This is a genomic window from Pseudoalteromonas sp. OOF1S-7 (assembly GCF_022347765.1).
GTDB lineage: Bacteria > Pseudomonadota > Gammaproteobacteria > Enterobacterales > Alteromonadaceae > Pseudoalteromonas.
Window position 1 is genome coordinate 57,672 of sequence record NZ_JAKRFZ010000016.1, and the last position, 50,379, is coordinate 108,050.

36 protein-coding genes (1 of these 36 cut by a window edge) are annotated in these 50,379 nt (G+C 47.5%); 9 read left to right on the forward strand and 27 right to left on the reverse strand.

The window, feature by feature from the left end; all coding sequences use genetic code 11:
• Nucleotides 1–876 carry the 3' portion of a gamma subclass chorismate mutase AroQ gene (gene aroQ / locus MHN33_RS19100; protein ID WP_239400366.1) on the forward strand. It extends 330 nt beyond the left edge of the window, so 876 of the gene's 1,206 nt are visible here — the last part of the coding sequence; the start codon falls outside the window, past its left edge; its stop codon occupies nucleotides 874–876.
• Nucleotides 877–1,106: 230 nt separating this feature from the next.
• Here the strand turns inward: aroQ and MHN33_RS19105 are convergent, their stop codons facing one another.
• Together MHN33_RS19105 and MHN33_RS19110 are read right to left on the reverse strand one after the other, a co-directional pair.
• Nucleotides 1,107–3,626, reverse strand: coding sequence for a serine protease (locus tag MHN33_RS19105; protein WP_239400368.1), 2,520 nt, complete (start codon nucleotides 3,624–3,626; stop codon nucleotides 1,107–1,109).
• A 298-nt stretch (nucleotides 3,627–3,924) separates the two neighbouring features.
• Nucleotides 3,925–5,826, reverse strand: coding sequence for a S9 family peptidase (locus tag MHN33_RS19110; protein ID WP_239400370.1), 1,902 nt, complete (start codon nucleotides 5,824–5,826; stop codon nucleotides 3,925–3,927).
• 735 nt (nucleotides 5,827–6,561) lie between these two features.
• Here MHN33_RS19110 and MHN33_RS19115 point away from each other — a divergent pair.
• The gene (locus tag MHN33_RS19115) at nucleotides 6,562–7,299 is read left to right on the forward strand and encodes an AraC family transcriptional regulator (protein WP_239400372.1); all 738 of its coding nucleotides are present in this window, start codon (nucleotides 6,562–6,564) and stop codon (nucleotides 7,297–7,299) included.
• Here MHN33_RS19115 and MHN33_RS19120 read toward each other — a convergent pair.
• The 17 genes from MHN33_RS19120 to MHN33_RS19200 all read right to left on the reverse strand — a co-directional run bounded on the left by MHN33_RS19120 (nucleotide 7,296) and on the right by MHN33_RS19200 (nucleotide 23,967).
• Complete coding sequence (locus MHN33_RS19120) at nucleotides 7,296–8,786, reverse strand: hypothetical protein (protein WP_239400374.1); 1,491 nt, start codon at nucleotides 8,784–8,786, stop codon at nucleotides 7,296–7,298. The two genes, MHN33_RS19115 and MHN33_RS19120, sit on opposite strands and share 4 nt — an antisense overlap.
• A gap of 224 nt (nucleotides 8,787–9,010) precedes the next feature.
• A complete protein-coding gene (locus MHN33_RS19125) occupies nucleotides 9,011–9,757 on the reverse strand; it encodes a hypothetical protein (RefSeq protein WP_239400376.1) in 747 nt (248 codons plus the stop codon).
• Between the two features lie 42 nt (nucleotides 9,758–9,799).
• Nucleotides 9,800–10,357 (reverse strand): hypothetical protein, encoded by a 558-nt coding sequence (locus MHN33_RS19130; RefSeq protein ID WP_239400378.1) that lies wholly within the window; start codon nucleotides 10,355–10,357, stop codon nucleotides 9,800–9,802.
• A gap of 84 nt (nucleotides 10,358–10,441) precedes the next feature.
• Complete coding sequence (locus MHN33_RS19135) at nucleotides 10,442–10,831, reverse strand: DUF4280 domain-containing protein (protein WP_239400380.1); 390 nt, start codon at nucleotides 10,829–10,831, stop codon at nucleotides 10,442–10,444.
• Between the two features lie 2 nt (nucleotides 10,832–10,833).
• Entirely contained in the window at nucleotides 10,834–12,429 is a 1,596-nt protein-coding gene (locus MHN33_RS19140; protein ID WP_239400382.1) for a hypothetical protein, read from the reverse strand.
• A gap of 5 nt (nucleotides 12,430–12,434) precedes the next feature.
• Nucleotides 12,435–13,493, reverse strand: a complete 1,059-nt coding sequence (locus MHN33_RS19145) for a type VI secretion system protein IglI family protein (RefSeq protein ID WP_239400384.1) — start codon at nucleotides 13,491–13,493, stop codon at nucleotides 12,435–12,437.
• Nucleotides 13,480–14,325, reverse strand: a complete 846-nt coding sequence (locus tag MHN33_RS19150; RefSeq protein WP_239400386.1) for a hypothetical protein — start codon at nucleotides 14,323–14,325, stop codon at nucleotides 13,480–13,482. The genes MHN33_RS19145 and MHN33_RS19150 overlap by 14 nt, the downstream gene beginning before the upstream one ends.
• Nucleotides 14,318–14,557 (reverse strand): hypothetical protein, encoded by a 240-nt coding sequence (locus MHN33_RS19155; protein ID WP_239400388.1) that lies wholly within the window; start codon nucleotides 14,555–14,557, stop codon nucleotides 14,318–14,320. The genes MHN33_RS19150 and MHN33_RS19155 overlap by 8 nt, the downstream gene beginning before the upstream one ends.
• A gap of 3 nt (nucleotides 14,558–14,560) precedes the next feature.
• Nucleotides 14,561–16,105, reverse strand: a complete 1,545-nt coding sequence (gene iglH / locus MHN33_RS19160) for a type VI secretion system baseplate subunit TssF/IglH (protein ID WP_239400390.1) — start codon at nucleotides 16,103–16,105, stop codon at nucleotides 14,561–14,563.
• A 4-nt stretch (nucleotides 16,106–16,109) separates the two neighbouring features.
• A complete protein-coding gene (locus MHN33_RS19165) occupies nucleotides 16,110–16,538 on the reverse strand; it encodes a hypothetical protein (RefSeq protein ID WP_239400392.1) in 429 nt (142 codons plus the stop codon).
• Complete coding sequence (locus MHN33_RS19170) at nucleotides 16,535–16,879, reverse strand: GPW/gp25 family protein (RefSeq protein WP_239400394.1); 345 nt, start codon at nucleotides 16,877–16,879, stop codon at nucleotides 16,535–16,537. Before MHN33_RS19170 ends, MHN33_RS19165 begins: the two co-directional genes overlap by 4 nt.
• Nucleotides 16,863–18,320 carry a type VI secretion system baseplate subunit TssK gene (tssK, locus tag MHN33_RS19175; protein ID WP_239400396.1) on the reverse strand — a complete coding sequence of 486 codons (1,458 nt, stop codon included), beginning with the start codon at nucleotides 18,318–18,320 and terminating at the stop codon, nucleotides 16,863–16,865. The genes MHN33_RS19170 and tssK overlap by 17 nt, the downstream gene beginning before the upstream one ends.
• 83 nt (nucleotides 18,321–18,403) lie before the next feature.
• Nucleotides 18,404–18,979 (reverse strand): hypothetical protein, encoded by a 576-nt coding sequence (locus tag MHN33_RS19180; protein WP_138544093.1) that lies wholly within the window; start codon nucleotides 18,977–18,979, stop codon nucleotides 18,404–18,406.
• 28 nt (nucleotides 18,980–19,007) lie between these two features.
• Entirely contained in the window at nucleotides 19,008–20,996 is a 1,989-nt protein-coding gene (tssC, locus tag MHN33_RS19185) for a type VI secretion system contractile sheath large subunit (RefSeq protein WP_239400398.1), read from the reverse strand.
• Nucleotides 20,996–21,592, reverse strand: coding sequence for a type VI secretion system contractile sheath small subunit (locus MHN33_RS19190; RefSeq protein ID WP_138544091.1), 597 nt, complete (start codon nucleotides 21,590–21,592; stop codon nucleotides 20,996–20,998). The genes tssC and MHN33_RS19190 overlap by 1 nt, the downstream gene beginning before the upstream one ends.
• Nucleotides 21,593–21,622: 30 nt before the next feature.
• Nucleotides 21,623–23,368 (reverse strand): hypothetical protein, encoded by a 1,746-nt coding sequence (locus MHN33_RS19195; protein WP_239400400.1) that lies wholly within the window; start codon nucleotides 23,366–23,368, stop codon nucleotides 21,623–21,625.
• A 56-nt stretch (nucleotides 23,369–23,424) separates the two neighbouring features.
• Nucleotides 23,425–23,967 carry a UpxY family transcription antiterminator gene (locus MHN33_RS19200; protein ID WP_239400402.1) on the reverse strand — a complete coding sequence of 181 codons (543 nt, stop codon included), beginning with the start codon at nucleotides 23,965–23,967 and terminating at the stop codon, nucleotides 23,425–23,427.
• A gap of 414 nt (nucleotides 23,968–24,381) precedes the next feature.
• Between MHN33_RS19200 and MHN33_RS19205 the strand changes: the two genes are divergently transcribed.
• The gene (locus MHN33_RS19205; RefSeq protein ID WP_239400404.1) at nucleotides 24,382–26,439 is read left to right on the forward strand and encodes a S9 family peptidase; all 2,058 of its coding nucleotides are present in this window, start codon (nucleotides 24,382–24,384) and stop codon (nucleotides 26,437–26,439) included.
• Between the two features lie 64 nt (nucleotides 26,440–26,503).
• Here the strand turns inward: MHN33_RS19205 and MHN33_RS19210 are convergent, their stop codons facing one another.
• Both MHN33_RS19210 and MHN33_RS19215 read right to left on the reverse strand, forming a co-directional pair.
• A complete protein-coding gene (locus MHN33_RS19210; RefSeq protein WP_239400406.1) occupies nucleotides 26,504–33,631 on the reverse strand; it encodes a hypothetical protein in 7,128 nt (2,375 codons plus the stop codon).
• Nucleotides 33,632–33,969: 338 nt separating this feature from the next.
• Nucleotides 33,970–34,398 (reverse strand): hypothetical protein, encoded by a 429-nt coding sequence (locus tag MHN33_RS19215; RefSeq protein WP_239400408.1) that lies wholly within the window; start codon nucleotides 34,396–34,398, stop codon nucleotides 33,970–33,972.
• 157 nt (nucleotides 34,399–34,555) lie between these two features.
• Here MHN33_RS19215 and MHN33_RS19220 point away from each other — a divergent pair, with 157 nt between their 5' ends.
• Genes MHN33_RS19220 through MHN33_RS19230 form a run of 3 tightly spaced genes read left to right on the forward strand, consistent with a single transcriptional unit; the run spans nucleotide 34,556 to nucleotide 37,726 of the window.
• Nucleotides 34,556–35,380: a DUF350 domain-containing protein gene (locus MHN33_RS19220; protein ID WP_239400410.1), complete on the forward strand. Its 825-nt coding sequence runs from the start codon at nucleotides 34,556–34,558 to the stop codon at nucleotides 35,378–35,380.
• Nucleotides 35,381–35,392: 12 nt separating this feature from the next.
• Nucleotides 35,393–36,211, forward strand: coding sequence for a hypothetical protein (locus MHN33_RS19225; RefSeq protein WP_239400412.1), 819 nt, complete (start codon nucleotides 35,393–35,395; stop codon nucleotides 36,209–36,211).
• A complete protein-coding gene (locus MHN33_RS19230; RefSeq protein WP_239400414.1) occupies nucleotides 36,212–37,726 on the forward strand; it encodes a polyamine aminopropyltransferase in 1,515 nt (504 codons plus the stop codon).
• A 373-nt stretch (nucleotides 37,727–38,099) separates the two neighbouring features.
• Here the strand turns inward: MHN33_RS19230 and MHN33_RS19235 are convergent, their stop codons facing one another.
• Nucleotides 38,100–38,552 (reverse strand): nuclear transport factor 2 family protein, encoded by a 453-nt coding sequence (locus MHN33_RS19235; protein WP_239400416.1) that lies wholly within the window; start codon nucleotides 38,550–38,552, stop codon nucleotides 38,100–38,102.
• Nucleotides 38,553–39,134: 582 nt separating this feature from the next.
• On the opposite strand from MHN33_RS19235, the gene katG reads away from it, so the two are divergent.
• A complete protein-coding gene (gene katG, locus MHN33_RS19240) occupies nucleotides 39,135–41,450 on the forward strand; it encodes a catalase/peroxidase HPI (protein ID WP_239400418.1) in 2,316 nt (771 codons plus the stop codon).
• Between the two features lie 53 nt (nucleotides 41,451–41,503).
• On the opposite strand, the gene MHN33_RS19245 is transcribed toward katG, so the two are convergent.
• The gene (locus tag MHN33_RS19245; RefSeq protein WP_239400420.1) at nucleotides 41,504–42,691 is read right to left on the reverse strand and encodes a GTP-binding protein; all 1,188 of its coding nucleotides are present in this window, start codon (nucleotides 42,689–42,691) and stop codon (nucleotides 41,504–41,506) included.
• Between the two features lie 395 nt (nucleotides 42,692–43,086).
• Nucleotides 43,087–44,715, reverse strand: coding sequence for a methyl-accepting chemotaxis protein (locus tag MHN33_RS19250; RefSeq protein WP_239400422.1), 1,629 nt, complete (start codon nucleotides 44,713–44,715; stop codon nucleotides 43,087–43,089).
• Between the two features lie 589 nt (nucleotides 44,716–45,304).
• Here MHN33_RS19250 and MHN33_RS19255 point away from each other — a divergent pair.
• Nucleotides 45,305–45,691, forward strand: a complete 387-nt coding sequence (locus MHN33_RS19255) for a DUF393 domain-containing protein (protein ID WP_239400424.1) — start codon at nucleotides 45,305–45,307, stop codon at nucleotides 45,689–45,691.
• A gap of 8 nt (nucleotides 45,692–45,699) precedes the next feature.
• Here MHN33_RS19255 and MHN33_RS19260 read toward each other — a convergent pair whose 3' ends face one another.
• The 3 genes from MHN33_RS19260 to MHN33_RS19270 all read right to left on the reverse strand — a co-directional run bounded on the left by MHN33_RS19260 (nucleotide 45,700) and on the right by MHN33_RS19270 (nucleotide 49,301).
• Nucleotides 45,700–46,563, reverse strand: a complete 864-nt coding sequence (locus tag MHN33_RS19260) for a lipase chaperone (protein WP_239400426.1) — start codon at nucleotides 46,561–46,563, stop codon at nucleotides 45,700–45,702.
• A complete protein-coding gene (locus MHN33_RS19265; RefSeq protein ID WP_239400428.1) occupies nucleotides 46,560–47,477 on the reverse strand; it encodes a triacylglycerol lipase in 918 nt (305 codons plus the stop codon). The genes MHN33_RS19260 and MHN33_RS19265 overlap by 4 nt, the downstream gene beginning before the upstream one ends.
• 852 nt (nucleotides 47,478–48,329) lie before the next feature.
• The gene (locus tag MHN33_RS19270; RefSeq protein ID WP_239400430.1) at nucleotides 48,330–49,301 is read right to left on the reverse strand and encodes a transposase; all 972 of its coding nucleotides are present in this window, start codon (nucleotides 49,299–49,301) and stop codon (nucleotides 48,330–48,332) included.
• 153 nt (nucleotides 49,302–49,454) lie between these two features.
• Between MHN33_RS19270 and MHN33_RS19275 the strand changes: the two genes are divergently transcribed.
• Entirely contained in the window at nucleotides 49,455–49,994 is a 540-nt protein-coding gene (locus tag MHN33_RS19275) for a hypothetical protein (RefSeq protein ID WP_239400432.1), read from the forward strand.
• The last annotated feature ends 385 nt before the right edge of the window (nucleotides 49,995–50,379 follow it).

The window sequence follows — 50,379 nt, forward strand, 5'->3', positions numbered from 1 at the left end:
AAGATGTGTGTATTTGGTTTGAGCAAGACCGGTAACATCACGCATGCGGCATCCCACCCGGCAGCCCTGAAACAAGTAGGCCGCTGGCTCAGTGCGCATCAGATCCAAGTAAAGCCAGTACCTAAAGGCACCAACGAAGCCGCCCGCTTACTCGCTGACGGCCAGTTTGACCAAAACACAGTGGCAGTAGGCAGTTGCGCACTCAAAGTGGTGTACCCACAGCTGACGTTGCGTGAGATAGGCATTCAGGACAATCCAGATAACCACACTCTGTTCGGCCTGATGAAGATGGAAAAGCGGCCTCAACCGATCAACGAGAACGAAGCGCGCACCGCACTGGCGCAAGTGGTTAGCCAGGCCAATACGCTGATAAATACTCGCACAGACTCAGCTAAAGTGCTGTTCTCACATATCAATCAGCGCCTTGCCCAGATGCAGCCTGTGGCACTGTTTAAAGCGCAAAAACACAAGCCCGTGGAAGATCTATCCCGAGAAACCCAGGTACTTTCAAAGGCACTGGATGAAGCCCGTCAGCAGTGCCTGGACAGCGCCAGCGTGAAGGCGTTTTTCCAGGCACAAATGGATGCAGCCAAAGCCATTCAATATCGATACCGGGCACAATGGCTGGCCGAGGGGGTGCCCAACAAAGACGCTGACCTGGTTCAACTAAGAAGTACATTAAATCAACTCGGCGCTGCCATACTTGGGACCCTGACCCATCACCTTGCCAGCCACGGTAACCTCACAGGAGAACTGACAGGTTTGTTTAATCAGACAATAGACACCAACAAGTTGTCAGAGCAAGACAAAGCCAGGCTCTTTTCAGCACTGCAAGACGTGCGCCGGGTGAACAACTGCGCTATCACGTCTGTGTAGTATAAACGTCGACTACTGTAATGGTCGCAAGCCGGGTTGGCTGGTCTGTTGATTAGCATTGTGCTGGCAGACATGTGTGTTGTTCATCACTTTTCGACGCAGTCAGCCGTGGTATTACGAAAGTAACAGCATTTTCAATGACGTTAGAACAAAAAAACCGCCATCACAATCATGATAGCGGTTTTTTTTACTGAGAGGGGAACCTGTCCCCTTAGCGATCTCTGATTGGGTTACTTCTTCACTCGACGCGTGAATAACGCCAAAGACATCAGTAGCAGCGCAAATGAGCCAAAAGAACCACTGTCTTTTTCAGGCTGTTTAACTGTGACTTTGATGTTCTCCGTTGACGATGCACCAAAGGTATCCGTCACGGTAACCGCAAACTCCAGTACTTCATTTTGATTGACAGAAGGCGCCACTACACTCAATTGTGCATTGCTTCCCGACACATTCACACTGGTACCAGATACCTGTTCCCAGTTAAATGTCAGCTCATCACCATCCGGATCCACAGAAGCTGACGCGTTCAGTTCAATACTCTTACCCGATGCAATCAAGGTTGAGTTAGCAGACAGCACAACCTGAGGTGCATTATTTTTAGCAATAGCGACGGTCACCAGCTGTCCCGACTTAGCGCCAAACTCATCCTGTGCAATCACTTCATATACCAGCGTTTTACCAACCAGCTCTTCATCAGCCTTGATCTTTACCGTGGCTGTCTCGCCAACCGGCGCTGAGTTTTCACTTGAACGATTCACCCAGGTATAGGATAACGCATCACCCTCAGGGTCCGTTGTACCGCTTGCATCTAAAGTAAACTCCAACCCGCCTCGCACATCGATATTCGCTTCTGCAACCTTGATCACAGGTTGCTTGTTCTCATCGATAGTGACAGTCACGCGTTGTTTAGATGTCGCGCCGAATTCGTCAGTGGCAGTCACTTCATATGTCTGAGTCACTGTCTCGGTGACGACAGGCGCGATAGGCGTAAATGCCTCCTCTGTGCTCAGTACAACTTCAGGTGCGCTCATATCAGTCCAGGTCAGCGCATAGCTGTCACCGTCCGGATCCGTTGTACCAGTTGCATCCAGAGCAATACCCATACCACTTCTTACACTTAGGCTGGTTTGTGCCAGTCTGATGGCCGGGCCGAGATTCTCACGCATTGTCACATCAAATGCTTTCAGCGTGACATTATCGCTCCCCAGACTGACAGACGAATCCTTAATGTACTCAAAAACAACCGTGTTTGGTCCTTTATTCAGGTCAAACGATGCTGTCTCATACGCCAGGTTCTCGCCGCTTTGTCTAATCACTTGTTCACCATTAAGGTAAACATTGAAAAAGTCATAGCCAATCTCTGATGACAGCAGGTACTCGAAGTTAATTCCCAATGCTAAACCATGGTCAATTTCAGCCATTAAGATCGACTTTTGTGAAAGTTCAGTCAGATTTGGGTTTTCTTCTCTATCTGATATATCACCGCTGATCAATAGTGGCGCTGAGGTGCTATCTTCAACAACCTCTTCGCTGAGATACCAAGGCTCATCACCACCGGTGTACCATCGAGCAACAGGTTCAGCAGACATGTGTGCATTGATGTCCACCTCGCTGGCCGGGATCTTTTCATAGCTGTAAGTACGACCTCGCGACGCAATGTTCTCGTTTACCAACTCGGCATTTAGCGTGAATTGGCCTTCTTTGGCACTTTGTGAAGCAGATACTGATACCTCACAAAACTGGCCAGGTTCTACCACATTTGCTGTACAGTTTTCAGCAGCAATGGACACTCCGGCAGCTTGTTCAGACAGCACTAGGCCAGTGATCTGAACCGGGCCATCCGACATGTTTTTTAACCTGACTGCGACTGCGGTATCTGGTTTATCCGCAATCAGAGTTTCTGCGGGTTGAAACCCGACGTATTGTTGATTTCGATTTACCCAGGTATTTAAAACCGCTACATCAGCGTACACACCAGGTTTGAATTCATAAGCACATCCATCTCCCCAACTGACCACGCCGACCTGGATCCAGCGATTATCGCGGTTGACGATAAGCGGACCGCCACTATCGCCCTGACAGGAATCTTTACCTCCCTCGTCAAAGCCCGCGCAAATCATACTATCTGAAATTTGACCATCGTAATGTTTGGCATCATTACACACTTCGTTTGAGATATAAGGCACATCTACTTCATGTAGTTTATCTGGCGATGGACCGCCCGCATAGAGTGCCCCCCAGCCCATTACTTTGAAGTTTTCACCCACTACATAGCTGCGCTTCAGCTCATCATCAGCCAGCTCAATTGGCTCAATTCCTGCGACCGGATTTGCAAGAGTCAGTATCGCTATGTCATTGTTATAGGTATACGTATCGTGATACTGCTCATGCATTACAATATCAGTCACTTGGTACAGCTCACCCTGGCTCTCGTCTGTAAGGTCATGACTGCCAAACTTAACCGCAAAGTCACTGGCACTCCAGCCTTCAACGCAATGCGCCGCCGTCAGCACTTTGTTAGGTGCAATCAGCGACGAGCCGCAATAGTGACGAAATCTCTCACCATTGAAGACTTGCAAGCTCCCCATAAAAGGATAAGCAAATGGCGTGGTTTCCCCACCACCCACGATTCTGACATCATCCATTGCGCCGCGAAGTTGAAGTGGTTGTTTTTCTTTCGCAAACGCAACCCCGGTCAAAGAGGTGGATGCCAAAGTGAATAAAAGTACTTTTTTTATTGTCGATTCCATGTAAATTTTCCTGATTTAATACTACTTGTTTACTTAGAGCATAACAGTCGACAAATTATCACAAAAGGTTCCTAAATATAAAACAAAATATACATTGCACAGCCAAATGCGCAAAAATCAGTCAATAAATGTCTGTGTGGAGAATAGAGCGTGAATACACAATGTAGAAAAGGGTTAACTTCTGGCGAATGGTGTGGTTTTTCTGGACGGTAAAAAACTAAAATTGACTGACCAAGGTGTCCTGGCCAGTCATTATGGTCGTTTCACAGCCCCGATATACGAGACTGCCATTCTTTATTTAGAGTGTATCATCCAGCCATGTGAAGAATTCACGCTGCCACACAATGCCGTTTTGTGGCGAGAGCACCCAGTGGTTTTCTTCAGGGAAGTACAGGAAGCGGCTTTTCAGACCGCGCAGTTTGGCTGCCTGGAATGCCTGGATCCCCTGCTCCAGCGGTACGCGGTAATCTTTACCACCGTGGATAACAAACATAGGCGCATCCCATTTATCAACGTAGCTGACTGGGTTAAAAGCCGAATAAGTTTTGTCGGTTGCTGCGTTTTTATCCCAGTACGCCCCACCAAACTCGTGATCCACAAAGAAGACCTCTTCTGTACTGCCGTACATACTGCGCAGATCGAAAATACCGCAATGGGCAATGAAAGACTTAAATCGACCATCATGATTACCCGCTAAATAAAAGGCAGAATAGCCACCAAAGCTGGCGCCAACAGCGGCAATGCGCGACTTATCAACGTACGGAGCCTTAGCAATCTCATCAATGGCATCCAGGTAGTCCTGCATCACTTTACCACCCCAATCCTGGGTAATGTCTTCATTCCACTTAACACCATGCCCCGGCATACCGCGACGATTCGGTGCTACCACAATATAACCCTGTGACGCCATAACCTGGAAATTCCAGCGGAAAGAGTAAAACTGTGACAGCGCCGACTGCGGTCCGCCTTGTAAATACAGTAAAGTCGGGTACTTCTTACTTTCATCAAAGTTGGGTGGATAGATAACCCAGCTCAGCATATCCTGGCCATCTTTGGTCTTTACCATCTGCTTTTTAACGGTTGGCAGGTCCATATTGGCATAAAATGCATCATTGACCTTGGTCAGTGCTGTCATTTTTTGGCTTTTCAGATCAAAGCGGTAAATTTCCTTCGCTTTGTTCATGCTGTTACGCGTTACCACCAGGTGTTTATCCAGTGCTGCGACAATGCCGTTCACATCGAACTGGCCTTTGGTAAGCTGTTTAACGAGCGGTCTGGCTTTCGGATTGGTGGTCACTGAGACCTGGAATAACTGGATCGTGCCGTCAGTCGGCGCCACAAAATAAATGTGTTTACCGTCTTCGCTCCACTTAAAGCTATTTACCGTACCATCCCAGTGTGCGGTCAGGTTGATGTTGTGATTTTTAACTCTGATGATGATGTCGTTCTTATCAGCTTCGTAACCTGGTGTGGTCATTTGCAACCAGGCCAGATGCCCTTTTGACGAAAATGCGGGGTACTTGTCATAACCAGGGTTACTTTCAGTCAGATTCGTGGTCTGCTTGCTGGCCAGGTTGTAACGATAGATATCAGTATTGGTACTGGCAACATATTCTGCACCGGTGAGCTTTTTACTCACATAATAGATGTTCTCACCTTTAGGTCCCCAGATGTAATCACTGCCGCCGCCAAATGGAGAAGTCGGGCTATCAAAGGGTTGCCCCAGCATGATGTCGACTTTTTCTTCTGTTTTCAGATCCTGATAAAACACATGCTTATAGCTGCCATCTTTCCAGGTATCCCAGTGGCGATAGTTCAGGTCATCAAATACATAGGCGTTTGCCTGGGTCAGTGCTGCATGCCTGTCGGATGCCAGAACCGCCTCTACTTCGACCTTCTCGTGGAACAGCTTTTTGCTGCCATCCACAGAGATTTTGCTGTTTGCCAGCAACCCCTGATAATCATCCAACAACTGCGGTGTACCGCCCTTAAGCGGTACCTGGTAGACTTTGCTGGCAAAATTGTTGTGCTCAACACTGGGCGTGGTCACTTTGTAAATGACGTGAGTGTTGTCTTTATTTAACCCCAACGCGCTTACGCGCTTTACCTGCCAGAGCTTTTCCGGGGTCATCACCTCTTTGGCGGCAACGCCGGTTGTTACTGCCAGCCCCAGGCCAGCATATGCAAGAATTCGCAACATCGCGAAATACCTCCGAAAGTTTAATCCCGGCTAGACTACCTAAATCAGCAGAAACTTAAAAGAGGCTACGACGAGTGGCTTTTTCCGGATGGGGATCCGAACGCCAAATTGGGTTTTGTGAAACTGTGTTTAAAATCGGGGCTACCGCAACTTTGGTCAAGACCTGCTGTATCACAGGCGCCTGAGACATAAAAGTCAACGCTTGTCCGCTAAGCAATAACCAGCTTTATCCTCAGAGCCTTATTCGCAGCAGTGCTCAACCACCCGGTAATTTTCAACTGCGACTTTTTATACACTCAACCGGCCTGAGATAAACGAATGAACCACACCACACCCTTGCCATATTCTGAACAGTCGATATTCAACCAGTCATTTATTCTTACCCGCAAGTTTGTAATAAGGTGTAATTGATGTTGAGTTTTTAACAAAATAGACTAGTAAGCCTGTTTATTTCGTTACTTTTGCCACCGCGATATTGTACAAATTTAAGCCACCCTATATATGCTCGATATGAGTATTAAATTCGATAATACCCGGCTTTAAAATAGTGAATATCAGCAAACTCAGAAGATAATGTGCGCAGCCTTTATCTGCTAATTGAGTTACCTGGATTGTAATACAGCAAGACAGAGTGCGAAGTGCGGGTCATGTCGAGAGGAAAAGGTGTATACCCACAATGCAGAATCCAATATATGCCTGATTAACTGTAATATCAAAGCACACAGGGATATTAATATGTTGGTATCACCACAAGGGTTTAGTACTGTGCATATCAGTGATAAGGAATTTTGCCAAAAAAGCTTTACTGTAATACCTGTGGCATTTTTAATTGATGTTGTTGCAAAAACCAAGATCGTCGCCAGTGCTATGTTGGAAAAGGTAGTGGATAGTATTCAAAAAAAATTTGGCTTCCTTGTACCTGTAATAGCAATGGTCAGCGAGTCGTGCGGGCATAAACAGGTGCTGTTTGAGCGAGGCGCGCTGGACTATGTGAGCTACCCCTTAATTCCCGCAGAATTACTACATCGGCTCAACTGTCTGAAACACATACTGACCTTTAATCAGAATAGCGATTTAAATAGTAAAAATCTTGGGAATAAAAAAGCACGTCTGGCGAACGACGCGGTTGAGATTTTACGCGCCAGATTGTCTGAGAATGTCACTCTGGCTGAACTGAGTACGGCCCTTTCAACGAACAGAAATACCCTGGCCGAAGCATTTAAAACACATATGAATACATCGATTTTTAACTGGCTGAGAGAGCAACGAATGCTCAAAGGCGCACGATTACTGGCCGAAACGTCGTTAAGTGTGGTTCAGATTGCAGAGCGCGTGGGCTATACCGATGGCAATAATTTTTCTACCGCGTTCAAAAAACAGTTTAATATGTCGCCTTTGAACTATCGCAAAGCGCGTCAACGCAGTGCCACAGCGCTGTATGGAAAAAATAGCATAAACCGGTTGAGCCTTTAATGTGCCGCCGCAGGTATTGATTGCAAAAACTGTCTGCGCGCCTCAAAGCGTGCTGCTGGTACATACGGCCAGTAATCTGCGTTGCATAAAGCCTGCGTAAACCCGTCCAGGTCATTATTGACTATGTATTCCTGGATTACTTTGCGGCTGAGTGGCGTGTAGTGTCCGCAAAAGTGTAAATCACCCACCATTGTCTTAATCTTGCTATCCAGCGCCGGCCAATTGACCTTGCCATAGGCTGCCACGCAGTCGGATTTGGCGCAAATGCTTTGCACGTCCTCCTCAACGGCCCGCCAGACCACTTCAAATAGTTTTTGCTGTACCTGCTTACTCAGCCTGAGTTGCGACAACTGCTCAACCAGGATAAAACGTTTCACGTCTTCGCCTGCTAAACCCGCCGCTTTAGCCAGCACACAGGTCGTGGCAAAGTCTAATCCGGCACGGGATAAATCATAAATGATCTGCTCAGCAGAGCGGTCCTTGCAGTCATAACCCCGCACAAGTATCAGCCCGGCGTTGTCGCCCGATACGCACAAAACGCCTTTTTGGCAACAAGCCTTACGGTTGTGTTCCTGCTCCCAGGTAAACTGACTGAGTGAAGTGGTCGTGTAAATCTCGGGCTGCACTGATGGTGCCGGTGCATCAATTTCTTCCATATCAGGCATAGCGGGTTCTATTTGTGTCTGATCATATGGCCGAGTTTGTCCTGCGTTGTCTGTCGGCCGAAACAAGCCCAATGCCTGAATGCGCTTGACCACACGATTGCGAATAACCTGTAGTGCGCCATTCAGGCGCTTTAACCCTTTTACCATAAAATGAATAAGCAAAACCGTTGCCGCGCCGCCCAGGCAGGCCAGCAATGGTTTATCAATATCAAGAATTAATTGACTCTTTATGCCATGCAAGCGCTCAATCGGCAGATAGGAAGATAACAGAAACCCACAGCTCGTGCTGATACTCAGTTTTATCCAGTAACAGGAGGTAAACTCGCCAAGGAAACGCATACTTTTCAGATAGTGCCCAGCAATTGCCCGGCTGATAGCCGCAGCCCCACAGCCGGCAGCGCACAGGTAAAGCATAAAATTAGCGATCCATGACCAGCCATACATGCTGGACAGCGTTTGGTTTAACGTCGCACTGGTGACATAAGGTGACATCGCCAGCGCGCCGACACTGAGTAAACAAACCAGTAGTACCAGAAGTAACTGGCGTACCAGCGGGATTGCCCCTAAAAACCTTAAACGGCTGTTTTCATGCGCCTGGATCAGCTGAATACAGTCAGGTTTTGCCGGGGCTATCAACCCAGTAAGCTGTTTGTGCGTTTGCTCAAGCAGCGCGGTGTCTTGCTCTGATAACCCCTCACCATTTTGCTGCTTGCGTGTCACAGCAGCAAAAAATGCATTCGTTTCGGGTTTTACCGCGATACCCTGCATACTGGCGTAGCGGAGTATCGTGTTGAGTTCATCAATACGTTTATTTATTAGCATACACATTATCAATTTGCGTGTTGGAGATGCATTCGTGATTAAAGTGCGTAATGCATAAGCGATAGCACTCGGCCCCTAACAAATGGAGCCATTGCATCAGGTGCGGTCAAAATTGAATAGTTCCCTAGTCTGATCTTCCTCTCAGAAGCGACTTTAATTATTCCCTGTGGGCTAACTCTGCTGCAGCGATACGCTTTAATCTTAGCCCTTCGATTTAGCAGAGTTTATTTAAAAAACATCATTCTGTTTTCAACAAACTTGGAATTGATTTGTCTTCTATATTCCACTCTCGCTATCTCAATTGCTTGTTCAACTATCGTTCTGTCTATGGAGTTCATAAGTTCCATGTCTCTTTTTAAGTGAGACTTTAAAGTCAATCCGTCTTTAAAGTCTGACCGGGAAAGATCACTGTGCCTTTCCCAATCTACGATAAAGCTCGCAAGCTTTTTAGGGCCCCACTTTATATTTCCAATCTTACTTATCCTTTCATTTATTTGCTGATCACAGAAATGCAGTAAATAGTGGATCCTATCCATCTGTGCTAAGGTAATAGCCATATTCAATGAAGCAAAACCATAATCTTTTATTGCCTGGGATATATTCTTTGCATGCTCTCCATCGCCCGATGGATATAAATACTTATCTATGTTCTTCAGGCAGTCATGTGTGTAGGTTTCTACATAAGGAAGTCTGTCGCCACTTGACTTGGATAATTTCCCGCTGATACTCCCAGCGAACTTTATAAAGTCGGACAGGTAAGTAAAAACGGGTATTTTTGACAATGCATAGAGAAACAACGAACCAACTTTGTATTTATCGTAGTACTTAGTGGAGGTTACCTTGTTGATTGGCGCCTTCATTTTTTTAAAGAAAGTTACTTCAGGATTATAAACATCGCCATACTTGCCTTTATAAAATTCAGCTTTCTCCAGGTAGAACCTTGTTACACTATCATTTAAACTCAAACTCATTCTTTTCACCATTTAGATTTAAAAAATTAAACTCTCAAACTCTTATTTCATATAATTATGACCATCACCACCATGGCTCGTATTATATGAATAATGTTCAAACCGGATATTTCTGGCTTCATTTATGATTCTACGCTGTTCAAAGCGCATTTTTTTGCCAGCCTCTTTACGGTTCTTAAACCGCACCCATAGCTCCCTTTCTTTTTTTGTTTTCTCGTCAGCTGGCAGGTTTTTAATTCTTCTTTCTATATAGCTTTTGGGGCCTTTATCGTAAAATTCCGCAGCGGATAGCTTATGCCCTAAGTGGATTTTTCTTATTCTGCGGCCAGAGTTTTTTGACTGATAAGTGTCGGTTAATTCTATCCAGCCACGGTGAGAATCTCCCGTTTTAGCTAATACCTCCCAGTTTCCAGAGTCACGCAATTGAACCGCTGTGGGCTTTTCTAAAAACTGCCCCTGATAGCGTGCTTTTTTTGCTTTGGCATAACGTTCAAGTACAGCTATACCTAATCGACTTGTCAGGCTGGAAGAGTGGCTAGGTATAAGCGCTTGTCTTCTGCCACCCGATGGAAGCCATTCATCATCATGTCGTTTTCCCATACTTTTCTCCGGTGATAGTTATAATCAGATTGTTTTACTAAGAATTTAAAGAGCAAGTGAATGCTACTTGCTGTGTGAGCATGATCATCCCTTTATCTGCACAGGGATCTGGCCCGGGCTGGTAACGCTGATCACTCCCGCCCACATGCACATCAACCTGCAGCTGTCGGTTAATATGGGCTTATTGGCGAGTAAAATCGTTGGTGCGCTGGGGATCCAGGGCGCAGGTATCGAAGGCACACAGGGCATAGGGGTGAGTACCCCAAATGCAGCGGCTGTTGCAGCGGCCACCGCAGGATTGGCAAGCGAGTTACACATGCCAAAGGGCAGAATATTCTTAAAGGGAATGTAGTCCATAACATTGGCCATCGGGGTGTTTTGCATGACCTTGTTTTCTGGTGTCACTATCAGGGTTGAAGGCGCCATACCGCATGAACATTGCAGTACTGCCCCCATTGCTACGGCCTGTGCCATGGTTAGTCTCCGTCTGCTTCTTGTGTCTGAATGGTGATTTTTCCGTCCTGCCACTGCATCAGTTCGGTGTCTTTGTCTTTAGTCCGCTTGATACTGAATACAGGCTTGTCGTCCTGATATTCATGTCTAATCGCAGTCTGATCTTTGTCATTATTACCCAGCAGCAAATGATTCCCCTGGGTGTTCTGCTCCATAAAAACCGAAGCGCCCCAGTCCAGTACCCGGCAAACTCGCGCTTCAAATAAGCTTATTTCCAGCAGTACCCGGCACCCTTTATACAATGGAAAATAAAAATGAGGGGGCAAAAAATCTGGCCGGAATAATAGCTTAATCTCCTGATCCCACAGCGGAATATGAACGCGGTACTGGTTTTGTTTGGTGCTCTCATCCTGTGCGTACTGGTAGCTTTTGTCCTCGTCTGCACCCGGCTCTGAAAGGATAATCCCTTCAACAAAGCACGGCTCAGGTGACTTCGCATCCCCATCAATGCTGTTATCTTGTTGATGTTCAAATATCCCCTGATACTCGCACTGATATTGAGTCGCCGGCATATTAAGGTCATCCGGTGCGTTTTGCCGGGTGGCTGTGAGCTTAATCCCGGTTTTGACTCCCTGATAGGGTTGCTGATAGGCCAGCGAGACTTTACTCCAGCCTGGGTGTTTGAGCTCTAATCCCACACCGGGATAGAGCTGGTTAACCGGTATCGCACGCAGTGAAAACTGAAGCTTTGCCATCTTAGGTGTGCTATGACTGAGCTGTAATTTCTTCTGCGTATTTTCCGTGTCGGTAAATGGGCTGCGCATTAGCCGGTCATTTTTAATGCCCTGAACAAGCAGGTTCTGCGACAGCGGGATGATTTTTGCCTGCGTACTATTTGCATTCAGCAGGTTTTGCGACTGAATATCTACTTTGGGATAATGGAGCTTAAACCTCGGCCTGTCGGCCGCAAACAAATCCAGATTTTGTGCCGGGCGCACCTTGTCATCGGTAATGGTGTAGCTATTTTTTTCATAATCATAGCGCCAGAAAACGCCCTGCTGTTTCAGATAACTCAAAACAAACTGGTAGAAGCTTTGTCCCGTTGCGCCCATCGACAGGCAAATAAGAGGCTGAGCTTGCTCTAATACGCTACTGCCAAACTGGATGTTGAGTGTATCGGTTGCCTGGGCACTGATCACCTCTTTCATGGACTTACCCACATACAGTTCACACGGAAAATGCTGTTGCCACAAAAACTGTGCAGCATCGAAAAAACGACACTGATATTTGCGATACAGCACCTTGTTGCCCTTTACATCCATAAAGGTCTGCTCGTAGACGGAGCGCTCAGCCACCAGCGCCTTCAGTGTCAGCGTGTCTTTGTCCGGATTGGTCGAATCCTGGCTCAGTCCCAAGGTCAGGTCAATCAACTGCTCGCTGGTAAAGTCACCGATGAGGGTGTCACTGCCCAACTCGTCCGACAGCCAAAAATGTACTTCTCCGTTAAACCCTTGTTTATCTAGATGAAGCTGACAGAACTTAATATTGCCGCCGGCCACCGTGTGGGTTTGATGGTTAACTGTGAGTGTCAGCGTAAGCGCTGCTTTGTCTGTAAACATGGTGATTACTCGTAGAAAGAGTTGAGTTCCAGCGCAACAAAGGCGTCCAGATCCATCTGGTACAACTCGTTCAGTGCATCAATACTCGCTTGCTGAGACAGCGCCATCTGCGCTTCCATTAGGGCCTCACCATGACTGATTTGTGCATGTACATAGGGACCGAATAACGCCGGGAAATAAAGGCGCGGATCAAAGTTTTCGATTATGTGCGCTATGTCTTCTTTGATGATGGCCGCTTTAAGATAATCCTGTTGCTGTAGCAGGTTTTGAAACACAGTCATTTTTTTGAGCAGCAATGTCAGAGCGTGCGATGTTTCTGGCTGTGCAAATGAATTTGTCTCCACGGGCAAGTCGCTATCGATTTGGGCCTCTGTGCTCGCTTGCTGAACGCCCTGCTCCCATTCATCCTCAGACACAGTCGCCGAATGAGGCGCCTCAACCTTACCCGGTGATACGTCTAACAGCGCGATTTTTTCCTGATACATTTTCAGGTACATGACAGAGTTCAGTTCAGTACCATCCAGGTGTTGCAGCAGCCCTTGCGTAAAGTCCTCGATTTCATCCAGATGTGCACTTTGCGTATCCGTATTCAAATCATCAACAAGCAGCTGTAATGTCGAACAACTTTGCGTCAGCTGAAACCCCAGTTTGCGGGTGATCTTTTTAAATAGCAGCGCCAGATTGAGGTCAATTTCCGCAAGCTCAGCTTCCGCAGTAAACGTTTGTGGCAGTAGCTGATGGCGGTGTTCTGTGAGTAACTCTGCCAGCAGGGGAAGCAAAGCGCGCATTCCATCTTGGGTCAGCCACACGTCACTGGCATACAAATACAGGCAGATCACCCTGATATCGCTACATCCCTGAGAGAATAACGTCAGGCAAGTTTGAGTGACCGCTGGCAATGCCCGAACGCGCATGTGTTCATCAATTGGCGCTAAAACCGCCTGGTCAAAATCATCAGGGTAAGCGTAAGACACTTGCAGCGACTCATAGACCGCAGCGTAGACTGCTCGCTCTCCCATGTCCTCTGCCAGATCGTTTAAGTGGTTTTGATTATGATTGTTCACTCGACCTCCCGTAGCCATGGGTTTGCCCGTAAAACAGCGTTACTTTACCCGCCTGTTGTGCGCTGCCCAGTGCATGAAAACCAAGTGGGGTGGCAAAGCCCGCATTACCGGTTTTTAACGGTCTCAGCCGGCCCAGGATCCGCACTTCCAGGTGTAATGATAAAGGCGCGAGCAAAGGCAGAATGTGTTGCCGAAGCCGGTGCTGTAGCTGCGCTATGTCAAAATGCCTGTCCTGCTCAAATAACGTCACAACAATCCCTTCTTCTTTGACAAAGTCGGTATCGCCCAGCAGGTATTGGTTGCCGGTCACGACCTGACCTAACGGGGTTCTGGCAAGCTGCTGTACTTTAATTTTGTGGTTGGGTTGAGTGTGTATTCGGTACTCAGGATAAATGTAGTCAAACACACTCTGGATAGTGCGCACTGACTTAAGGTTTGTCAGTGCCAGCGCATGAGACTGATAATTGTGCCAGTGGCCAAATGCACTGTGATTGAACTCAGGGAACAGGCTGTGCACCAGCTGTTGCAAAATAATGTGATCAAAGTAGCCAATAAAATGCCTGAACTCGTCAGCGCGATCCATCAGGGTGTCTCTCAACTGCAAAATATAACCAGGCAGCGGGCTTTGCGGGCTCAGCAACCCCAGATTCAGACTGATCACCACGGCATCGGAGGTAAATTCAATCGTTTCGACAATGCGCTGCTCAGAGATCAGGCTGTCGTGACTGGCAAACCAGATGTTGCTGTAACCCAGATGTCTGAGTAATCGCAATAACGCGAGTAAGTCAAATTGCTGAATGTTGTCTTTGATCTGTTGTGCTGTTTTATCCATGGATCACTTGCCTTAGTACACATACATCCAGAAAGTCCTCTAGCAACTGCAGCTGCTCAAACAGTTCTGTCTGATCAGCGCCACCGTGGGTCGACTCCAGCAGCTGATTGCTTAGCATCAACAAGCAAGCCTCATGCGCAGGCTCCAGGGGATAGTCCAGTTCACTGATATCTTGTTTGAGCTGACCGATAAGCTGTGTAAGCAGCGCTTCATCGCGCACGGGCGCAGTCATACTCTACATTCCCCCGCCGTTTGCCTGTTGCAGGTTTAAACGAATGTGCTGAACCCCAAACCAGTGATTAACCCCCATTTCAAATATCCGGATAAACAGACGAACGGTCAGCTCACTGGTATCCACATAGCGGATGACCATCGTAAAGTGCGCCGGATCTGAGGTTGCTTCAACCCCTCTGAATCCGTGTGCAATCACGTCAAACTCGCGCGCCAGCTGCGTGGCAAAGACATAAAAAAGCTCAGTCAGGTGCTTTGCCGTAACCACCTCGTTGCCACCAATAGCCAGCAAAGACATAGGTGGTAAGGCGCTGTTTTTATGGGCCAAAGCGCAGGTCTGTCGGGCTTCGTTTAGTGACCAGGTTACGCCGGGAAGTTCCATTTTATTCGGTGTTGCCGTCAGCTTATGCCACAGCCAGGGGCTAAACGCCGGGTTGTGTCCGTTGGCCTGAATGCTGACTGTGCGCGGCTCGGCGAAAGCATCGGGCAGATTCAGGTCCAGCTCCCAGTGTTGCTGGTTATTTATTGTCAAATTGTAGGTGTTGTCTGCCTGGCTGAGCAGTGAGGGCAATAAGGGCAACTTCTTATCGCCCAAATGCTGAAAGACCCCACGCACCGAATGGATCTCAACCTCTGGCTCGTCGCCGACAATGGCATATTGCGAGCGAGTGCCGTCACACCAGATACTTTTCGCCTGAGTTTGGTATAAATTAATTGCCGGTGTGCAAAACAGCCTGAAACAGTCTTTCGACAGTGCAGGCAATGTGCGGTGCTGTTTTAAGTGAATGCTCAGATAGAAACTATGCCAGTGCTTAGGTGCTTGCTTGATTGACAGTGCCAGACAAAAGTAAGCATAAGGAAAGTGCAGCAGGTTACGAACGGTTTCTATGGGATGCATCCCAAACTGACATTCAGGCTGGCGAAAAACCAGCGTACAAGGGACGCTCTGCGTGTCGTTATCAAAAGTCACTTCAAGGCGGGTTTCTTTGTCCTGCAGTGCAGTGAGTAACGCCAGTGTGGCATTAAAGTCATTGCATACATTGAGATAAACCGGCAGCTCCCCTGGCGCCTCGTGCATTCGGGTAAAAGCGTCAAACCGCAACCTGAGCGTCTGATCGGTTAATCCCGTCGGCGCACAGTCCAGATGACTAAGCTGCACAGGCTGCAAAGCAAGTGCATTGCAAGCGCTAAACATGGCGGTTTTAAAATCTTCATTTTGTATCGCAAACGGTGTTCCCGCCTCAATCTGATAACGCATCGTCATTTTCGCATCCGGGTGCGCCTGAATAATGGTTTTTGCCGGCAGCGCGGTCGTCATGTAGGGGTGAATCTGTGTCAGCAACTGCTGTTCATGACTGTGCAGTGTAGACAGCGCAGCCTGTTGAGTATGCGCTGTGCAATAGGCAATGGCCTCTGTCAGCCGTTTGAGTTCCGGGTCGTCCCTGTCCAGCGCTGCGGTAGCAAACGCACTCTGGTACTGAGACCTAAACTGCTCCAAACCTTGTAGCTGAGAAAGATAAATTTGATGGGTATGATGACTATCAGACATATGTTTAACCTTGCTTTATCAGCGCGCCTTTGATGTTGGTGATGCTTTGACCTTCCAGGGTCGTCATATTGCCCTTCACATTCACCTGCGCATTGGCTTGCGCCTTGAAGTTGCTGCCAGCCTTAATACTGGTTTCTGACCCGCTTTCAACCGACACACTGCCACTGGCTTTGAGAGAAAAGTTTGTGCAGCTCATTTCAATCGTCTCTTTGTTCATCGACAGCACACTCTTATTTCCGTCGACATCAATGCTCAGTGAGTCTGCTGTTTGCGTTGTTTGCGTGGTCGACGAGCCGTTCTTACTGATGAGTGTGATACTGGTATTACTCAGCTGTATCTGATGCTCGTCACTGGAATCTTTATTCTTTACATGCACAGTGATCCCTTCGCCCTCGTCTTTACTGAGTTCAATGGTGCAGATCAGGGTGCTCATATTGCCGGCCCGCGCAATTGCACCCTGAACTGACAAGGCGCCCCGTTAATTTCACCACACAACAGGATGCTCGACTCGCGCATGTCTAATTCGTAGCGCACGTCTGCCAGGCTAAAACGGCTTTCCCAACGGTTTATCTGTATCCTGATATGCTCACACAGGCTTTGCATCAGCGGCTCCGAGAGGCGTTCACCGATTTCACACGGGATCCCATAATCACTGTCAAAATGGCTAAACCCGGCCGTGGCGTTAAGCAATACTGTCAGATGATTTTTCACCGCATCCATGACCGTGTGGGCGGCGTAAACCGGCTTACTACAAAACTTACCGACGAGCCGCATAGTTTTTGGTTTCCGTTATAAATTCAAACAAGTAGCCCCTGAATTCACTTTGTCCATAAAAGGCGAAGCTATGCGCTTTAACGATGTCGTGCCACTCGCCTTCTTTATGCACCTCAAAGTATTGTGCGCCGCGATTATGCGGGCGGTTTTCATTCAGCCGAGCCAGCACCGTATCGCTGGTCACCTGAGTCAGCCTCAGGTTTTCAATATTATCCGGGGCGGCACTGCGCAGCCTGGATTCCGACGAGACCAAACCCGGTACCGGACATTGTCCCACCTGAGTCTGGCTTTCATGATAAATGGCCAGATAAAAACGCGTGTTTTCTTGTTCTGCATCGGCATCCACCAGACAGGAATAAATGCCGTTAGTTTCGCGCAAGGCACTATGCCGATAACTGTATTCTTTGAGGAAAATCACCTCATCCAGCAAGTCGATGAGTTTATCAAATACCTCTGCCAGCGCATTGTGGCGATAGACAATGGCGGCCGTTTTGGGCAGTCCATTACGATAGAGTTTACAGTCAATATAAAACGCTTCGAGCTGACAGAACAGTTCATACGGGTGCAGTAACACTTCGCATTCGGTTTGCGTGATGGTATTGAGCATCCGCTGCGTTTTGTACAAGCTGCTCAGCAGACTAAGCTGATGTGTTTTGATCACTTCCTCCGAGTGCTGTTCACTGGACTGCCTTTGTTGTTGGCACTCAATGGCAGACAATGCCGCCTGCTGTGAATTTTTGGCTTCGATAGCCTGTAGAATCGGCTCTTCGAGTTCTGTTTTGAAACAGGTCAGATATTGCTGTAGTGTCTGAGCCCGCTTAGTAAACAGCGAAGAGTTTGATAACACCAGCAGTGGTGGTAAGTAACGCTCGTCTGGCAACCAGTTTTGTGCATTGTTTTTTGCAAAGTGAACCAGTTTAAACTGATGAAGCTGGGTCAATTTGCCACGCCTGGCGAGCACTTCCGCTTCTGACGTGGCTAAATCGGCAAAGCTTGGCACTGAGATGACCTCCAGCACATAGCCTTTGTGCACCACATCGTCATTACCGGGCGCTATATTGCGCTCTGCGTCCTGTTGCAGCTCAAGCCGAATGTCTTGTGCTGTCAGTGCATTGTGTTCATAGATGTTGATGTATAGATCGGCACAAACAGCAGTTTTAGGCAGGATCACTTGCCCCCGGTTAAACAAAAACTCAGCATTGGCATTGAGCTTGATGAGCTCCCCGGAGGGTAAAATGCAACAAAACTCCGAGATCCCCACTATGTCCTTTGCAGTTTCGGATAGGTCCATTGCCAGCTGCGCCAACCCATAAAAGGGTTTACCAGTCAGACTGAACCTGATTGAGCTGTCGGTTAACAGAGCGGTCTCTTGTGCGACAAAATGTTCCGGCAGTAGGGTTTGTCCGAGCTGCCAGTGGACCTGAGCCAGTTCTCCCAGCATGTGTCTCTCCAGATGTAAAATATTAGAACCAGAAAATAGGGAGCAACGAATGCAGGATGAGTCACTCCCTGAGACGGGGCGGATTATTCAGCGACGCTGACACCCCATTTCTTGACGAACTTGGCGCTGGTATTGACGGCAAAGTGCGCTTCCTGTTCTTCCTCTGTAGGCATGACGCCCAGGAAGAAGCTGAAGTTTTTCGGCGAGACCACGTCGTCAGCTTGATCCAGGTCGACACCAAAGTCCAGTTCGCCGCCGTTTTTGGCAACCAGGCCATTCAGATCGGTTTCATTGGTGTGGAAGTTGGGATAGAACTTCTTCTCTTTCGGATCATAATCGTAAATGACAAAGGAAAAAGACACACTGGTATCACTCATCGAGGTATGTTGCAGCAATACACTGCTTTCCTTGTTGTCCGTAGAAATGCGACAGCCGAACATGATCGGGTCGGCGTGCCCGCCTTCCCAAAAGATATTAGAGATAACCCCCACGACTTTGACCTTGTCACCACTGATGTCTGTGGGCACGGTGACCGCCAAGTCTTTTTTATATTCTTTGTCGCCAATTTTCAGTGAGGTAATGTGACCCACCTGTATTTGTGCATCTTTTTGAAAGTTAAATCCCTGCTCAACGCTGCACGCCAGATTTGTTGAAGCCATAATAGTCTCCGCAATAATAAGTTAAATGTTAAAGTTGTGTTTCCAGTCTCAGCTCGGCATCCAGTCCTTCAAACTGCAAGTGAGGCGAGACACTCACGGTGCACTTGTACCACCCTATGTCCCCTTCCTGGGCAACTGTTTCAACATTGACTGCTTTGAACGGATAGCTTCGCAGGGTCAAGTCGTCCGGGTTGACGACCGTCGTCACATAGCTGTTCAGCCAGTTACTGATGGTGTTGGTAATATATGGCGCATCGGCCGTACCACCTATGTTGTCGCGCATAATACATTTGATGTAGTGAGCGATTTTGGTAATTGACAATGTGTAAGACAGGTTTGTAACCAGCTGAGAGTTTTCAGTGTCTCTTGGGTCCTTAAAGCGCTTGGGCTTTTTGATGGACTGACAAGAAAAGAAGCACGCATTGGTGGTGTCTTTTTGATAAACCAGTGGCATAAATCCGGCTTTGGCAAACTCCAGTTCACGATAATCCGGCATCACCAGTTCAACCGGTACTTTGGTCAGGGTCAGGCCATTTTGTTTAAAGGTATGACTGGCAAGATTTGGAATGTGGCCACCGTTTTTAGGACCCCGAACGGTCTGACACCAGGAGGTCTCCTCGTACGAATGAACAATGTTGCGGGCAAATAACATCGCCGCATTGGCCCAGGTATAATGGTGATGATCGTCGACTTTTTCTGTGTAGTTGAGGCCAGGTACCGGATTATCTTCAATATGATAAGGCGCCCTGATCATAAATCTGGGGACCGTAAAGGCCAGGTAGGCAGCTTCATCCGAGTCTCTAAACTCGTTCCACTTAGAGAACTTGCCCTGAAGCATGTGTGATTCCAGGTTTTTGATTTCCGCAAGCTGGTTGATGTCGTCCTGCCCGACAAAGAACTTGGGACCCACCGAAGAAACAAAGGTACAGTGAGACGCATTGGCGATTTTACCCATGGTTCTTAACCAGCCAATATCGCGCTCGCTGTTTTCAAACTCATAGAGCCCTATCATGGCACTGTAAGGCTGACCACCATACTGGTCGTACTCTTGTGTATAGAGCTTTTTGAACAAACTGCTGTTGGCGATATCGCGACGATTTTCGGCAAAGTCATCTTCCAGCTCTTTTTTGGTGACATCGAGCAAGTCAATTTTAATGTCTTTAGAAAAGTCGGTTTGCTCAATCAGGTATTCCAGTGCGCGCCAGTTGGCTTCCAGGTGCTGAAAGGCAGGCTCATGAAGTACATTATCGAGCTCTTGCTGGATCGCGTTGTCTATCGCGGTGGTGTTGTTAGTGATGTTTTCTTTGAGCTCAAACAGCAGTTCCGCGCCACTTGCATCCGCGGCTTCGCTCTGCGGTAAGCAACCTGTGTGGCTCAACGCCGCGATTTGCATCAGCAGGCGGTCTACCTCTGTTTCCTTAATACTTAGTTCAAACATCGGCTTGTCTTTATCAGCAACCAACGCCGGCGTCCAGGTGTCTAGTATGCTGATAGAGTCCTGATATTCAGGTAATGCTTTGAGCGCATCAATGGCATTTGTGGTTTCCTCGGATCCGCCCGTCTCAACAGCTACTACGACTGCATCATTTGCTGTTTCAAGAGCCTTCATTCTCTCCTCATCACCAACAAAGGCGCTCAGTTTGGTCAGGCTTTCTTCCAGGGCATTGTCTGTCACAGCCAGGGAAGGCAAGGCAGTCTTGAGATCGTCGATATGAAATAGCAACGCGTTCCCTGCTTCATCGGCAAAATGCGCTTCCACCTTACCCAGCGCATTGAGATACAACTGCCAGGCTTGTTTATATTGCTCCAGGTTTTCTTTGCCTGGCACTTTTGGGACACTGGCAAGATGATGAGCGGCCAGTATCAGTGCATCGATGGTCAGTTTCTGCTTCTTTTTGGCTAACAAAGCTTGCACAGCCGACGAATTACCTGCGCTCCCTTCACTCTCTTCCTGAGTTATGAGGTTGACACTTTGGAGTACGTTATCAATAAAGTTGGTTGCGGTTTGGTCGCTCATCATGAATTTCCTTCGCTCTGCTCGGTTTTCGGGAGGTAAATGCCAATTATTTCTTTCAGCTCGTCTTGCACCGTTTGTGAATTACTGGCGGTCAGCAGATCTTGCAGTGCCTGCCGATAGCGCTTGTTGTTGGTCAGATTTGACATCACTTCATTAAGCAGACGCTTTGTTTCAAGTTTATCTTTGATTTCCGGGCGGCTGTTTTCGAGGATCCTGTCGGGGCTAAATGCATCCAGATGGGTAAACTGAAGATCACCACCTACCGCACTTTTAACCCGCAATAACTTCATCACGGGGTTATATTGCTCAATGGATGTCAGCTTAGTGCCGTTTTCGCTGTGCAGCTTGATGTCGGTGATTTCCGTTGCATCAAAAATATGCCGTTTATCCAGTGATAAGCGCTGGCCTTGCTCATCGGCCTGACCGATTTGCTTTTTGGCTACAGTACTTTGTTCATGACCTGAGAAACCGGAAAAATCGCCGGCGATAAGGATCCGCATCGGCAAAGTAATGTCTTCTGGTACACCGTTAATTTGAGTGCGATAACGCAAGGTTACGCGGGATTTTGGCATATTCTTATCATCTTGAATGGCCATAAAAACTCCTGTTTGTTTTATATAAAGCGTCTAAGACTTTGTGAGTCTGGTATTGAGTAGATAGCGAATTTCACTCAGGGTGTTGTAAATCGCTAAATTGGATTTGGCTGCGATTGCGTCCTGATTGGCCTGTAGCTCAGGTATTAGCTTGTCAGGGCTGCTTTCATGGCCCTGATAACGATACGCATAACGGACTTGTATCTGGCCAGTTTCGCTCCGCTCGGGTGCCTTTGTATGCGCGTCGGTGAGCAGCCTTTCAGTCGTGCGCTTTACGTCGTGATAGCAGGTGTCTCTGCCTATGACGTTCTCTGCATCGGGCCTTGCACAATACAAGACCTGCAATTGAGGTGGGCTGTCAGCTAAAAAATGATAAGACACCCACCAGCACGCATTGGCGGTGTTTTTTGTCAGATAGCCAAGGATATCGGTATACGGGTAGTTAGGAGTATTTATCTCATTGAAGTAACTGACTTTATCGCCGTAACTCAGCTTGCCATACCGGGTAATATAAAGCGTATTTGCAGGCAGCGGATACGCGCAATAACCAAACCCGTTTAGTGACGCCGCGCCTGTTTGCTTGTCGACAAGCATATGCACTCTGCCAGGCAGCGGGAGCACACTGAATGTGTCAGTTTCAGCATTTTTATAACTTAACGCACCGATCCCACCGAGTACTTTATGCCAGATAACCCCCATTAATGCCGGCTTTGCGTGCAGGCACTTACGCTGATTAAAACTCAGCCAGCGCTGACTTTGGTTATCGTCGTCCAGAATAACGTAGCGCCTGCATTGGCGGATATATACGGACTGTTCGATAACTAAATCCCGAAGTGCCGGGGTCAACAGCAAAACCGTGCTGGCGCGCCAGTCTAGCAGTTTGCTCAGCCACTTAAATTTACGCAGTGCGCCATTGCCGCGCAGCGCACTGCAGCCAGGGCTCAGCGCTTTAAAACAACCTCCGGCAAACAAACTGGTGAGCATGAGCTGATATCGCAACACCCCGGGATTCAGCACCGCCAGGGTGTCGGTTTTTTTCAGATCCAGCGCATACATACTGGATAACATCAGGCTCTGAAAAAACATTTCGGCTGTTAATGTATAGGCTTTACAGCTGTCTGATGAACTGGGGTCAAACTCAATGCACACAGGCTGATCTGCGCTGTATATGGTCGTGTTTTTTTTCACACTATTGAGCAGACAATCATCTGAACATCTGAGTGGCGTTGACACCACATCAGCGACATGCAGCCTGCCCTGGGGCGGATCAACAGATTCACTGAGCCATACACGCTCTGCCTGGGTATTAGCAATGATGTGATCCGGTGTGATGGACACTATTTTTTGCCCGAGCAGGAATCGCTCAAAACGATTATCTTCGGGCATATCCGCCACACAAAACACACACCCCAGATGCATGGCACTGAGTATATGAACCACTAAGCTCAGGTCGGGTAAGTTCACCAGCATCAAAGTATCGCCACTGGTTACGCCGTTTTCTTGCAAGCCAAGTGCAGTGTCAACAATCGCCCGCGCCAGCGCTGAGTAACTAACATGCTCAGAGCGGAACTCTGTCAGCTGCAGTGCCGTTTTCCCGCCACTTTGCAGTGGCTGTAAAATCAGGTCCTGAATAAAGTTGAACCCCAGCGCCGGGCTGCTCTGTTTTTGCCTGACACGTTTGTCCAGATAAAGCTGCTGGATCACGTGATCGGGCCATTGAGCACTTGCTTCAACCTGCTCGATATCCAGCAAACTATCGCCCTTAAATTTCACCGACATGCCATACTCTATTGAATTGCGAAATTATTTTGACCAGAGCAGCTCTTTTTGACGGTTCAAGCCTGAGCCTGTGGCTCTATGTCCAGAAACTCAACCGGGACCGTGATAACCAAAGATTGTGACAAGCCTTGCAGCGCAAGCGCCACTTTATTGTCTGTTGCATCAGCCAACAGCGCCCCGCGATAGCCTTTTAAACTGCCCTCGCGGATAACCACTTGTGCGTCTTTTTTAAGTTGCTTGTCTTCATACATAAGCGCCTCCGGAAACGCCTGCAAAACAGCCTCAATTTGCTCAATGTCTTGATCTGTGATGGTTGGAAAGACCTTGCCATGGCCGTTATTGCTGCCGCCATAAGAAACGAAGAAACCAAATTCAGACAGTCGCTCGACTGAACGCATTTCCTCGGGGAGAAGCTTGGCAAACAGGTAAGACTTAAACGCTGGCTCTTCGATGACCTTGACTCTGTCGGACCATTGCCGGGTTATTTTGCGCAGTGGCAAGTAGCTCGTTGTTCCCAATGCTTCAAGCTTTGTGTTGAGCCTTTTTTCAGCATTTGGCTGAGTGTAAATCTGAAACCATTTTTTTCTGTCATCGAACATCTGGGCAAGCTCCGCCACGTCAGTCACAGTGTGCTGAAGTGGTTATTGATTATGTCGGGTTGTGTCGGCTCAAACTTTGCGCGCGGGCACAAAGAGCGATAAGAAGTAGTGTAATGTTCTGGGAAACAGGAAGCTTTGCCGGATACATGCATTTCTTTGTGTAATGCACAATACATTGCACAAAACAGAAAAACTCCTTAGTAGCCGACTTGATTCTGACCATCTGGCTGCATGGTAAAGTGCCATAAGAGCGCTAAGCGTCAGTAACATATCGGATTATTATGCCCACTTACCGCGTATCTATTCCAATTAGTGTTACAACGTATCATAAATAGGGAGTATCAAACGGCGGTTTGTATTCCCAGTGCAGGTGTATAAGCGGTCAACCACTATTACGAGTTGAGTACGAAAACAATGAAAAAACTTTCTATTTTAACGTCTTGTATCGCACTGGCGTTGTCTGGATCAGCACTGGCTGCTGAGTCTGCGCACACTAACAATACACTCACCTATCAGGATCTGTTCAATATTGAATACGCCGCTAACCCGGTGGTCATGCCGAATGGCAAACAAGTTGTCTATGAGCGCCGCAGCATGGACATCATGACCGACAGCCTGAAAAGAAACCTCTGGACGGTATCACTGGACGGAAAAACACACCTACCTTTGCTGTCAGACTCTAAAAATCATTTCAGCCCGGTGTTTTCCCCCGACGGCTCTAAAATGGCCTATCTTTCAAGCAAGGAAGGCAAAATACAGATTTATATGCGCGATTTGGCCACTGGCCTGACTGCGCGGGTGACCGATGTCAACATGACGCCCGGTGGATTGAGCTTCTCGCCAGATGGAAAGCAACTGGCGTTCTCCATGTTTACACCGGGAAAAACTAAGCCACTATTTAGCCTCGATTTTAAACCCAAAGATGCTAAATGGGCTGACAATGCCCAGTATATAGACCAAACGTTATTCCAGCGTGATGGTGCTGGCATGAAACGTCCGGGTAATATGCACGTTTATGTTGTGCCCGCCATTGGTGGCTCACCGCGACAAATTACCTCGGGTAAACACGATTACGCGGGTTCACTGGCCTGGACAAGCGATGGTAAGCAGATCATTGTCTCTGCGAATACACATGATGATGCCCAGTTTGACGTATTCAATAGTGATTTGCTGGCCATCGATGTGCTGACATCCAAAATCACCGAGCTGACCGCTATGTCTGGCCCGGAGCACAGTCCTAAGCTGAGCCCCAACGGTAAAAAGCTGGCATTTGCTGGTTTTGAAGACAATGGCAAATCGAATCAAATCTCTGAGTTGTATGTAATGAACCCGGATGGCTCAGACATTAAGCGACTGACACCCAACCTTGACCGTAGCGTTGGTAATGTTAAATGGGCCGACAACAGTAAAGGCTTATATTTCAGTTATGATAACGAAGGGAAAAAACACGTCGCCTATGTCTCTTTATCTGGCAAGATCAAAACGTACACAGATGCGCTGGGCGGCATGAGTTTAGGCCGCCCTTATACGTCGGGTCATTTTGATGTGACCGGTAATGGTCAAATTGTTTACACTCAGTCCACTGGCGTGCGCCCTGCCGACTTAGCCGTGGTCAGTAAGCGTGGAAAAGTCACTCAGCTGACCGATCTGAACAGTGATGTGTTCGACCATAAAACACTGAACCAACCTGAGCTGATGGAAGTAAAAAGCAGTGTCGACGGCAGACGCCTGCAAGCCTGGGTCGTGACCCCGCCCAACTTTGACCCGAATAAAAAGTACCCGCTGATCCTGGAAATTCACGGTGGCCCGCATACCGCGTACGGCCCGGAATTTTCGACCGAAGTACAGTTATTCGCAGCCGCGGGTTACGTCGTCGTTTACGGTAACCCAAGAGGCTCCACCTCAATGGGCGCTGACTTTGCCAATGAGATTGATAAAAACTACCCGTCAGAGGATTACAACGACCTGATGGACATGGTGGACGGTGTCATTGCCAAAGGCTACGTGGATCAGGACAACCTGTTTGTCACCGGCGGCTCTGGCGGCGGCACTTTAACCGCCTGGATCATTGGCAAAACAGACCGCTTTAACGCATCTGTGGTTGCAAAGCCCGTAATCAACTGGACCAGCATGATTGGTGCCTCCGATATCTATACCTTTATGACGCGTTACTGGTTTAGCGATTTGCCGTGGAACGACTACCAGCAATACTGGAACCGCTCGCCGTTATCTCTGGTTGGTAATGTGAAAACGCCCACTATGGTACTCACCGGTGAACTCGACGTGCGCACCCCAATGAGTGAAAGTGAGCAGTATTATGGCGCACTGCAACTACAAGGTGTAGACAGCGCTTTTGTGCGCATTCAGGGTGCCTACCATGGCATTGCCGCCAAGCCCTCAAACCTGGCCCGTAAAGTGGGTAATATCCTGGCCTGGTTTGAGAAGTACAGAACCGACAACAAAGAAGACTAAGCCTTTGCAGCCACCCGTATGGCGGGTGGCTCCTTCCTGTTACCGGGTGACAGTCACAGACTTGTTAAAGGCCTCGCAAGTAAACATATGGATGTGCTTCAAGTTCCGCTATCAATGCCTCATCAATCACCGTATTATCGACATATATGCTTATCCTTTGCGTTAAGTTGTCCAGCCCGACAACGCTGTTAAGTACGTTCTTTGCAAAGCTGATACTCGTTACTCGGCTATTGGCTGGTATCGTAAAACTCGTCGCAGGCACTTCATCCGCCCAAAATTCGCGTACCATACCCGGAATATCAATCGACGCGATCTTCGTTCTTCTGATAGATACACGAGACAAAACCTCAAACGATGAGACGTCTAGCTCAGTCAAGTCAGTGTCCGATAAGTACAAATAAGATAATTCTCCACCATTGAAATTAATACTCTTTAACGGGTTATGCGAAACATCCAGCTTATCATGGAAACCATTGTACTTTGGCAGGTCCAGGTGTTCCAAGGCATTATGGGATACATTGATACTCGAACTAATTTCACCTTCCACAGTAAAATCAGTCAGTAAATTGTTGGCTAAATTTAAACTACCATTGATAGCGTCCTGAACCAGATAAAATGACGTTAGCTGATTATGAGATAAGTCAACATTCTCAAATGTGCCCGACAATTGAGCGGAGGTCAGCTTATTGTTGGCTAAATTCAACTCCCAAACCTCTGAATCTGCTGAAATCGAAATCGATTCCAGCAGGTTGCTTTGCGCACTCAGTGAATGTGGGCTTCCTAATACATTGAGCTGGCTAATCTGATTATTGTCAAAATCCAGGTAACTATTCTTGAGACTTGCAGGTACAGTTAAGCGCTCCATTGCGTTATTCCGAAAAGAGAAGCTTGAATAACTAATATCTGAATTATCCGGTAATAGAAGGCTTTTCACTGTGCCCGTATCAGCATACACATTGATATTCGTTGTATGCATCGAAAAATCTAAAAACAACAGATTGTTTCTTCTGATGTTAAGGGCTTTTAGCTTTGGCATCATATCAATGTTTAGCTCAGTTAAGGGCGTGTCTGTAATAGACACCTCCTGCACATTAGAACGAGTTGCAAACAGCATATTTTGTAACTGTGAGCCGCTAGCAGTGAAGCTTTTTATTTCCACCGCCGGAGAAATATCAATCTCTTGTAAATGCGAATCGGACAAATCCAGCCAGCGTAGTCGATCATATCCTGTCAGGTCTAACGTTTTAATTGGCGTCTGTTGCAACTCCATACTTTCAAGCTGATGCTCAGGCGTCACGCCCGAAATAGACCGAAGCGCAGAGTCCGTTGCTGCCAGTCTTGTCAGCCTTTTATTATTTGATAAATCCAGAGTGGTCAAATCTGAACCACTAATGGATAGATTTTCCAGGTTCGGTAAGCCTGATAGTGCCAATTCAGTGGTGTTTGAACCAACAACACTCAATGACTTGAGCACCGAGGTATCAGGCAGAGTAAGGCGCCCCTGTGGGAGGTTGGCCAATTGCAGCTGTCCTAAATTTACTAACCTGGATAGATCTAAATCTAAAGTTTCGCGGTCCTCATAAAATGTCCCCATATCCAAGAGAAGCCCAGTCAAATCGACTAACTGACCGATCCTTACACTCCCCTCTTCAGTCAGCGCAATCCCCCTCAACGCGAGACTTGTCAGCGAAGTGAGCTTTTCGATGCCTTCCAGACTCGTCTGAACGCGGTAGTTTAAGCAAGCAAGCTGACTGGAATACTCCAGGTATTCGTTGCGCCCTCTATCGATACACTCTTTCAGGACTGGATCTGAGATACCCAGTCTGTCCGCGTTCGATTCAGGCAAAGGTGAAGCAACCATAGTAACCGAGCACGATGTTGTCAAAAGCTCGGATTGAAAGAAAATATAATGGTCGTTCATCCAATCTGGACGTATACCACACCCTGAGAAATCAGACGCATACTGCTGTTGCGGGTTCTCCCGCGATAACCTAACTTCGAGCTGTTCACCATATTTAAGGCGGCCGGATACGAGATTGTGCGTTGCTTCCAGCGCCTCTGAAATATCCAGTGCGACTTCCACAAAAGGCACCTGAAACAACAGCTCTACCTGGTTTTGTGTATCACATTGTCCAGCGACAATTGGGCATAACACCAGAGCATCAACATTCACCTCCTGAACCCTATATCTGAAACCATCTTCATCCGGGTATTTCCTGAACACTCCATTTTCGTAATAAACCGTAAACTCTGATTGTCCATCAATACTCAGATTGGCGAAATATTTCTGGTAAAGCTGCTCAAACTGCCAGGTACGCAAAGTGCCATTGACCTTTTCATAGAACTTAGCTGAATTGAAATAAGCAGGTAATTCAATATCAATTGGAAACGCCGGATCAATCTCCACGGCGCTCAGTGTATCTGATGCTCCGGTGCCTGATTGAACGCGAATGTAGGCACGCTGCCCATCCAGTGCAATCACTTCATAGTGCGCAATAGTGCGAGTCTCGCACTCAGGCTGGGTACTCTCGCACAGATGATCGTATTCACCGCTCAGTGAGTTATAGCCTGCGGTCACAGTGAGCACATTGTTTTCAATGATTGCTGATGCAGCGCCATTAAACCTGCCCGAACGGTATTCACCACCGGCAAATAAATAAAACCCATCTATGTCCTGATCGTCGACATTGTGCCACGCGCCTTTGAGCTGTTCGAACCCCAATGATTGATGACCCGTGCGGATCATGGCCCAGGTACCAAACGCCTGCCAGGAAGCATGATTACCATGATCGGTTTCATGGGCGATGAGCGTATACAGGCTGTCTTCTTTTCTCAACACGGAGAACGCAGCAAACATGCCGGCTTCATCGGTTAGCTCAAGTCTATTTTCAGCGCTCACCTGCCAGTTAACTTGCCGGTTAAACACTGCCCCATCATCGGTTGAGTTTAATCTGCCCGTGCCATCCTCATTTAAAGTGAGCTGATATGAGGCCAAAGACTGGTCAAAATTCAAATACCAGTCTCCTGTCAGTTCATCTACAGCGATCTCAGCTGGTGGCTGTGAAGCGGCAAGCTCAACATGAGTGCAAATGAGTCCATGCCCCTCCGAGCCCGGTTCAATGTCAGCGCTTTCCCGACTCCCGTTCCAGCATCCGGACATCGCACTTGAACTGCTGCTGTACCACAGTGCAAATTTCGATGCGTAATAATTGTAACCGTTGACCCGTGTCCGAATAATGTCATCGAAAATAAAGTCATAGACGTAGGCATTGCGCTGCTGCACGGTAAAAGTGGCGTTACCATCCAAACCAAAATATGTGCCGCGCCCTTGCGCGTCAATTGTATAGTACCAGCTATCAGTCAACCCGGCAGGGGTGGCATCGACCAGGAGCGTATTCTGTATATGCGCAGTCTTGTCAATAAACTCCACCTCAATCACACACGAAGCGATAAGACTATCAACTCGATATCGTTTGTACGTAATAGTGTCATCCAACACCCCATTACAGCCACTGATACTGCCGAGCACAGACCCTTCTCTCTGATCAATTTCAATATAAAAACTGTCTCCATAAAAGAACTGCTCCTGAGAAAATGCCAGTTGACCACGGCCCGTTTGAGAAATTGTGACTTCCAGCTCAGGCCTGACAAAGCCAAACTCGTGTTGCTCCCCCTGTGCACACAACGCGCCTTCAGAAAAATGACACATCGAAATACGGTGTTCTGACTCACCGGTTATTTCAAGGTAAGAAACGGCGTTTGAGTTAATGTGCTCTAACCTTAAGCGGGCGCCTTCAATACGTGCCTTATAGCGTTCCCCCTTGAAGACAATCGAATCAAAGCACAAGCGACTTGGTGAAGGATTGGTCGGGCAGTAGTGCTCACTGCGCAAATACACTACACTTCCTGGTGTTACAGAATATAAGTGTGTTCCAGCGCCAAACAAGCGCTCAAGCTTATCCGTATTAAAAAATGATTGCGTAAATTGACCTAATGGCCAGGCTTTATCCGACAGTTTAAAAAAGTGGATTTCACTTTGCTGGTCAGCCAAATTTTGCTTTTCATCGGCATAAACTACCGCAATCGTATTACCCACCTGTGCCAGTAATTCATAACTGTATACGCCGCTGATTTCACAGTTCACCAGCGCTGCGTTACAAAAATCAACGCGTCTGCCGTTCAACCGGTAGCGATAGCGTTTGAGTATGCCCTCTTCGTTGCTGCCCTGAATACCGCGATGCCATCTGAAATTAAAGTTATTGTTCTCATCTATCGTGAAGGCAGAATGAGATGCTTTACTACGTACTTTTCGCCATGTTTTCTGATAATTAATATCATTGAAGGTGATAGGCTGACGCTTAATAAAGGTCCCCTGACGGTACTGCTGTGCGCCAACAGATCCAGATTCAATCAAAGTCTGAAAACCAAACTCAAATGGTCTGATAAACTTAAGCTTAAAGTTCAACAGCGAGCTGGTAACCCTGACTTGACCGTCTTCAATGTGCCAACTGCCTGCCCAGGCGCCCAGGCCAATATCAAACTCAAGCACACCGTCTGCTTTAAAAGTCAGTTCAACATATTCCTGTTCGTATTGCCGGGAGTAGGACAACCCCCAAGTTCCCAGTAGTTCTGATTCCGTGATGCCAGTCAAATCAGCCGTACCAAAAAGCTGGGCAGCCGTAGAATAAGTACGAACAGGATATCCTGACAATACCTGTGATTCGGATTGATAAAACTCTACTCTCACAGCCAGAGACTTCTGTCTTTGGTCGTACATGGTCATTTTAAAAGACGAGCTGAAGAATCCTGAAAAATGCTCAAACTGATTACTCGTTAAGAATATTTCACGGTCGAGCTGAACCGAGATTTCCTCACCCGTTTGCGTCCAGGTGAACGTCTCGTTTGTATCGGCTGTCGCCAACAACCCCGTTCCATCAGGATTAAAAGTCAATTTATAATCAAGGCCATCTACGTACTGTGTTTCAACCAGATAATAGCTACCATTGGGCGAAAATGTCACAGCTTCAACCAAAGTCTCGTCACCGGTGATCTCCTGCTCCAACTGTTCTATCAGGCTGGGCTGAGTTTCAGCGATACTGGCAATCAGTTCATCGATCAGTTCAGGGTCACTGGCAAGCTCGAGCGTAGAGTTGGCAGTATCGGGAAGTGTAACACCATGATCTATGACCGCTTTTAAAACCGCGGCCAGCATCAGTTGCTCCTGTGAAGAAATACGCGCTCTGGCTTGATCAAGCTCGTTGTCATTGCTAAAACTTTGCGTATCTCTGCCCAGCAAAGCATATTCAGCAGTCGTCACATTGGTGACATTCACATCAAATAACTCATCAGAAGAGACGACTTCATCGTCACCCGCAGCTTCATTTATGGCTGCCACTGAGTGCAGTTGCGAAACAAGCGTAACCTGGCTTTGCTCATCCACCCCTTGTGCAGATAACTTTGCTAACACACCGCTGTGAGCTTCATCCACTTCAATACTCAGCGTATAATCCCCGTTTTCATCGGCCTGGGTCTCGAACGTTGAATCAGCAATCTCCATAGTTACTTTTGCAAATGCGATCGGTGAGTCGGTCACTTTACCGGCGACAGTAAATGCCACTGTAACGTTTTCAACAGTCACCACTGCCGAGGTGCTCGCGCTCGCTCCCTGGTTATCCGTGGCTGTATATGTGAATGTAATATTTTGTGGGCTCTGAATATCCGGACTGACAACCGTCAGCGTATCACTGGTTTGACCGTCTATCGTCAGCGCCAAAGAAGAGTCATGAGACCAGGCATGGCTCACGACTTCACCATCCAAATCGATTGCGGAAGCAATCACCGTAAATGGCTGCCTTTCAATTGCGTCCTGAACTGCGTCAATGGATACCTCGGGAGCGGTATTCGCGCGGGCTACGATGTTCAATGAATGCTCAACCGTCGTTGTTGCGCCCTGATTGTCGTATACCGTCAACGACACTATGGCTGTGTGATCTTGGGTGATATCCGCCGATTTAATGACAAACGTAGACTCATCTGGACTCGACACGGCAAGGGAGATATCTGAAGCATAGGACCAGTGATAACGCGCTACCTGGCCATCACTGTCGCTGGCATCCGCAGTCAAAGTTAACTCTGACTGCTCCTCCACGCTTTGCGCGCCCTCTATTCTGGCGGTAGGTGCCACATTGGGCAACGCAACGAACGTCAGTTCCTTGCTACTGCTAGAAGATAGCCCCTGATTATCTGTCACCGTCACAGTAAAAGTAACCAGTTGATCCACCATAATATTATCAGATGATACCGACAGGGACTCAGTGGTTTCGCCTGTGATGGTCAGTTCAGTCTCAGCATTATGAGACCAGGCATATGAAACAACCTCACCATCTGGGTCTGAAGCCGTAGCTATCAACACACTTGTCGTTCCCTCAACAGCCTCATGCTCGCCAGTGATTTTTACCTCTGGTGCAAGGTTATCAAACGCTTCAATCGTCACTTTATGCGTGTGTTCATTAGTACGGCCATCGCTCAGCGTTACCCGAGCTGTAAAGTTAACAACCTGGCTTTCTGAGATATCTGGTATATCTACACTCAATATCCCCGAGTCATTCTCCGTCAGCACCAGCGGCAAAGACGAATCATGTGACCAAAATATCTGAGCTGAACTGCCTATCAATATGTCACTGGAGAGTGACAGCCGTAGTGTACTCTGTTCTTGTGTGGAATCCTTACCATCGATGTTGAGATGCCAAGGTGTGGTGTCTGGCACGAGGATCTCTACAATCTGTGAAGCGACCGCTTGCTTGCCCTGATTGTCTGTCACTGTCACTTTAACATCAAACGAAATGCTTTCTTCAATCTGCTTACTCACCAGAGTAAAGGAAGGGCTATTAAAGTCCTCAGAGGAAACCGGTAAGGCCGGATCAAAGCTCCACTGGTAACTTTCAATCCTGCCGTCACTGTCAGATGCATTGGCTGTTAACGTAATAGGCACTAACTGTGCCGCTTTTGCTGTGCCTTCAATGCTGACAGAGGGAGCCACATTAGTCGCTTTGGGGGTGCCACCACCTGAGTTTGCAGCACTGTTTGTGTCATCCGAGCCGCCTGACCCACCACAAGCACTCAGCCCCAATAACAACACACTTAAAAATAGCGCTTTTGACACCGCGCCAGCACCAGGCAATCGTTTCAACATCCCCTCTCCTTTAACCCAGACACACTACACCGAACAAAAATCAAGCGGGCAATTATAGAGCAATCATAAAGAATTTAAAGTAATTACTTGAGTGGATTGCAAAGATTTGTAAAAGAGAAAAATATTCACAAAACATAGACTTAACCCTTTAAAGCTAAGCAAAAGCGGTACCACTGAGCGCTAAGTTAAGGTACTTGACACATCCTGAAGTGACATACCGATTTGCCCTTGTACTCTCAGTAATTCACCAAGTTAACCTGTATTTAATAAGGACTGTTTTCAGCAACTTTAGTCAATTCAGAGCGTAAACTGCGTAGCATAACGTACTTGTACCCCAGCTACTTCTGTTTGTTATTGAATTTTTTGGTTATGTTGGCAATAACGTGGATCAGAAAGCCAATCCCTGCCCCGACAAAGAGCGCCTGCCCCCCTCCAAGCCATAAAATCAACCCTGTGTAGCCATGAGCTTCACTCATATAGCCCTTTTGCCAGATATCAAGAAGCATCAAGGCGTTCCAATAGACATAAACACACGCCGTTGCAATGAATGCATACTGGCCAACTTTATTGAGCCCAGGGTGAGCTTGCCTGAAACGGGTTCTGCAGAAAATACATACCATGCAATGAGCAACAAGTAGTGGTATTGACAACAGCAACACCGCCAACAAAATACTGCCAAAGCGCTCATCGCTAAACACAAAGGTGATACCTATCAGTAGCATGATCAAAGTTGATACGGCCGCTGTCACTGCAATTATTTTATTCATCAAGACTCCTTTGCCATGGCAATATGACATAAATGCATCATCACACAAAACGGGAACAACCACCATAAAGTAGCGCAATATTAAAAGAATTTACTCGTTTTTTTTCTATGCTAAAATCGCCCGTTCGAACACTCATGGGTAAAATACGGAAACAAACATGGACTTCCCTTTAGCTGAATTGAGCTATCTCGGGCTCTTTCTTGTGATGCTGTTTGTCGCAAAATGGCTCTACAACGCGACAACTTCGTACAACACCTTCACAGAAATTGAACAGAACAAAAACCTGGCGTTAGCAACATCAATCAGTGGTTTCTTAATTGCGGTCACTATGATGTATGTGGCCATCCTTCAGGGGCCGAGTAAAGGCCTGGTGACCGACCTTATCAATGTAAGTCTTTACTCACTGGTTGGACTGGGGTTATTGGTGGTAACCCGAGTGATTAACGATAAGTTGCTACTGCCTAAGTTTTGCAACACCACACAACTTATCACTCATCAGAATCTGCCGGTTGGGATCGTACAACTTGCCAGTTACATCAGCGCTGGATTAATCATCGCAGGGGCTTTGAAAGGAGAAGGGAGTTTTGCCTCGGCCATCGTATTTTATTTGCTCGCTCAGCTGGTATTGCTTATCGCAAGCAGGCTATATGATGCCTTAACACAGTTTGACCTGCACGATGAGCTGGAAAACAATAATATGGCAGCGGCCGTCAGTTTTGCCGCAACCAAAATTGCCACCGGTATTATCTTATTTCATGCACTGCGCGGGACATTAGAGACCTGGTCACAAAGCATTACGCTATTTTTTATCGACGCTGCCATTGCCCTGGTGTTGCTGCCCTTAGTGCGCTTCCTGACTGATTTAGTGCTGATGCCAGGTGTGAGAATTAACAAGGCCATCGCACAAGGTAACACCGCGGTTTCCTTAATTGAAGCGAGCGTAGCCGTATCGGTTGCCGTGGCAATTTTTTACACACTGTAAAAAGGATATTTTATGAGTGTGATTAAAACCTTTTTCCTGTCTCTGGTGATTTTTATTTTATGCTTCTGTAGTCGTACACTGTTAGAGGAGCCTGTCGCTAAGGTACCTTTTGCCAAGAGCACAGAGTATGCCAATCAGGACAAAGCCTATCAGTTCGAAGTGCCTGAAGATGGCCAGATGATGCGCTTTGAACTCAAAGGAGTGATGAAAATGAACTCCTGGAAAGCCATGGATATAGAAGTCTACCAGGCAGATGGGACTTATCTGTTTAGTTACCAGGATGAGCTGTGGTCTGAGTCAGGCAGAGACTCGGAAGGCCACTGGACCGAAAGAAAAACTGACGCTTCATTTGAAATTCGCCTCGCGAAAAAAGGCATACATCACCTGTATCTGACAGACGCTAGCAGCTATAGCCAAAAATTGGACAATACCCGATACACCTTTCGTGTGGTCCCCATTCGGGGAGATGCCGGTACCTTACTTCCTCTGCAATTCATTGCGGGGATCATCGCTGTTGGCTGCCTGGCACTACTGATCAACCGCTATGAGAATGATGAGCCTTTATCTGGCCAGACAACCTTTAACAAAAAGCCCTATGGCCACAACCCGTTTGGCGATCAAGCCCGGCCCTCACGTGCCCCATTATACGCCTGGTGTTTCTCCCTGGGGTTCTTTGTCCTGCTGTTCAGCTGGGCGTATAAAAATGACGATAACATTAATTACGTCAGCTATGCTTATGGTCACTCAAACATGACCGTTGATCGCAGTATTCGTCAGCAAAGTTTGTCTGGTGCCAATCATCGTGGTGGCAGCGGCCGGGGTGGCAAGTAAGTGCTCAGAGAAAGCCATATCCTGCTGTTTAGCATCTTTATCGCCGGGTTATGCTCGATAGTTTATGAGCTGCTGATAGCGACTACGGGCGCTTATTTTCTCGGCGACAGTGTAACGCAGTTTTCCATCACCATTGGTGTCTATATGGCGTTTATGGGCGTGGGCTCGTACCTGTCTAAGTGGGTCACTGACAACACGCTGCTGACGCAGTTTATTGTATTCGAGCTGATGCTGGCGCTGATTGGTGGAAGTTCAGTCCCGCTGTTGTACTTTTGTTATGCTCAGGGCTGGCACTTTCAGAGCATGTCGGTTGCGCTAACCGCATTCATAGGTATTTTCGTGGGTCTTGAGATCCCGCTCTTATCGCGATTAATGGAAAAACACTATACCTTAAAGGTGAACCTGGCCAATGTGCTGTCCATTGATTATCTGGGTGCATTAATCGCCACCTTAGTATTTCCATTGGCGCTGCTGCCCTGGCTTGGTGTGTTTAAAACGTCACTGCTGTTTGGCCTGATCAACGTGTCCATCGCCCTAACTCTACTGTGGTATTTTTACGCTCAGTTTCCATCCAGGCAGGCACGTCTGCTAAGGTGGCTCCTGCTCCTGGTGTTACTCACACTCGCAGGGTTGATGTTCTTCAGCAAAGCACTGAATCATCACTGGAACGAAACCGTGTTTGAAGACCGTATTGTGCATAGCGAACAGTCACGGTACCAGCAATTGGTCATGACCAAACACAAAGAAGATGTACGTTTGTATTTAAATGGTGGATTGCAGTTTTCTGCCATTGATGAGTACCGCTATCATGAATCACTGATCCATTTACCAATCCAGCGGCAAACAGCGACTCGCAACGTCTTGATATTAGGCGGGGGAGACGGGCTGGCCGCCAGAGAGCTGCTCAAATACCCTGATATTGAATCCATTACCCTGGTCGACCTGGACCCGGCAGTGGCGGCGCTGGCACGTAACAATTTTCACCTCAAACAGCTCAATCAGAACGCGCTGCACAACCCCAAAGTAACGGTGATCAATCAGGATGCGTTTGTCTATCTGACAGATACGCCCGACAAATACGACCTGATAGTGGTGGATTTACCGGACCCTAAAACCATTAGTCTGGCCAGGTTATACAGCAAGCAGTTTTATACCCTGACAAAGCACCGTCTTGATGCACATGGAATTATGGTAACTCAGGCAACCAGCCCTTACTTTGCAAAACAGGCGTTCTGGTCAATCCATAATACGGCGTCGTCGGTGGGCTTTCACTCCGTCACTCCTTATCATGTGGATGTCCCCTCATTTGGTAATTGGGGTTTTGTCATGGCCTGTAAAGCAGCGTGTGAATTACAACACAATGCCTTGCCCGACACACGCTTTTACAACCCTGATATCGAACCTTTATTAATGACCTTTCCGGCCGATATGCATAACACCAACAGCAAGGTCAGCAGCCTGGACCAACCACATGTGCTTTACTACTATCTCGATGGCTGGAAATACTGGAACTAGCATGCTAAAAAGGCCAGCAATCGCAAGACAGCTCTGACGCATCACAGCCTTTCATTCTGCCATTGCAGCTGGCAATATCACAGCCCGCGCTCGGGTCGCAGTAGTCGCAACGGCTATCTTTGTTTTTTCGTCTGCCTTTATTGTCTGATTGTTGGTGAGTAATATACGCCTGCTTACACGCATGCATCCGAGCCCTTATCTTTCGATACCCTTCCCACAGGCCATCCTCCTTCACTATTGTCAGCACGACTCTGAGCAACTCTCCCCCCGATGAATAGCCGCATAAGCACACCGAAACCCTTTATGTGGAGAAATAAAACATTGATAAAATCGGATCAATAGTATAACCAGATAATCCATGGCAATTCCTGGACTATAATTTATTTTTAGCAACAAAAGTCTTAGTCACAATTCGCCAGGCATTTTGACGCTTATACATCACCAGGTAATCGACATAGTGCGTTTTTGGTGTATGAAAATCCATCTTTACCATAGCCATTTTATTATCCACGATATCGACAGATAAAATATTAGCCTCCCATTTATCCTTGGTCGCATTCTTAAAATAGCCTGAGAACTCTTTTAATGGGACAGTTCTGATTGTTTCTTCTTTGGTATCACTATCTACCCTAATCATTTTGACGTGACCAAACTCCTGATCAAAAGCTTTTGCCAGCAGTTCCTGGTCGCCCTTCGCCGCTCCATTAAAATACATGTATGCGGTATCTACGACAGCCTGATACTCTTCCCCAGTAACCGCTTCACTACGGCTAAATGAGGAGAAAAGTAAAGTAAACGCCACCATGGTTATTGAAAATAACTTCATTGTTATAAATTCCTACTCTAGAGTGTATATTGCTTATTTAATGCGTTTATAAATACTTGCCGGTTTCATAACTCAGTTCGAGTCATACGATTTTTCTTAAAATCATTGTCAAGCAGCTGCGTACTGGTTTCTCCGAACTATCGTCAGATTTGTAACGAAAAATCACAGCCTATTTGCTTTTAAAAAACTAACAGTAAAGCCGATACTGCTCAAGCTTATATGCGATAAAAGGCATTAACTATACGCCAATGGGCGTTAACGTTACTTTGAAAAAGATATTGCCTTATCTCACAGGCACCGAAGATCATTGAATCGAAAGGCGTAGATATATCATCTTTAGGTCTTTTTTGCTTGCCGGTCCCCCTTTCAACTTACCAGTCACTGCACATCTAACAACCTTAACCAGCGCCGCCACTTGCGCCAAAAATACAACCATTGATTTTTACGAATACAGGCATCTAAAAATCCCATTAACAATTTTGCAAACAAAAACCTATACTCGCTGAGAATTAAGTAGATGCACTGGCGACTGGGTAGGGTTTGGCTGGTCGGCAGGTGTTTCACAAAAATAAGGTAACCACTATGACCACAAAAATATTCAGAAAATCAGCCTTAGCCGCGCTGGTAAGTATTGCGATAACAGGCCTCAGCGCCTGTGCCAGCACCGATGACCTGCAGCAAGCCAGTCAGTCTCATAGCGAGATCAGCAAACCGAAAGGCGCTGTCGGTTTCGGCAATGTGCCCATGGGCGTGGCCAAATCCAATCAGTTCTGGTGGCCGGATCAGCTTGACCTGTCTCCCCTGCGCGACCACGACGGCCGCTCCAACCCGTTTGGTGAAGACTTCGATTATGCCAAGACATTCAATCAGCTAGATATGGCGGCACTCAAGCGTGATATGAATGCACTGCTTACCACGTCGCAAGACTGGTGGCCCGCTGACTGGGGCAACTACGGGCCGCTGTTTATTCGCCTGGCCTGGCACAGCTCGGGGACCTATCGTACATTAGATGGTCGCGGTGGTGGCGATGGCGGTCAGATGCGCTTTGATCCCCTCAACAGCTGGCCAGACAATGGCAACCTGGATAAAGCCAAGCGCCTGTTGTGGCCGCTTAAGCAAAAGTACGGTGCGCAAATTTCCTGGGGCGATTTAATGATCCTGGCCGGTACCGTTAGCCTGGAAAACATGGGCTTTAAAACTTATGGCTTCGCCGGTGGGCGCACGGACGATTGGGAACCAGACTTAGTCTACTGGGGTCCTGAGGTTGAAATGCTGGCCAGCGATCGCGAAGAAAAAGACGGCAAATTACAACGCCCGCTCGGTGCAACACACATGGGCCTAATCTATGTGAATCCGGAAGGCCCTAAAGGCAAACCCGATCCGGTAGGCTCGGCCAAGAATATCCGCGTGGCGTTTGGTCGTATGGCCATGAATGACGAGGAAACCGTGGCGCTGATCGCCGGTGGTCACACCTTTGGTAAAATGCACGGCGCGCATAAAGCCAGCAAATGTGTGGGTAAAGAACCCGGTGGTGCCGCCATTGAAGCGCAAGGTCTTGGCTGGAAAAACACATGTGGCAAAGGCCACTCAGAAGATACCGTCACCAGTGGCCTGGAAGGCGCCTGGACTCAGGCACCTACCCGCTGGACTACGCTTTACCTGCAAAACCTGCTGAACTTTGAATGGCAGCAAACACGCAGCCCGGGCGGTGCCATTCAATGGATCCCAACCGATGAGGCACTGCACACCTCAGTACCCGATGCGCATGTCAAAGGGAAGTTTAATTCACCCGTGATGACGACCGCAGATCTGGCACTCAAGTACGACCCGGAGTATCGCAAAATTGCCGAGCGCTTTTTGGCCAACCCTGAAGAATACCGTCTGGCTTTCGCTAAAGCCTGGTACAAGCTGACGCACCGCGACATGGGTCCGCGTGCCCGCTACCTGGGTAATACCGCACCTGATGAAGCATTGATCTGGCAAGATCCGGTTCCGGCTGTAGATCATGCATTGATAAGCGAAGCCGATGCCAAAGCCATTAAGCTGGATATTCTGAAAACCGGGATCAGCGTACCGGCGCTGATCCGCACGGCCTGGGCGTCTGCCGCCAGTTTCCGCGCCTCGGATATGCGCGGGGGTGCCAACGGTGCCCGCATTATGCTGGCACCACAAAAAGACTGGCCAGTTAACAACCCGGATGAGCTATCGTCAGTTTTAAATCAGTTGCAAGCTGTACAGGCGCGCTTTAACCGCGCAGCCGGTGGCACTAAGCAAGTCTCTATGGCCGATGTGATTGTACTGGCAGGTGCAGCCGCAGTTGAACAGGCAGCCAAAAATGCCGGTATTACGGTGTCTGTGCCCTTTACCCCAGGGCGCACCGACGCAACTCAGGCACAAACCGATGTGGAATCATTCGCACTGCTTGAGCCAAAAGCGGATGCGTTCAGAAACTACTTTGACGTGAATGCCAGCTACCGCTCACCAACCGAAATGTTGGTTGATAAAGCCGATCAGCTTAATCTGACTGTGCCAGAAATGACGGTGCTGCTGGGTGGTTTACGTGTACTGGGTGCCAATGCCATGGACTCTCAGCACGGTGTATTTACCGATAAAGTGGGCACGCTCAGCAACGACTTTTTCGTCAATCTGCTGAGCATGTCTCATAAGTGGCAAAAAACCAGTCAGGCAGGTTTATACGAAAGCATTGACCGCAGTACAGGTAAAAAGCGCTTTACGGCCACCAGTGTGGATTTGATCTTTGGCTCAAACTCAGAGCTGCGCGCCGTGGCCGAAGTCTATGCCTATGACAACGCCCAGCAAAAGTTTGCAGAGGACTTTGTTAAAGCCTGGCACAAAGTGATGCAGCTGGACCGTTTTGACTTGCGTCATCAATTGTAATCGCATCCGGATCCCAGCGCCTGCAATCGCAGGCGCTGGCTTTTTTGTTAGGCTCAGTCTATGGGATATATCACACTCCCAACAGCAATGATCTGGCCCTCCTGACGGATCTCGAAACGAACGCCCGCTCGTATCGCCATCGGTTTGCTTAATTTAACTTCGATATCAATCTGATCGCCGGGCAAAGCCATGCTAATGTCATTTGGAAAAGTGGCCTTGCCTGGTACATCAATAAAGTGCATGTGAAAGTCACCTTCAAACTTCGTGTATAAAGTGCTATTTCTTCCGCCTTCTTCTTTAGTCAGGTAATAGATAGTGGCTTCAAAACGTGTATATGGCTTAATTGACCCGTTTTTACCGAGCACCATACCTTCTTCGATATCCCTTCTATCGATCCCTTTTAAGCCTACAGCAGCCAATTCTGTGGCCTGTGCGCTGTCTTTAAGAAATCTCTCGACCTCAATACTGGAGCACGTTGGGTGCTGAGTATCCCGAATACCCACAAGTTCCAGCTTGTCGTTTTTATAGAGCGTGCCACTTGTTATTCTGCTGCGCGCAAGTGGTGTATCGCGCCAACTTACTATAAAGATATCTTCAACAGGCATCACAAAGGGCTGATCCTTCAGAGGCACAGGCGGAATAACATAGTCTTCCATTGCCTGGACTAACGCTTTGATGCTGTCTTCCCATTTGGGGTCTCCTTCAAGCGCTTTTTTAGCCGAGCCCACGATCACCGGGCTCAAAGCTCTGTCATACCCTGCCTCTTCTAGCTGCTCTGTGATGAAAGACGCCATCTCTCTGATAAACGCTTCGTCGTGTATCAAGTCGACTTTATTAATATAAACAATGACATTACTAATACCCATCGAGCGCAGCAGTGTGAGATATTCATCCGTTTCGCGATTAAAGCCGACATCAATGCTGACCACAAGGATGGCGGTGCCCATCCTCAAATGACCTGTGATCAGCCCTTTAGCGTAGTCCATATAATCGGGGCAGTCTGAATGAAAGTAAACGTACGATTTTGAAACATAATCGACCATTGAGCTGCGGTAAGTTACACCTGCATTTGTGGTGTACTCAGACGCATCGTCGATTGAGGCGAAGCTCTGCGGTGCTGATAAGTGCTCTTTTGCTAACACATGCGTTATCGCGGCGGTTAAGGTCGTCTTACCATGCCCTTTAGCGCCGATTGTACCAACATAGATGTATGTTCTGTTGTTTTCATCATTGTCTGTCATTGTCGATTCCTTTACAACTTTAAGCCAAAGTCGCTTTCATTATGAGAGGCGTTTTACTTTATTATCAATGACACAGTATTACACTGGCTGGTTTGCAGGACTGACAACAGTATATGATGAGGACAGCGCTGCCCAGATAGGCGAAGAGCCCAGCCCGTTTTCGGCGATTTCTTCGCGGGGATGATGTGCAGCCGGGGATTTACACTTTTAACTCCCCGGCATTAGTAAAGCAGTATACCAATTTGCTTGATTAAGAGTTCCGATTTGAGGCGAGAAAATAGGGTCCATAACAAGGCAAAAATTTTGCTATTTAGTTACTCTAAATAAGAAATTTTTAACGCCGTTAGCGTCATATTTGCTCCTTCAAATTGAACACGTATTAAGTGAAGCTGGTATTACAACTTAAACTGCTCGACACTGGATTTGAGGCTGTGAGCCAGCTCACTGATATCATGACAGGCATGGGAGATTTGATTGGCTCCCTGTGTCATCTCAACACCGGCGAAATTAATGTTCTCAATATTGCGATTAAGCTCCTCAGACACCACTGACTGCTCATTACAGGCTGCCGCTATCTGCGTACTCATTGCTGCAATGCTGTCGATCTCCTGCTCAATCTGGCTAATGGTTTGGCTAACCGTCTCGGTTTGCGCCACGCACACATCGATCCCGGTCTGACAGGTGCGTGTGGCTTCCCCCGTCTCTTTGGACTTTTGTTGCAGATCACTGACAATTTCAACGATTTGTGTGGTTGATTCCTGAGTACGGCGTGCCAGCGAGCGCACTTCGTCAGCCACCACGGCAAAGCCACGGCCCTGCGCACCGGCACGGGCGGCTTCAATGGCAGCATTTAGCGCCAGCAGGTTCGTTTGCTCGGCAATTTCACGGATCACGTCGACCACCACATTGATATTCTGCGCGTTCTTTTCAAGGTTAACCGCCAGCTCGCCCGCATGCGTTACGGTTTCTGCCACGGCTGAAATATGCGACATGCTGCTTGTTAGTGCCGTACTCCCCTCGCGCGATTTCATATGGGCCTGATTAGCAGACTCTGCGCCCATTTCGGTGCTTTGTGCCACCTCAGACACGGCTGCCTGCATCTGGGTCATAGCAGAGGCAACAGACTGCAATTCGTTTTGTTGGTTTTCCATGCCTTTGGCGTTTTGTGCCGAAATCATATTCACTTCTTCAACCGCAGAAGAGAGCAAGATAGCGCTGTCATTAATTTTCACAACAAGGCCATTTAACTGCTGACGCATCTTTTCCAGTGACTCCAGCAAAGAGCCCAGTTCGTTGCTGCCTGCCGAGTCAATATCAATGCGGGTACTTAAATCGCCATTTGCAATGCTGCCGGCCAGGTTCATGGCTTCTTCTAAAGGACGTCTGATGGCCCCACTGAGCACAACACAGATCAGCGCAATCATAACGGCACATACCAAAGTACAAATGATAATGGCCGTGATCACAGTTTTAACAGCCCCGATGGCTGATGACTCAGCATGACCCACATTGTCACTGTTGATTTTCTCCAGCTCACTTAGCTCGTCCATCGCCATAGCAAAGACTGGGTAGCTGTTTAACACCGTCTCATTAGCACGGTTCACCTCGCCACTGCGCACCAGCGCGTTAAAGTCAGACGTTGCCGTCGCATATTTTCGCCAGGCAGACTCAAACGCCTCGAACTGGCGTCGCTCCTTTACGCTTACATTAAGCTGACTGTACAGCGCAATTTTACGATTTACCCCGGCGCGTAAATCGCTCAGAATGCTCAGCCATTCGCTCATTTCGGGGTGGTCCGGGTTCATGGTGGCACCAAACTCATCTTTACGTATGGTGGTAAGCTCTATCTTTAAGTCCTTGACGATTTCTACCGAAGGAATACTGGTTTGTACGATTGAATCAAGATCATCGCTGATCCCTCTCAGTCCGTTATAGGTCAGCAGACTCACTGCGAAGAAAACAAAAAATACCGAAAAAAAGCTCAAACCAATTTGTTTGGTGATGGATAAATCTTTTATTGCCATGCTCTTTGAAAAACTCCCTAATTTAACAATAATCCAGACGAATAAAAAACCGCCAGAGATAGTAAAGCTATGTATCTCTGACAGCTGTTTTTAACCTGAAAAAAAGTGCAAAATACCAGCGGTTTTATGTGTAAAAATGGCATAACCATGCAGCATATTTGTACACAATAAAGTCGCAGCCTAACGCCTGAATAGGGATTAGCCTGGGTATATTTTTCACACAACGATTCACTAAGTAATCGAATATTATAATTAAAGGCAGCCCCTGGCTGAATACAATAATTATTAATGGTTTGGGCTTATGTTATTGATTAGGATGTGAAATAACACTGAAGATAGATGAAAAAAATCAAGAGATCATCTTTTATACTCTTAGATAACAAAGGTTGGGCATAGTTACAATTTGCCTTTTGCGAGGTGTTCTGTGCAACTTTCTCGTCCGCAGTGCTCATTTTGTGCTGGCATACAACTTGATGGGTATGCGGTACCCTGATGAGAACAACACCATGAAATAATATGCAGACATGAGCGGGCAATGATCTTATTATTTTGTCAGTGCGTATTGTGTTAAAAACAACCGGATGACCGAATGAGCGAACTCACCATATTTTATGATGGCACCTGTCCTTTGTGCGTAAAGGAAATGACCGCGCTGACCAAACGAGATAAAGCACAGCGCATTAAAACGGTCGATATTTTCAGCGACGAATTTGCCCGCTACCCCGGCATTGACCCTGACAAGGCAAACACAGTTTTGCACGCGCTGGATGCCACAGGTAACCTGTTGCTGGGTCTGGATGTTACACATCAGGCGTGGCGATTAGTGGGAATGGGTTGGTTGTATGCACCACTGAGGTGGCCCGTCATTAAGCCCATCGCTGATAAGTTTTACTTATTGTTTGCCAAAAACCGCTATCGCATTTCTTACTGGCTGACCGGTAAGTCACGTTGCGACAGCGGTGTGTGCCGAAAATAAGTGCAACGTTAATGATTACCCAATAGTACTGCCAGGCGCTTTTGTTCATTTACGGAAAACAGTGTCTGCTCAAGCGCGGCTATTTTGGCCTGACTTGTCGAGTCTGAATCATGGGCAAGGATCGCATCGCGTTGCTGTTTATAGTCCGCCACCCTTTGTGCCCAACGTGTTTGTGTATTTTTTGCGTGCATCAGGCGCTCTGCGGCTTCATCCCCATATCTGGCACTGAGCTGGTTGTAGTTCATAGTCTGCCAGCTTTGTTTTAACGTGATCAGGGTTTGCGTTGCCTCTATGGTCTCACGCTCCTCCCGTGGGAGCTGGCTGATGTGTGCGTCAATTAATTCGCCCCGCGCCTGCTCGCTGAGCGATTGGTCAGACAGGATTTGCCAGCGCTCCAGTGTCTGTGCATTCCAGCGGTTCTCATCCGCAAACCAGGCAGCGATCACCTCAGCAGAAAAGTATTGACCCTGAAGCGTTTGCAGTGCCTCAAAACGCTCGTGAACCGTCAGCGTGTTTTCTACTTTTGTCAGCGCCTGTTTATAGTTCATGTAGTCATGCGCCAACCCCTGCAAACACAGCGTTAAACGATGCGTATATTGAGCCCAGCTTTGCTCCAGCTGCTCGCTTTGCAAAGCGAAGATCCAGTCATCAAGCTGATGCTTATGGGCTTTGACAATTGCGCCGCAATGCGCAGTCTGTGTTGGCATCGCGGCATGAGGTTGCTGTTCAATCATGAGTGGCGCCTCTGTCACGGGACGCTCATTAGCCGCTGCGATATCCCTAGGATCTTTGGTATCTGGCTGACCAGCCAGATACCAAAGCCAGGCACAGAGCCCGATACCACTGAGTGAAAGCAGACGCCTGTACCTCATAGATTCAGACCTTTCAGACGACGAATATGCTGACGGTAAATCGTGAGCGGATCGGTCTCGAACAAATGGTGAACGCCGATGGTCTGATTAACCTGATCCAAATGATTCATCTTAAAGTCGTTACCAATCACATAACCCAGGTTGCTGGAACAAGCCGATACCAGGCCGTCATTGGCTTCGTCAAATACGCCAGAGAACAACAGGAGTGCGTTATCCGCTGGGTCTAACAGATTGGTCCACGCCCGGCTGCCGCTCCATGAGAAGTAGTAAACGCCGTTGTCGGCCAACATATCGCCCTGAGCACAATACTGCTGTGGTACGCCTTCAGGATATTTTTGATTAAACGCAAGGGTGCCTTCTGTGGTCAGCGCACTCAGCGCTTCAAGCGCATCTTTAGGTGCTGTGGGCTTACCAGATAACAGATCAATCAGCCCCGCTAAGCCGTTACCCAGTGACACTAAAAACTGCTCTGAGAACGACCCCTGATCGACACCACCGCGCACCACATCAGCAAAGCGACTGCCCCAGTTAACGCCCCCAATGCTGGTCACCGATGCCACCCATTGAGGTTTGACCGACGCCACATAACGAATGGTTTGCGCCCCCTGGCTATGACCAATCAGATTCACTTTATCTTTACCTGTGAGGGCTCGGATCAGTGCCACCTGCTCAAGCAGCTGCTCGCCTCGCAGCTCAGAGTTGTGTGCAGACGACACCTCAGCAACATAGACGTCGCCGCCCTCTTGGCGGATAACAGAAGGCACGCGATAGAAATAGTCCACGCCCAGCAGATTGTCGAAGCCAAACAGGCCATGAACCAGCACGACAGGATATTCCAGTTCATCACTACTGTGCGCCAGTTGTGCAAAGAGTGACATAATACTGAATAAAACAGTGAGTGTTATTTTTTTCATTTACTTGCTCCAAAAATTACAATTTAGCAAAAAAAGGCTAGACCAAAGTGGTAAGAGGTCAAGCCTCATGGAACAAAAAACAGACAAAAACTTACTTTTAGAAGGAAAAAGGCAGGCATTCCAGGGGCCATAAATCAATAAGTTTAAATTTAACACCATGATTTAAAAGAGAACTACTTGGATTTATAAATTTCTGATTGAAAGGTATGATTTTAGCCTTAGCAATTGACCTGGGAGTTAGTGTAATTACGTAAAAATTGGATGATTTTGATTTGGTTAGATATCACCTCTCAGCTTGATCCCTAATTGTGCCATTCGTACTTATCAATGAGATAACCAGACTGATAAGCAATTATAAGCGTCACTCCGAGGACCACCAGAGAAACCCCCAACCTCTGCCAGGCAGTTGCTTTTAATTCAACAGGGTTCATCAAAGTAGCCAGTATGTTTCCCAGTACACTTATGAAAGAGCCTAGAAACATGAACAAAAGAGCAAAACCCAATATTTTATCAATCATCTCATTACCAGTTTAGGGAGGGAGTCTCCCTGTATTCCTATAACAGCCACCGTTGTCCGCCCGGTAATGGCTGACAATACGCGGTAGTCGAGTTTTTTAAGGGAGTTTTTAAGGGGGAGTTTTAAGTGACACCCACCAGTAAATTCACACATCTATTGTGGGCATGTTCAAAGCCACAATGCAAGGCTATTGAATGTTACGCTTTCTATAAGCTTCCAATAGTGGAACTTGTAAGTTTAACTATGAAATACTGAAGAATAATCAGATTCGGACAATACGAGTTCGCACCCAAGCCTGAGCCTGGATAAATCGAAATGGCACAAAAAGAAAGGTGTTAGCCCAGCAACCGCTCGCACTGAGTCAAGTTGGCTCGTCGCCTTTTATGAAGATGTCCACAGTAATCTGTCATCGCTTGCTTTCGCCCCACTGCACCATGAAAGACCTTTGTAAACTGCATAGTCAGTTTGAGCCAGTTGTCTGGCTCTATTTGCAATCGTGTCAGCAGTGGCTGACTATCGCTGATATAACCCCGCTTATCTGCACGCATGCATAGGCCTGTTAACTCAACCAGTTGAATATAATAAGTCAGCTCAAACGGCAGTCCTTTAGGCCTGTGCTGTCCTGGATTACCAGCAAAACGCAGTAAGCTTTTGGGTTGCTTACCTTGCTGTGCATGCTCAATACGCTTTTTAATGCTGGTGTAGTCTGACGTTTCCGGTGTATCTGCCATTTGGGCTCTGACTGGGTTCAGGTCAACATAAGCCAGGCACGCTGCCAGTGCCGCTTCATCCAATAAAGCCTGTGACTTGAATCTTCCTTCCCAAAATCGACCTGTGCAACCATCTTCTTTATTGGCTCTGCGGGCAATGTCTTCATTAAGCACCCGCATAAACCAGCTGATGCTCGCAAGACGGGATCTGAATTCAGCTATATCAGCTGCCAGCATACTATGCTCGGATGCGCTCAGCTCATCACCACTAATGAATTTGTGCGTCAACCAGTTGCCCTTAAACAACTTATGCCAGCGAAGAACTATTGCTCTGTCTGATATCCTTTGTGCTTTCTTATCATCCACATACAACACAATATGCGCATGATTGCTCATAACTGCATAGCCACACACATCGATGCAAAACACCTTCGCAAGGGTCAGCAATTTTTCTTCAACCCAATCTCGACGATGTTCATAAGACTTGCCCGTTACACGGTCTTTGCCGCACAGAAATGCCCGGCGAACACACCGGGATATGCAGTGGTAGTACTTAGTGTCTGATAAGCTGACCTGTCTCTTCCTTGCCATTGGCATAATTTGTCACCCTCAATCCATTGAGTATTACCTAAAGGTAGACGGCGTACAGTCTGCACGCCAAATTTTAGGTGGCTGTCCATGTAACTTTTGTCATGTAACTTTTAGAAACATGTTTTCGATACACAAGATACCTCAGGAGAAAAAAGGCGCTTGCCCAGATCAAATGAAATCCCACCCATAGAGCGGCAATATAGTATTGAGAGCTTCGCGTTTTTGGTCGTGCTGGCAAAAGAGTTTAGCAACCAGAGTTATGCTCGCTACTATGAGAATATTGAACCTGCTTTAATACAGTCTTACTATACATTATGTAGCGTATATCCATTTCACTTATTTTCATACAGCATTTGGAAATATTTAGGTCAGCACATTTATAGAAAAGAAGAGCTGGATCCGGAAGTGTTAGCCGTCTTCCCTTCAAAGTTAGCGCTGTCCCCTGATGTCGCTGCACTTTTAAGCGCCAGTTTCAATATTATGGTTAATCGAGCCAGAGAGATTGGTATTATCAACTCAACGATGAAAGAGTCTGGCCTATTTATAGACTTCATCAGACGTAATACAGAAAAAGTCCATCATATAGAGATTGAGATGACTCGTTTTGATCGCAGTAATAGAAACAATTGTCCAGAACTAAACGTAGTAACAGAGCACCTAAATAAGTTTCGAACACCCGGTCATCGAATAACCTTATAGCCTCATCTAAGCTTGTTATATTAATGTTTCTAACCTGGTCGTATGTGCTGATAAAGCAGGTCATGACAAATCGACTTTGTGGTCATACAACTCTGACTTACCTGGTCCTATCAAGCGATATATACAATTGTATATCACACTCCCTGCGGACCACGAGGTCGATGGAAACGACCACGCTGGTCAAACCGATGCGACCAAAAAATCGGTGACATATGACCAGAAACAGACAAGCCCCGGCGGGTGCCTGGGGCTTTAGATTGGGTGATTGAGATGGACGCTCCTAAATCGGCGTCAATGCGCCAAACTGAGAGTGATATTTACAGTTAACAGGAGCATCCATCATGAATCAAGTTAGCACATTATCCATCGACTTGGCTAAAAACGT

Bases quoted from the DNA above. Each gene is read 5' to 3' on its own strand.
- MHN33_RS19105 (WP_239400368.1), bottom strand. From the start codon at position 3,626: ATGGAATCGACAATAAAAAAAGTACTTTTATTCACTTTGGCATCCACC.
- MHN33_RS19110 (WP_239400370.1), bottom strand. From the start codon at position 5,826: ATGTTGCGAATTCTTGCATATGCTGGCCTGGGGCTGGCAGTAACAACC.
- MHN33_RS19115 (WP_239400372.1), top strand. From the start codon at position 6,562: ATGTTGGTATCACCACAAGGGTTTAGTACTGTGCATATCAGTGATAAG.
- MHN33_RS19120 (WP_239400374.1), bottom strand. From the start codon at position 8,786: ATGCTAATAAATAAACGTATTGATGAACTCAACACGATACTCCGCTAC.
- MHN33_RS19125 (WP_239400376.1), bottom strand. From the start codon at position 9,757: ATGAGTTTGAGTTTAAATGATAGTGTAACAAGGTTCTACCTGGAGAAA.
- MHN33_RS19130 (WP_239400378.1), bottom strand. From the start codon at position 10,357: ATGGGAAAACGACATGATGATGAATGGCTTCCATCGGGTGGCAGAAGA.
- MHN33_RS19135 (WP_239400380.1), bottom strand. From the start codon at position 10,831: ATGGCACAGGCCGTAGCAATGGGGGCAGTACTGCAATGTTCATGCGGT.
- MHN33_RS19140 (WP_239400382.1), bottom strand. From the start codon at position 12,429: ATGTTTACAGACAAAGCAGCGCTTACGCTGACACTCACAGTTAACCAT.
- MHN33_RS19150 (WP_239400386.1), bottom strand. From the start codon at position 14,325: ATGGATAAAACAGCACAACAGATCAAAGACAACATTCAGCAATTTGAC.
- MHN33_RS19155 (WP_239400388.1), bottom strand. From the start codon at position 14,557: ATGACTGCGCCCGTGCGCGATGAAGCGCTGCTTACACAGCTTATCGGT.
- iglH (WP_239400390.1), bottom strand. From the start codon at position 16,105: ATGTCTGATAGTCATCATACCCATCAAATTTATCTTTCTCAGCTACAA.
- MHN33_RS19165 (WP_239400392.1), bottom strand. From the start codon at position 16,538: ATGAGCACCCTGATCTGCACCATTGAACTCAGTAAAGACGAGGGCGAA.
- MHN33_RS19170 (WP_239400394.1), bottom strand. From the start codon at position 16,879: ATGCGGCTCGTCGGTAAGTTTTGTAGTAAGCCGGTTTACGCCGCCCAC.
- tssK (WP_239400396.1), bottom strand. From the start codon at position 18,320: ATGCTGGGAGAACTGGCTCAGGTCCACTGGCAGCTCGGACAAACCCTA.
- MHN33_RS19180 (WP_138544093.1), bottom strand. From the start codon at position 18,979: ATGGCTTCAACAAATCTGGCGTGCAGCGTTGAGCAGGGATTTAACTTT.
- tssC (WP_239400398.1), bottom strand. From the start codon at position 20,996: ATGAGCGACCAAACCGCAACCAACTTTATTGATAACGTACTCCAAAGT.
- MHN33_RS19190 (WP_138544091.1), bottom strand. From the start codon at position 21,592: ATGGCCATTCAAGATGATAAGAATATGCCAAAATCCCGCGTAACCTTG.
- MHN33_RS19195 (WP_239400400.1), bottom strand. From the start codon at position 23,368: ATGTCGGTGAAATTTAAGGGCGATAGTTTGCTGGATATCGAGCAGGTT.
- MHN33_RS19200 (WP_239400402.1), bottom strand. From the start codon at position 23,967: ATGTTCGATGACAGAAAAAAATGGTTTCAGATTTACACTCAGCCAAAT.
- MHN33_RS19205 (WP_239400404.1), top strand. From the start codon at position 24,382: ATGAAAAAACTTTCTATTTTAACGTCTTGTATCGCACTGGCGTTGTCT.
- MHN33_RS19210 (WP_239400406.1), bottom strand. From the start codon at position 33,631: ATGTTGAAACGATTGCCTGGTGCTGGCGCGGTGTCAAAAGCGCTATTT.
- MHN33_RS19215 (WP_239400408.1), bottom strand. From the start codon at position 34,398: ATGAATAAAATAATTGCAGTGACAGCGGCCGTATCAACTTTGATCATG.
- MHN33_RS19220 (WP_239400410.1), top strand. From the start codon at position 34,556: ATGGACTTCCCTTTAGCTGAATTGAGCTATCTCGGGCTCTTTCTTGTG.
- MHN33_RS19225 (WP_239400412.1), top strand. From the start codon at position 35,393: ATGAGTGTGATTAAAACCTTTTTCCTGTCTCTGGTGATTTTTATTTTA.
- MHN33_RS19235 (WP_239400416.1), bottom strand. From the start codon at position 38,552: ATGAAGTTATTTTCAATAACCATGGTGGCGTTTACTTTACTTTTCTCC.
- katG (WP_239400418.1), top strand. From the start codon at position 39,135: ATGACCACAAAAATATTCAGAAAATCAGCCTTAGCCGCGCTGGTAAGT.
- MHN33_RS19245 (WP_239400420.1), bottom strand. From the start codon at position 42,691: ATGACAGACAATGATGAAAACAACAGAACATACATCTATGTTGGTACA.
- MHN33_RS19250 (WP_239400422.1), bottom strand. From the start codon at position 44,715: ATGGCAATAAAAGATTTATCCATCACCAAACAAATTGGTTTGAGCTTT.
- MHN33_RS19255 (WP_239400424.1), top strand. From the start codon at position 45,305: ATGAGCGAACTCACCATATTTTATGATGGCACCTGTCCTTTGTGCGTA.
- MHN33_RS19260 (WP_239400426.1), bottom strand. From the start codon at position 46,563: ATGAGGTACAGGCGTCTGCTTTCACTCAGTGGTATCGGGCTCTGTGCC.
- MHN33_RS19265 (WP_239400428.1), bottom strand. From the start codon at position 47,477: ATGAAAAAAATAACACTCACTGTTTTATTCAGTATTATGTCACTCTTT.
- MHN33_RS19270 (WP_239400430.1), bottom strand. From the start codon at position 49,301: ATGCCAATGGCAAGGAAGAGACAGGTCAGCTTATCAGACACTAAGTAC.